Annotated in this window: 45 protein-coding genes; 19 read left to right on the forward strand and 26 right to left on the reverse strand. The window is 75.6% G+C overall.

Annotated features, from left to right (window positions below; genetic code table 11):
- Positions 1-54 precede the first annotated feature (54 nt).
- Positions 55-603, forward strand: a complete 549-nt coding sequence (locus K1Y72_RS10580) for an NUDIX hydrolase (RefSeq protein ID WP_220165590.1) — start codon at positions 55-57, stop codon at positions 601-603.
- Between the two features lie 57 nt (positions 604-660).
- Positions 661-1656: an adenosine deaminase gene (locus tag K1Y72_RS10585; RefSeq protein WP_220165591.1), complete on the forward strand. Its 996-nt coding sequence runs from the start codon at positions 661-663 to the stop codon at positions 1654-1656.
- Positions 1657-1668: 12 nt separating this feature from the next.
- Here K1Y72_RS10585 and K1Y72_RS10590 read toward each other — a convergent pair whose 3' ends face one another.
- From K1Y72_RS10590 to K1Y72_RS10605, 4 genes are all read right to left on the reverse strand, one after another.
- Entirely contained in the window at positions 1669-2490 is an 822-nt protein-coding gene (locus K1Y72_RS10590; protein WP_220165594.1) for a class I SAM-dependent methyltransferase, read from the reverse strand.
- A gap of 13 nt (positions 2491-2503) precedes the next feature.
- Complete coding sequence (locus K1Y72_RS37105) at positions 2504-2938, reverse strand: acyl-CoA thioesterase (protein ID WP_220165596.1); 435 nt, start codon at positions 2936-2938, stop codon at positions 2504-2506.
- Positions 2935-8718 (reverse strand): type I polyketide synthase, encoded by a 5784-nt coding sequence (locus K1Y72_RS10600; RefSeq protein WP_220165597.1) that lies wholly within the window; start codon positions 8716-8718, stop codon positions 2935-2937. Before K1Y72_RS10600 ends, K1Y72_RS37105 begins: the two co-directional genes overlap by 4 nt.
- A gap of 450 nt (positions 8719-9168) precedes the next feature.
- Complete coding sequence (locus K1Y72_RS10605; protein ID WP_220165598.1) at positions 9169-10197, reverse strand: ROK family transcriptional regulator; 1029 nt, start codon at positions 10195-10197, stop codon at positions 9169-9171.
- 75 nt (positions 10198-10272) lie between these two features.
- On the opposite strand from K1Y72_RS10605, the gene K1Y72_RS10610 reads away from it, so the two are divergent.
- Both K1Y72_RS10610 and K1Y72_RS10615 read left to right on the forward strand, forming a co-directional pair.
- Complete coding sequence (locus tag K1Y72_RS10610) at positions 10273-11457, forward strand: MFS transporter (protein ID WP_220165599.1); 1185 nt, start codon at positions 10273-10275, stop codon at positions 11455-11457.
- Positions 11458-11527: 70 nt separating this feature from the next.
- The gene (locus K1Y72_RS10615; protein ID WP_258572206.1) at positions 11528-11944 is read left to right on the forward strand and encodes a tellurite resistance TerB family protein; all 417 of its coding nucleotides are present in this window, start codon (positions 11528-11530) and stop codon (positions 11942-11944) included.
- A 33-nt stretch (positions 11945-11977) separates the two neighbouring features.
- Here the strand turns inward: K1Y72_RS10615 and K1Y72_RS10620 are convergent, their stop codons facing one another.
- Complete coding sequence (locus K1Y72_RS10620; protein WP_220165601.1) at positions 11978-12562, reverse strand: TetR/AcrR family transcriptional regulator; 585 nt, start codon at positions 12560-12562, stop codon at positions 11978-11980.
- Positions 12563-12674: 112 nt separating this feature from the next.
- On the opposite strand from K1Y72_RS10620, the gene K1Y72_RS10625 reads away from it, so the two are divergent.
- A complete protein-coding gene (locus tag K1Y72_RS10625) occupies positions 12675-13742 on the forward strand; it encodes an FtsX-like permease family protein (protein WP_220165602.1) in 1068 nt (355 codons plus the stop codon).
- Positions 13739-14392 carry an ABC transporter ATP-binding protein gene (locus K1Y72_RS10630; protein WP_220165603.1) on the forward strand — a complete coding sequence of 218 codons (654 nt, stop codon included), beginning with the start codon at positions 13739-13741 and terminating at the stop codon, positions 14390-14392. Before K1Y72_RS10625 ends, K1Y72_RS10630 begins: the two co-directional genes overlap by 4 nt.
- Positions 14393-14401: 9 nt before the next feature.
- On the opposite strand, the gene K1Y72_RS10635 is transcribed toward K1Y72_RS10630, so the two are convergent.
- A complete protein-coding gene (locus tag K1Y72_RS10635) occupies positions 14402-15289 on the reverse strand; it encodes a hydroxymethylglutaryl-CoA lyase (RefSeq protein WP_308286996.1) in 888 nt (295 codons plus the stop codon).
- Positions 15290-15358: 69 nt separating this feature from the next.
- Between K1Y72_RS10635 and K1Y72_RS10640 the strand changes: the two genes are divergently transcribed.
- Both K1Y72_RS10640 and K1Y72_RS10645 read left to right on the forward strand, forming a co-directional pair.
- Positions 15359-16039 carry a GntR family transcriptional regulator gene (locus K1Y72_RS10640; RefSeq protein WP_220165606.1) on the forward strand — a complete coding sequence of 227 codons (681 nt, stop codon included), beginning with the start codon at positions 15359-15361 and terminating at the stop codon, positions 16037-16039.
- Positions 16036-17247: a CaiB/BaiF CoA transferase family protein gene (locus tag K1Y72_RS10645; protein WP_220165607.1), complete on the forward strand. Its 1212-nt coding sequence runs from the start codon at positions 16036-16038 to the stop codon at positions 17245-17247. Before K1Y72_RS10640 ends, K1Y72_RS10645 begins: the two co-directional genes overlap by 4 nt.
- Positions 17248-17269: 22 nt before the next feature.
- On the opposite strand, the gene K1Y72_RS10650 is transcribed toward K1Y72_RS10645, so the two are convergent.
- The gene (locus K1Y72_RS10650) at positions 17270-17773 is read right to left on the reverse strand and encodes an anthrone oxygenase family protein (RefSeq protein ID WP_220165608.1); all 504 of its coding nucleotides are present in this window, start codon (positions 17771-17773) and stop codon (positions 17270-17272) included.
- 81 nt (positions 17774-17854) lie between these two features.
- Here K1Y72_RS10650 and K1Y72_RS10655 point away from each other — a divergent pair, with 81 nt between their 5' ends.
- From K1Y72_RS10655 to K1Y72_RS10670, 4 genes are all read left to right on the forward strand, one after another.
- Positions 17855-18814 carry an AraC family transcriptional regulator gene (locus tag K1Y72_RS10655; protein WP_220165609.1) on the forward strand — a complete coding sequence of 320 codons (960 nt, stop codon included), beginning with the start codon at positions 17855-17857 and terminating at the stop codon, positions 18812-18814.
- A 101-nt stretch (positions 18815-18915) separates the two neighbouring features.
- Complete coding sequence (locus K1Y72_RS10660; protein WP_220165610.1) at positions 18916-19179, forward strand: EF-hand domain-containing protein; 264 nt, start codon at positions 18916-18918, stop codon at positions 19177-19179.
- A 133-nt stretch (positions 19180-19312) separates the two neighbouring features.
- Positions 19313-19576: a DUF4235 domain-containing protein gene (locus K1Y72_RS10665; protein WP_220165611.1), complete on the forward strand. Its 264-nt coding sequence runs from the start codon at positions 19313-19315 to the stop codon at positions 19574-19576.
- A gap of 1 nt (position 19577) precedes the next feature.
- On the forward strand, positions 19578-20654 hold the full coding sequence (locus tag K1Y72_RS10670) for a YihY/virulence factor BrkB family protein (protein ID WP_220165612.1): 1077 nt from the start codon (positions 19578-19580) through the stop codon (positions 20652-20654).
- Between the two features lie 76 nt (positions 20655-20730).
- Here the strand turns inward: K1Y72_RS10670 and pgi are convergent, their stop codons facing one another.
- A complete protein-coding gene (gene pgi / locus K1Y72_RS10675) occupies positions 20731-22380 on the reverse strand; it encodes a glucose-6-phosphate isomerase (RefSeq protein WP_220165614.1) in 1650 nt (549 codons plus the stop codon).
- 153 nt (positions 22381-22533) lie between these two features.
- On the reverse strand, positions 22534-23841 hold the full coding sequence (locus tag K1Y72_RS10680) for a DUF2252 domain-containing protein (RefSeq protein WP_220165616.1): 1308 nt from the start codon (positions 23839-23841) through the stop codon (positions 22534-22536).
- Between the two features lie 131 nt (positions 23842-23972).
- Between K1Y72_RS10680 and K1Y72_RS10685 the strand changes: the two genes are divergently transcribed.
- The gene (locus tag K1Y72_RS10685; protein WP_220165618.1) at positions 23973-24983 is read left to right on the forward strand and encodes a lactonase family protein; all 1011 of its coding nucleotides are present in this window, start codon (positions 23973-23975) and stop codon (positions 24981-24983) included.
- 90 nt (positions 24984-25073) lie between these two features.
- Entirely contained in the window at positions 25074-26450 is a 1377-nt protein-coding gene (locus K1Y72_RS10690) for an NADP-dependent succinic semialdehyde dehydrogenase (RefSeq protein WP_220165620.1), read from the forward strand.
- 19 nt (positions 26451-26469) lie between these two features.
- On the opposite strand, the gene K1Y72_RS10695 is transcribed toward K1Y72_RS10690, so the two are convergent.
- The 3 genes from K1Y72_RS10695 to K1Y72_RS10705 all read right to left on the reverse strand — a co-directional run bounded on the left by K1Y72_RS10695 (position 26470) and on the right by K1Y72_RS10705 (position 29501).
- Positions 26470-28002 (reverse strand): serine/threonine-protein kinase, encoded by a 1533-nt coding sequence (locus tag K1Y72_RS10695; RefSeq protein WP_220165622.1) that lies wholly within the window; start codon positions 28000-28002, stop codon positions 26470-26472.
- 137 nt (positions 28003-28139) lie between these two features.
- Entirely contained in the window at positions 28140-28337 is a 198-nt protein-coding gene (locus K1Y72_RS10700; RefSeq protein WP_220165624.1) for a hypothetical protein, read from the reverse strand.
- 171 nt (positions 28338-28508) lie between these two features.
- A complete protein-coding gene (locus K1Y72_RS10705) occupies positions 28509-29501 on the reverse strand; it encodes an aldo/keto reductase (protein ID WP_220165626.1) in 993 nt (330 codons plus the stop codon).
- 134 nt (positions 29502-29635) lie between these two features.
- On the opposite strand from K1Y72_RS10705, the gene K1Y72_RS10710 reads away from it, so the two are divergent.
- Together K1Y72_RS10710 and mgrA are read left to right on the forward strand one after the other, a co-directional pair.
- Positions 29636-31171: a N,N-dimethylformamidase beta subunit family domain-containing protein gene (locus tag K1Y72_RS10710; protein WP_220165628.1), complete on the forward strand. Its 1536-nt coding sequence runs from the start codon at positions 29636-29638 to the stop codon at positions 31169-31171.
- A gap of 41 nt (positions 31172-31212) precedes the next feature.
- A complete protein-coding gene (gene mgrA / locus K1Y72_RS10715) occupies positions 31213-32238 on the forward strand; it encodes an L-glyceraldehyde 3-phosphate reductase (RefSeq protein WP_220165630.1) in 1026 nt (341 codons plus the stop codon).
- Positions 32239-32248: 10 nt separating this feature from the next.
- On the opposite strand, the gene K1Y72_RS10720 is transcribed toward mgrA, so the two are convergent.
- On the reverse strand, positions 32249-33169 hold the full coding sequence (locus K1Y72_RS10720) for a helix-turn-helix transcriptional regulator (protein ID WP_220165708.1): 921 nt from the start codon (positions 33167-33169) through the stop codon (positions 32249-32251).
- Positions 33170-33280: 111 nt separating this feature from the next.
- Here K1Y72_RS10720 and K1Y72_RS10725 point away from each other — a divergent pair, with 111 nt between their 5' ends.
- Positions 33281-34696: an MFS transporter gene (locus tag K1Y72_RS10725; RefSeq protein WP_220165631.1), complete on the forward strand. Its 1416-nt coding sequence runs from the start codon at positions 33281-33283 to the stop codon at positions 34694-34696.
- A gap of 14 nt (positions 34697-34710) precedes the next feature.
- On the opposite strand, the gene K1Y72_RS10730 is transcribed toward K1Y72_RS10725, so the two are convergent.
- Entirely contained in the window at positions 34711-35541 is an 831-nt protein-coding gene (locus tag K1Y72_RS10730) for a S1 family peptidase (protein WP_220165633.1), read from the reverse strand.
- 93 nt (positions 35542-35634) lie between these two features.
- On the opposite strand from K1Y72_RS10730, the gene K1Y72_RS10735 reads away from it, so the two are divergent.
- Positions 35635-36609 (forward strand): Gfo/Idh/MocA family protein, encoded by a 975-nt coding sequence (locus K1Y72_RS10735; RefSeq protein ID WP_220165635.1) that lies wholly within the window; start codon positions 35635-35637, stop codon positions 36607-36609.
- Positions 36610-36640: 31 nt separating this feature from the next.
- Here the strand turns inward: K1Y72_RS10735 and glpK are convergent, their stop codons facing one another.
- The 9 genes from glpK to K1Y72_RS10780 all read right to left on the reverse strand — a co-directional run bounded on the left by glpK (position 36641) and on the right by K1Y72_RS10780 (position 48520).
- Complete coding sequence (gene glpK, locus K1Y72_RS10740) at positions 36641-38158, reverse strand: glycerol kinase GlpK (RefSeq protein WP_220165647.1); 1518 nt, start codon at positions 38156-38158, stop codon at positions 36641-36643.
- 37 nt (positions 38159-38195) lie between these two features.
- A complete protein-coding gene (locus tag K1Y72_RS10745) occupies positions 38196-39020 on the reverse strand; it encodes an MIP/aquaporin family protein (protein WP_220165648.1) in 825 nt (274 codons plus the stop codon).
- A 136-nt stretch (positions 39021-39156) separates the two neighbouring features.
- Complete coding sequence (gene narI / locus K1Y72_RS10750) at positions 39157-39885, reverse strand: respiratory nitrate reductase subunit gamma (RefSeq protein WP_220165649.1); 729 nt, start codon at positions 39883-39885, stop codon at positions 39157-39159.
- On the reverse strand, positions 39882-40457 hold the full coding sequence (narJ, locus tag K1Y72_RS10755) for a nitrate reductase molybdenum cofactor assembly chaperone (protein ID WP_220165650.1): 576 nt from the start codon (positions 40455-40457) through the stop codon (positions 39882-39884). Before narJ ends, narI begins: the two co-directional genes overlap by 4 nt.
- Complete coding sequence (narH, locus tag K1Y72_RS10760) at positions 40454-42115, reverse strand: nitrate reductase subunit beta (protein ID WP_220165651.1); 1662 nt, start codon at positions 42113-42115, stop codon at positions 40454-40456. Before narH ends, narJ begins: the two co-directional genes overlap by 4 nt.
- On the reverse strand, positions 42116-45712 hold the full coding sequence (locus K1Y72_RS10765; RefSeq protein WP_220165652.1) for a nitrate reductase subunit alpha: 3597 nt from the start codon (positions 45710-45712) through the stop codon (positions 42116-42118).
- A gap of 107 nt (positions 45713-45819) precedes the next feature.
- Positions 45820-46341, reverse strand: coding sequence for a MarR family winged helix-turn-helix transcriptional regulator (locus tag K1Y72_RS10770; RefSeq protein ID WP_220165654.1), 522 nt, complete (start codon positions 46339-46341; stop codon positions 45820-45822).
- Complete coding sequence (locus K1Y72_RS10775; RefSeq protein WP_220165656.1) at positions 46338-47999, reverse strand: FUSC family protein; 1662 nt, start codon at positions 47997-47999, stop codon at positions 46338-46340. Before K1Y72_RS10775 ends, K1Y72_RS10770 begins: the two co-directional genes overlap by 4 nt.
- Before the next feature lie 59 nt (positions 48000-48058).
- Positions 48059-48520 (reverse strand): nuclear transport factor 2 family protein, encoded by a 462-nt coding sequence (locus tag K1Y72_RS10780; protein ID WP_220165658.1) that lies wholly within the window; start codon positions 48518-48520, stop codon positions 48059-48061.
- A gap of 205 nt (positions 48521-48725) precedes the next feature.
- On the opposite strand from K1Y72_RS10780, the gene K1Y72_RS10785 reads away from it, so the two are divergent.
- Entirely contained in the window at positions 48726-49571 is an 846-nt protein-coding gene (locus K1Y72_RS10785) for a siderophore-interacting protein (protein WP_220165660.1), read from the forward strand.
- A gap of 36 nt (positions 49572-49607) precedes the next feature.
- Here K1Y72_RS10785 and K1Y72_RS10790 read toward each other — a convergent pair whose 3' ends face one another.
- The 3 genes from K1Y72_RS10790 to K1Y72_RS10800 all read right to left on the reverse strand — a co-directional run bounded on the left by K1Y72_RS10790 (position 49608) and on the right by K1Y72_RS10800 (position 55294).
- Positions 49608-50951, reverse strand: a complete 1344-nt coding sequence (locus K1Y72_RS10790; RefSeq protein WP_308286997.1) for an ABC1 kinase family protein — start codon at positions 50949-50951, stop codon at positions 49608-49610.
- Between the two features lie 69 nt (positions 50952-51020).
- Positions 51021-54284 (reverse strand): bifunctional lysylphosphatidylglycerol synthetase/lysine--tRNA ligase LysX, encoded by a 3264-nt coding sequence (gene lysX, locus K1Y72_RS10795; RefSeq protein WP_308286998.1) that lies wholly within the window; start codon positions 54282-54284, stop codon positions 51021-51023.
- A gap of 113 nt (positions 54285-54397) precedes the next feature.
- On the reverse strand, positions 54398-55294 hold the full coding sequence (locus K1Y72_RS10800) for a phosphatase PAP2 family protein (RefSeq protein WP_220165666.1): 897 nt from the start codon (positions 55292-55294) through the stop codon (positions 54398-54400).
- Between the last annotated feature and the right edge of the window lie 94 nt (positions 55295-55388).

Below are 55388 nucleotides of genomic sequence, written 5' to 3' on the forward strand. Positions count from 1 at the left end.
AATGATCCTGACCCTACCGCCCGGGATCGGGAAGCCCCCGATAGCGTCCGGGGTATGCGATGGACGGTGCACGGCGAGCGCTCCCTGTACGACTGCCCCTGGCTGGACCTGCGGCTCGCCGACGTGGAGCTGCCCGACGGCCGGCGGTTCGAGCACCACCTGGTGCGGGTGCGGCCCGCCGCCGGGATCGCGGCCCTGGACGGGCGCGGCAACGTGCTGCTCATCTGGCGGCACCGCTTCATCACCGACCGGTGGGGGTGGGAGGTGCCCGGCGGGCGGATCGAGGACGGCGAGGACCCGGCCGGCGCGGCCGCCCGCGAGATGGTCGAGGAGACCGGGTACCGGCCGGGGCCGCTCCGCCACCTGCTGGCGGTGCCCGCCTCGCCCGGGATGCACGACGGGATCCACCACGTGTTCGCCGCCGACGGCGCCGAGCGGGTGGGCGAGCCGACCGACGTGGAGGCCGAGCGCATCGCGTGGGTGCCGCTCGCGGGCGTCCCGGACCTGGCGGCGCGCGGCGAGATCGGCTCGGGCTCCACCCTCGCCGGGCTGCTCTACCTGCTGGCCGCCGGGGGCGGCGCGGGGCCCGCCCCGCAGGACTGACCGGTACGTCCCGGCTCCTACCCTGGAGGGGTCCGATGTCCGGTCTGGAGGCGACGCGTGATCAACCCGGTTCCCAAGGCGGAGCTGCACCTGCACATCGAGGGGACGCTGGAGCCCGAGCTCGCGCTCTCCCTCGCCGCCCGCAACGGGCTGGCGCTGCCCTACGCGTCGGCGGACGAGCTGCGCGCCGCCTACGAGTTCGCCGACCTGCGCTCCTTCCTGAACCTGTACTACCGGCTCATGGAGGTGCTGCGCACCGAGGACGACTTCGCCGACCTGGCCGACGCCTACCTGGAGCGGGCCGCCGCGCAGGGCGTCCGGCACGCCGAGATCTTCTTCGACCCGCAGGCGCACACCGGCCGCGGCGTCCCGCTGGAGGCCGTCCTCGGCGGGCTCGGCCGGGCCCTCACCGGCGCGGCGGGCCGGCACGGCGTCACCACCCGGCTGATCCTGTGCTTCCTGCGGGACGAGCCGGTCTCCTCGGCGCTCGCGACCTTCGAGGCGGCCCGCCCCTGGTTCGGCACCCTGATCACCGGCGTCGGGCTGGACTCGGCCGAGGTCGGCCACCCGCCCGCGGCGTTCCGCGCGGTGTACGACCTCGCCAGGGACGCGGGCCTGCACCTGGTGGCCCACGCGGGCGAGGAGGGACCGCCGGAGTACGTGACCGAGGCCCTGGACGTGCTCGGCGTGCAGCGGATCGACCACGGCATCCGCAGCATGGAGGATCCGGCGCTGGTGGCGCGGCTCGTCCGCGAGCAGGTGCCGCTGACGGTGTGCCCGCTGTCCAACGTGCGGCTGCGCTGCGTGGAGCGCCTCGCCGACCACCCGCTGCCGGCGATGCTGGAGGCGGGCCTGCTGGTGACGGTGAACTCCGACGACCCGTCCTACTTCGGCGGGTACGCCGGCGACAACTTCGACGCGGTGCGCCGCGAGCTCGGCCTCGGCGAGGCCGAGCTGCGGCGCCTCGCCGCCAACTCCTTCCGGGCGTCGTTCCTGCCGCAGGAGGACAAGGACGCCTACCTCAAGGAGGTCGCGGCGCACGACTTCGGCTGAGCGGCGGCCCGCTCAGACGGTCGCGGTGAACAGGTAGTTCACCGGCAGGCCGAGGGTGCCGCGCGGCAGCGGCGGCCAGGGCCAGCGGCCGAACGAGGCGCCCTCCTCCCCGGGCGTGCGGACATCGGGGCCGCGCCAGCCCGCGGTGGTGAGGACCTCCTCGGGCTCGTCGCTGCCCCACAGCCACGGGCAGCCGTCCTCGCGCAGGCGGCCGAGGCCGTCCCGGGTGAACTCGCTCACCATGGACTGGTGGCTGAGCAGGTCGCCGGCGAGGACCGAGCCGGGCGCCGACGCGGTGGCCAGGTCCGCCAGCAGCGTCCGGGCGGCGTCCTCGGGCAGGTAGAACAGCAGCCCCTCGACGATCCACAGCGTCGGGGCGGCGGCGTCCCAGCCGGCGGCGGCGAGCGGCGCCCGCCAGTCGCCGGCGAGGTCGGCGCCGACGGCGCGGCGGTCGCAGCGGGGGCGGGCGCCGAGCTCGGCGAGGCGCGCGTCCTTGGCCGCCAGGAGGGCGGGCCGGTCGATCTCGTACAGGACGGTCCCGGCGGGCCAGTCCAGCCGGGCCGCGCGGGCGTCCAGCCCGGCCGCGACCAGCACCACCTGCGCCAGGTGCGGGTGCGCGGCGATCGCCTCGTCGAGGTAGCGGGTGCGGACGGCGAGGAACTCGCTCGTGCCGGGGTTGGCGTAGCGCTCGTAGCGGGCGGCGCCCTCGGGGCCGGCGAGGGCGGCCGCGAGGTCGTCGCGGAACAGCGCGTCGGGGCGGGCGGTCTCGGCGGCGCGGGCGGCGGCGGTCCAGCCCGCCGTCGCCGCGACGCCGCCGGCGCGGGTGTCGGTCACGGGGTCGTCCTCTCTAGCGGCGGCCCGCCGTGACGGCGTCCATGAGGGCGCGCATCGCGGCGGGGATCGGGGCGGGGGCCTGGTGGCCCGCCGCGTCGGGGCGGACGCAGGCGACGCGCTGCTCGCCGGTGGCGACGAGCTCCTCGCCCTCGGGCAGCACCCGCCAGTACTCGAAGGTCATCACCAGCTGGGTCCGGCCGACCTCGCCGAGGCCCATCCGCACCACGACCTCGTCGAACAGGGTGAGCTCGCGCAGGTACTCGCACCGGCAGCTCACCGTCAGCAGCCGCACGCCGTCGGCGAACCCGGCGGCGACGTCGGAGGCGTACTCGCGCATGCACATCTCGCGGGCGCGGCCCTGCCAGCGCACGTAGTTGACGTAGTTGACGTTGCCGAGCAGGTCGGTGTCCTCGATGCCGACGACGTGCCGGTACTCGTAGCCCTTCACGCGGCGGCCCCGCCCGTGCGTGCGGTGAGGACGCCGAGGACGACGGGCCCGGCGACGCCGCGAAGGCCCGCCGCCAGGGTCGCCACGCGGTGGTCGCCCGCGGCGAGGACGATCCAGCCGTCCTCGTGCAGGGCGTCCAGGGCGAACGGCGTCCCGGCGGGCAGGCCGGCCTTGACGGCCGACTCGGCCGCCGTCCAGACGCGGGTCGCGGCGGTGTCGAGGTCCTCGCCCGCCTCGGCCGCCAAGGCGTCGGCGAGGGCGAGGCCGTCGGCGCCGAGCAGGCCGTGCCAGGCGTCGCGGTCGCGGGCGGCGACCCGCTCCAGGTCGCAGCCGGGGGTGCCGGTGGCGAGGGTGACGCCGGCGCAGTGCGCGATGGACAGCGGGCGACCGTCGCCGGTCTCGGGCTTGCCGTCGGGGCGGTGGGCGAGCCGCACGTCCGGGCCGAGCAGGCGGCGGGCGGCGAGGTCGGCGGCGTCGCGGCGGGACGCGCCGGCGGGGTCGGTGTCGACGACGGCGGAGCCGGCGAGGCCGAAGGCGGCGAGGGCGTGCTCGACGTAGGGGCCGAGCAGGCCGGGCACCCAGGCGGCTGGCAGCGCGAACTTCTCGACCAGGCGGGTGCGGAAGCCCTCCCAGGTCTCGATGAGCTCGCCGTCCTCGTCGGTGACCTCCAGGTCCCAGCACTCCTCGGCGACGCGGTAGCGGGCGTGCACGAACGCGGCGGCGGCGCCGGCCGCGGCGCCGGGCACGAGGCGGTCGACGCCGGCGGGGATGGCGAGGACGGTCGGCGCGCAGAGCGCGAGCGGCTGCATGTAGGAGTCGCGGGCGGCGGGGTCGCCGAGCAGCAGCGTGCCGGGCAGGTAGCGGCCGAACCAGGGGACGCCGGTGGCGGGCAGCAGGCGCGCGGTGACGTGGGTGGCGTCGGCGCGGCGGATGTCGCCCATGAGCCGGAACCGGGGGCCGTGGAAGAGCATCGGCCCGTACAGCTCGGTGGCCGGGTCCAGGTCGAGGGGCGGCAGGGCGGCGTTGCCGGGGACGGCGACGCCGCGCGCCTTCGGCGCTGCGGGCGGGGCCTCGCAGACGGCGCGGAAGTGGTCGATCTGGAAGCCGGTGGTGCTGCACCGCACGACGGCGGAGGCGACGCCGGGGGCGGTGCGCAGCACGGCGACGCGGACGGTGACGGGGGTGTCGGCGGCGACCGCGATGGCGCGCAGGAACTCCACGCCGGACAGGACCGGCGGGGCGTCCAGGCCGAGCAGGGCGCTGCCGGCCTGCGCCATGATCTCCATGCCGACGGTGCCGGGCAGGACGGCCTCGGTGCCGCCGCCGAACACGTGCTCGGCGAGGTAGGGGTCGTCGTCCCAGCTCACCTCGGCGTCGGCGACGAGCTCGACGCCGGGGTAGCTGACACGGGGCCGGTCCAGGAAGCGCAGCAGGGGGAGCTCGCCGGCGCCGAAGGAGACCGTCGGCATCTCGCCGAAGCGGCCGGTGACGACCGACACGACGGGCGCGGCGGGGTCGGCGGCCAGGTCGCGCAGCATCGCGACGCCCTGGTCGGGGGTGATGGTGGTGACGCCGGCGCGGGCGAGGTTCTCCACCGAGCCGAGCCGCTCGCCCATGCCGACGCCCGACCAGAGCGACCACTCGACGGCGCGGACGCGGCAGTGCGGCAGCTCGGCGGCGAGCCGCTCGGCGAGGTCGCTCTGCCATTCGTTGGCGACGGCGTAGTGGGCCTCGCCGCGCAGGCCCGCCCGGCCGGTCATCGACCCGAAGGTGACGAGCAGCCGCAGCCGCGCGGTGTCGACGGCGGCGAGGACGGCCTCCAGGCCGGCGACCTTGGGGCCGATGGTGCGGGCGTAGTCGTCGTCGGTGAGCTCGGTGAGCAGCTTGGGGACGTTGCCGCCGGCGCCGTGCAGGACGGCGGTGACGGGACCGAGCTCCGCCTCGGCGGCGGCGACCGCGGCGGCGACCGCGCCGGCGTCGGTGACGTCGGCGCGCAGGTAGCGGGCGGTGACGCCGGCGGCGTCCATGCGCTCCAGGTTGGCGGCGAGCTCGGCGTCCTCCTCGGGCGCCGACCGGCCGAGCAGGGCGAGCCGGGCGCCGCTCTCGCGGGCCAGCTCCAGGGCGCACTCGGCGGTGATGCCCTTGCCGCCGCCGGTGACGAGCAGGACGTCGCCGCCGCCGAGGGGCAGGTCGGTGCCGGCGAGGTCGACGGGGGCGAGGACGGGCTCGCGGCGGGCGCCGTCGTGGACGGTCTCGCGGAACCGGACGGTCGCGGCGGCCTCGACGGAGACGGCGGCGGGCGTGGCGGGGCCGTCCAGGGCGGCGGTGACGACGGTGGTGGCGACCCAGGGCGCCTCCAGGTGCAGGGTCTTGGCGAACCCGGCGCCGCCGGGCCCGTCCTGCACGATCACGCAGCGGGTGACGTCGTCGCCGGCGAGGACGGCCGCGGCGCCCTCGCGCAGCAGCGCGAGGCGGTCGGCGCCGGCGGGCAGCAGGACGAGGACGCCGGTGCCGAGCCGGGCGTCGCGGAGGGCCTCGCGGATCGCCGGGCCGGCCGGGTGGTCGCCGACGACGCGCCAGGCGCCCTCGGCGCGGGGCGCGGTGCGGGCGGGCGCGGGCGCCTCCCGGCGGTCCAGCGCGAACGCCCGCACCCAGGGGCCGGCGCCGGGCGGGACGATGCGGGCGGCGGCGGTCGCGGCGTCCTCGGCGCCGGCGGTGCCGGTGGCGGCCAGCTCGGTGAGGGTCTCGGCGACCTGCCCGAGGGTGGCGGTGGCGTAGCCGGTCGGGGCGGCGGGCTCGGCGAGGCCGAGGGTGCGCATCGCGTCGCCGACGAGCTCGGACACCACGATCGACGACAGGTGCAGGTCGTCGAGGAACTTGCTGTCGGCCTGGACGGCGTCCAGGGGGAACTCGGCGCGGCGGGCGACCAGGGTGCGCAGGAGCAGCAGCGGGTCGTCGATGCCGGCGTCGTTCTCGGCGGGCGCGGCCGGGCCGGTGCCGGCGCGGGCGGCGCGGGCGTCGGCGTCGGCGAGGAGCGCGGCGTCCACGTCGGGGACCATCTCGCAGAAGTTCTCGATGAACGCGGGCTCGGCGTCGGGGTCGAAGGGCCGGACGAACCGGTCGGCGAACAGGTCGCCGGCGCGGAGCGCGGCGCCGACGGCGAAGGCGGCGCCGACCGCGTTCAGCGGCCCGGCCAGGGAGTCGTCGTCGGTGCGGGCGGCGACCGCGGGGACGTCGGTGATCTCGCGGGCGAGCTGGGTGAGGACCTGGCCGGGGCCGACCTCGATCAGCAGGTCGGCGCCCTCGGCGGCGTCCGCGAGCGCGCCGGCGAACAGCACCGGCGCGGTGATCTGCTCGCGCAGCAGGGCGCGCAGGTCGTCGCCGGGGCCGACGGGCGCGCCGGTGACGGTCGAGTGGACGCGGCCGCGGGCCGGGGCGAGGTCCTCGCCCGCCAGGTGCGCGCCGAACGCCTCGGCGGCGGGGGCGACCTGCGGGGAGTGGAAGGCGTGCGAGACCGGCAGGCGGACGGCCTGGACGCCGGCGCGCGCGGCGCGGCCGAGGACGCGCAGGAGGCCGTCGGCGGGTCCCGACACCACGGTCTGGCGCGGCCCGTTGTGCCCGGCGATCACCACGCCGGGGTCGGCGGGGTCCAGCAGCGCCGCGACGGCGGCGGCGTCCGCGGCGAGGCCCGCCATGGCGCCGTCGCCCTCGGCGAGGGCGCTCATGGTGGCGCCGCGGGCGGCGGCGAGGCGGAGCAGCGCGGCCTCGTCGAGGGCGCCCGCCCAGTGCAGCGCGGTGAGCTCGCCGAGGCTGTGGCCGACGGCCGCCCGCGCACGCACGCCGAGCGCGGTGAGCAGCCGGAGGCCGGCGGCCGAGGCGGTGGCGATGCGCGGCTGGGCGACGGCGGTCTCGACCTGGTCGCCGTCCTCGGGCAGCGCGGCGAGCTCGTACAGCTCCTCGACGGTCTCGAAGCGGCGGCGCAGCGCGCCGCCGTCGGAGCGGGTGCCCGAGCCCTGGCCGGGGAACAGGTACACGATGCGCGGCGGCCCGGCGGGGCCGCCGAGGAACACCCCGGCGGCGGCGTCCAGGTGGCGTTCGGCTCCGTCGCCGGCCAGCTCGGCGACGCGGCGGAGGGAGGCGGCGAGGGCGGCCGGGGCGGCCGCGACGACGGCGGCGCGCCACGGGCGGCGGGCGAGGGCGCCGGCCAGGTGGGCGGCGAGGTCGGGCAGCTCGGAGCGGGCGGCGGTCTCGGCGACGGCGGCGAGGGCGGTGGCGCGCTCGGCGAGCGCGGCGGGGCCGTCGGCGTCCAGCAGGAACAGCTCGGTGTCCTGCGGCGAGTTCATGATCGAGCGGGTGCGGTGGTCGAGGCGGGCGCGGCGGCCGGCGCGGGGGGCCGCCACGACCAGGTGGGTGTTGATGCCGCCGAAGCCCATGGCGCTGATCCCGGCGCGCAGCGGCGCGTCCTCGGGCCAGGCGGCGCCCTTGCGGAGGACGCGGAGGGCGGGCTCGCCCTCGCCGAGCAGCGGGTGCGGGCGCTCGCAGCCGGTCGTCGGCGGCAGCACGCCGGCGTTCACCGCCATGACGCCCTTGATGAGCCCGGCGACGCCCGCGGCGGCCTTGGTGTGCCCGATGTTGGCCTTGATGGACCCGACGGCGGCGGGGGTGCCGGTGGCGCCGGCGGCGCGGCGCGCCTCGATCAGGGTCTCCAGCTCGGCGGCGTCGCCGACGGCGGTGCCGGTGCCGTGGCCCTCGAAGTAGCCGACCTCCTCGACTCCGTAGCCGGCGCGGCGGTAGGCGCGGTCCAGGGCGAGGCGCTGGCCGTCGGTCTCGGGGCGGGTGATGCCGCCCGCGCCGTCGGAGGACACCCCCCACCCGTCGATGAGGCCGTGCACGCGGTGGCCGCGCGCGACCGCGTCGTCCTCGCGCATGAGGACGACCATGCCGCAGCCCTCGCCCGGCCAGAACCCGGCCGAGCGCTGGTCGTAGACGCGCATCTCGTCGATGGCGAGGGCGCCGGCGCGGGAGAAGCCGATCAGCTCGGTGGCGTCCACGCTGATGTCCACGCCGCCCGCGACGGCCAGGTCCATGTCGCCGGCCAGCAGCGCGTTGCAGGCGGTGATGACCGACAGCAGCGAGGAGGCGCAGGCGCCGTCCACGACGTAGCCGCCGCCGTTGAAGTCGAAGTGGTTGCAGATGCGCCCGGCGATGGTGTTGGACAGGCCGCCCGCCAGCGAGTCGCCGTCGGGGACGGGGAAGGGGGCCTTGTAGGCGCGCTCCAGCCCGGCGAGCAGCTCGGCGAGGCGGCCCGTCTCGATCTCGCCGTCCAGCGCGGCGGCGACGACGCGCCGCACGTAGGGCCAGCGCAGCCGCATCTGGGCGGCGCGGATGCCCTCGCCGGTCAGCGAGTTGCCGACGACGACGCCGGTGGTCTCGCCGGGGGCGCCGCGCCCCTCGGGCAGGCCGGCGTCGGCGAGGGCCTCGGCGGCCACGTCGAGGGCGAGCCAGTGGGTGAGGTCGGCGTTGCGGAAGGTCGACCCGGCGACCTTGTAGCGGACCCGGTCGAACTCCCAGTCGCGGAGCAGCGCGGCCTCGGTGATGTAGATGTGGTCCGGGGACGAGCGGTCGGCGTTGTAGTAGTCCTCCAGCCGCACGCGCGTGGACGGGATGCGCCGGAACGAGCGGCGCCCGGCCAGGACGTTGTCCCACAGCTGCGCGGGATCGGCGGCGTCGGGGAATCGGCACGCCATTCCGACGATCGCGATGCGCGAACTCGAACTCACTTCTGACCTCCCTCGAAAGGGCGCGGCGAACGCGCCGTCCGGCCCCGTGGACGACCGTTTCAGGGCATGCCGGAGAGGCGCCGTGAACAGGGGTCGGCAAAGGGGGCGACGGATCGTTCCCGGCCCTTTGCGGAACGGCCGTCACCGGCGGGGGCGCCGTGGCCGCTCCAAGATCGTTTCAAGTTACTGGACTGTAGGTTTCGCGCCCGCACGGCGTCAAGCAGCATCTTCACAGCGCGCGCGGCAACATATTGGGCGTTTGGTGACCGGCAGGAACCCGCGCGCAGCGAGTGGCCGGTAGCGGGGCCTAACCGTCCCGGCATCCCCGATCATGCCCGAAAGACCGGTTTCACGGGCACATTGCGTGGCCTTTTCCGAACCGCTCGCAGCCGTTGTCGGCCGAGCGTCCACTCGCGTATGCGAACGGTAGCCGCGCCATTCTCATAATTGTCAGCCGAAGATCTCGTCCCGGGCGCGGTCCAGGGCGGTGAGGACGGCGCCGCGCAGGACCGCGCCGGCGTGCACCCGGCTCGGGACGACCTCGGTGGGCGCGGGCGTGAGCTCGGCGAGGCGGGCCTGGACGGCGGCGGCGAGCGCGGCGCCGTCCGTGCCGCCGTCGCAGCCGCCGAGGGCGCCCCCGAGGACGATGAGGCCCGGGTCGATGACGGCGACGATCGGGAAGGCCGCGGTCGCGACGCGCTCGGCGAACGCGGCGCTGTCCCGGGGCGGGGCGCCGGGGCCGGCGAGGACGTCGCAGACGCCCCGCCCGCCGGCCGTGAGGAAGCCGATCTCGCCGGCGCCGCCGGAGGCGCCGCGGCGCACCCGGCCGTCCAGCACGATCGCGGCGCCGACGCCGTCGTCCACCCAGATCAGCGCGAAGTCGTCGCGGCCGCGCGCGGCGCCGAGCCGGTGCTCGGCGACGGCGGCGAGGTTCACCTCGTTGGCCAGCGCGACCGGCACGCCGAGCCGCTCCCCCACCTCGCCGGGCAGGCCGGGGCGCCAGCCCGGCACGTCGTTCTCGTCGGCGCGCCCGGTCTCGGGGTGCACCAGGCCGGGCGCGCCGAGCATCACCGCGTGCAGGGCGCGGCCGCCCGCCGCCTCGGTGACGGCGCCGGCGAGCGCCCCGGCGAGGTCGGCGGCGGGCAGCGCGCGCTCGGCGGTGCCGACGGTGGCGCCGGCGATGTCGGCGACGACGGCGGTCAGCCGGTCGCGGCGCACGTCCACGCCGGCGACGTGCGCGCGGGTGGCGGCGATCCCGTACAGGCGGGCGTTCGGGCCGCGCCGCTCGGCGCCCGCCTCGCCGGCGACCTCGATGAGGCCCGCGGCGAGCAGCCGCTCGAGGAGGTCGGCGGTCGTCGGCCGCGACAGCCCGGTGAGCGCGCGCAGCTGCGAGGCGGTGAGCGGGCCGCGCTCCACCAGCAGGTCCAGCGCGAGCCGGTCGTTGATGGCGCGGGCGAGCGTCGGCGTGGCGGTCTTCACCCGCCCGATTTTAGACAGGGTCCCTGCCGGATATCCCCTTTCCATCAGGGAGCCTGCCTGTTAATTTCGAGGACCATGACCCACCGCACCTCCCTCGTCCTGGTGTTCGCCGTCCACGGCGCGGTGTCGGGCAGCCTGGCCACCCGCGTCCCCTGGATCCAGGAGCACCTCGGGATCGGCCCCGGCCTGCTCGGCCTCGCCCTGCTGTCCCCCTCGGTCGGCGCCTTCGCCGCCATGCCGACCGCCGGGCGGATCGCCCACCGCGTCGGCGGCGCGCGCACGACGCGGCTGCTGCTCGCCTTCTGGTGCGCGGCGCTCGCGCTGCCCGCCCTCGCGCCCGCGCCCGGCTGGCTGTTCGCGGCGTTCCTGCTGTTCGGCGCCGCCGCCGGCATGTCGGACGTGGTGATGAACGGGCAGGTCGTGGTGCTGGAGCGGCACCTCGGCCGGCCCCTGATGTCGGGCCTGCACGGCATGTGGTGCGTCGGCAGCCTGGCGGGCGGCGCCATCGGCGTGGTCGCCGCGCACGCCGGGGTCGACGCGCGGCTGCACCTCGGCGGGATGGCGGCGCTGCTGTTCGCCGTCGGCGCCTGCGCCGGGCGCGGCCTCCTGCGTAGCGAGAGCGACACGGCCGCCGCCCCGCCGCGCCGGTTCGCGCTGCCGACGCGGGCCATCGCCCTCATCGGGCTGGTCGGCTTCTGCGGGACGTTCGCCGAGGGCGCGAGCGCGGACTGGACGGCGGTCTATCTCACCCGGGTCACCGGCGCGGGTCCCGGCCTCGCGGCGGCGGGGTTCGTGCTGTTCATGGTGTGCATGGCGGGCGCCCGGCTGCTCGGCGACGGCCTGATCCAGCGGTTCGGGCCGGTCGGGGTGGTGCGCTGCGGCGGCGCGGTCGCCGTGGCGGGCGGCGTCCTCGTGGTCGCCGGGCGCGCCCCGGCGGTGTGCATGGCGGGCTTCGCGCTCGTCGGCACCGGCATCGCGGTGATCGTGCCGCTGGTGTTCGCGGCGGCCGGGAGCCGCGGCGCCCACCCCGAGGAGGGCGTCGCGGGCGTCGCGACCATCACCTACCTGTCGGGGCTGCTCGCCCCGGCCGTCACCGGCTGGATCGCGGGCGCGGCCTCCTACCCGGCGGCGTTCGCCGTGGTCACCGCGCTCGCCGCGGCGATGGCGCTGCTCGCCAGCGTCCTCCGCCCGCCCGCGGCGGCGGGAACTTCCGGCGGCGGCCCCGTCGTTCACCGGGACGTGGATCTACTACAGAAGTAGTGGACCGCGGCGACGAGGGGGACGGCTTCCGATGGCCCTGTGGGACAGGTTCCGCGCATCGACCCAGACGATGCAGACGCAGCTGCTCGCCAAGAAGAACGAGCTGAAGAGCGGCGCGTTCCGGGACGCCAGCATGGCGGTGTGCGCGCTGGTCGCCGCCGCCGACGGCTCGGTGGACCCGTCCGAGCGGCGGCGCACCGCGGCGCTGATCACCTCCAACGAGGTGCTGCGGAATTTCGACGCCGCCGATCTGCAGCGCCGCTTCGACGCGGGCCTGGACAAGCTGGCCGCCGACTTCGACTTCGGCAAGGTCGGCCTGCTCCAGGACATCGGCAAGGTCGCCAAGAAGCCGACCGAGGCGCGCGCGGTGGTGCAGATCGGCATCATCATCGGCGGCGCCGACGGGAACTTCGACGCCTCGGAGAAGGCCGTGGTGCGCGAGGTGTGCCTGGCCGCCGGCCTCTCCCCCGCCGAGTTCGACCTCTAGCGCGGCCCGCCGCGCGGTCTCCGGCGCCGCCGGTCAGGCGCGGGGGCCGAAGCCCGACAGGGCGGCGCGGACGGCGAGGCCGGTCACCGCGTCCGGGTCGTCGCCCGCCTCCACCGCCGTGACGGCGGCGTTGACGACGCCCTGGAGCAGGCGCGCCGCGCGCCGCGGGTCGGGCTCGCCGAGCGCGGCGAGGGCCTCCTCCACGGGGGCGAGCAGGGCGCGGTGGGCGTCGGCGGCGCCGCCCTTCAGCGCCGCCGCGTCCGCGTCGCCCGCGAGCGCCTGCGCGACGCGGTGCCCGCCCGCCCGGACGACGTCGAGCTGCGCGCGCACGTAGGCGGCGACCTTCTCCTCCGGCGCGTCCGCCGCGGCCATCGCCGCGCCGATCGCCTCCAGCCAGCGCGGGACGGCGTCGGCGACGACGGCGGCGAGCAGCTCGCGGCGGTCGGCGAAGTACTTGTAGACGCTGTTGCGCGCGAGCCCGGTGCGCCGCGCCACCGTCGCGAACGTCACCGCGGCCCCGTCGCCGGTCTCCTCCAGCAGCTCGCGCGCCGCGTCCACCAGGGCGCGGCGCTGGAGCGCGCGGTGGTCGGCGACCGTCGCCGCCTGGATCTTCGGCACCCGCCCAGTCTAGGGCGCGGCCCCGCCCGCCCCCACTTGGCGACGCCTCGTCCCCAAGGGATAGAGTTTGGCGACACGCCGTCCCCAACCTCGTCCCCGGGGGTCCTCCCTGATGTTCCTCGTCCTGCGCGAGCTGCGCGCCGCGCGCGCCCGCTTCCTGCTGATGGGGGCCGTGGTCGCGCTGATCGCGGCCCTGGTCGGCATCGTCTCGGGCTTCACCAACGGCCTCGGCGACGACACCGTCTCCGCGCTCCGCCGGCTGCCCGCCACCCACATCGCCTTCGCCGCCGGCACCGGCACCGACGCCTTCGCGCGCAGCGCGCTGGATCCGGCCGCCGTGCGCGGCTGGCAGGCGGTCCCCGGCGTGGAGGCGACCCCGGTCGGCGTCGCCATCGCCCGCGGCACGACCGGCCGCGGCGTCCCGGTCGACCTCGCCGCCTTCGGCGTCGAGCCCGGTTCCTTCGCCGCCCCCGCCGGGCTCACCGCCGGCGGCGTGGTCGTCTCCCGGAAGATCGCCGACGCGGGCGTGCGGCCCGGCGACACCCTCGCGGTGGACCGGACCGGCGTCCGGCTGCCCGTCGTCGGGGTGACCGGGCGGTCGGCCTACGGGCACGTGCCCGCCGCCTACATGTCCCTCGCGACGTGGCGGCGCGTCCACCCGGCCGCGCGGCCCGGCGAGGTGAGCGCCGTGGCGCTGCGCGCCCGCGCCGGGGCCGACCTCGCCGCCGCCGACCGCCGGCTCGGCACGCGGACCGAGACGCGCGACGCCGCGTTCGCCGCCGCCCCCGGCTACACCGGCGAGCGCCTCACCATGAACTCGATCCTGGTCTTCCTGTACCTGATCGCCCCGCTGGTCGTGGGCGCGTTCTTCGCCGTCTGGACGGTGCAGCGCACGCCCGAGCTGGCGCTGCTGCGCGCCCTCGGCGCGGCCCGCCGGACGCTGCTCGGGCACACCCTCGCACAGGCCGCGCTCGTCGTCGTCGCCGCGTCCCTGGCGGGCGGCGCGCTGGCCGCCGGGGCCGGGCTCGCGCTCGGCGCGGCCGTCCCGTTCAGCCTGCCCGCGGCGTCCCTGCTCGGCACGGTCGCGGCGGTGTCGGCGGCCGGGCTCGCGGGCGCCGCCCTGACGCTGCGCCGCGTCGCCTCCCCCGACCCGCTCACCATGCTGGGAGCCGCCCGATGAGCCTCCGCCTCGAAGGGGTCACCGTCGCCTACGGGCGCGGCGCGGCCCGCACGACCGTCCTCGACGGCCTGGACCTGGAGTTCGCGCCGGGCGTCCTCACCGCGCTGACCGGCCCGTCGGGGTCGGGCAAGTCGACCCTGCTCGCCGTCGCGGGCGCGCTGCTGCGGCCGGACGCCGGGCGCGTCCTGCTGGACGGCGAGGACGTCGCGCCGCTCGGCGACGCGCGGCGCGCGCGGGTGCGGCGCGAGCGGATCGGGTACCTGTTCCAGTCGGGCAACCTGCTGCCGGGCCTCACCGCGCTCGACCAGGTCCTGACGATGGCGCACGTGGCCCGGCGCCGCCCCGCCCGCTACCGGGACCGGGCGGCCGCGGCGCTGGACGCCGTCGGGCTCGCGCACCGGCGCGGGCACCGGCCCGAGCAGCTGTCGGGCGGCGAGCGCCAGCGCGTCGCGCTCGCCCGCGCGCTGGTGCTGGAACCGTCGCTGCTGCTCGTCGACGAGCCGACCGCGGCGGTGGACCGCGCGCAGGCCGGGGAGCTCGCCGCGCTGCTCGCGGACTGCGCCGGGCGGCGGGGCTGCACCGCCGTCGTCGCCACCCACGACCCGGCCGTCACCGAAGCGGCCGGGCGCGTGGTCGCCCTGGCGGCCTGACCGGGCCGCTCAGCCGAACCCGCCGGCGCGGCCGAGCAGGGCGGGCGCGGGCTTGCCGAGGCGCTCGCCGAGCCAGGCGCCCGTCGCGGCGACCGCGTCCATGTCGGCGCCGGTCGTGACGCCCGAGCGGTGCAGCGCGTACAGCAGGTCCTCGGTGGCGATGTTGCCGGTGGCGGCGGGCGCGAAGGGGCAGCCGCCGAACCCGCCGGTGCTCGCGTCCAGCGCCGTGACGCCCTCGTCGACCGCGGCGAGGGCGTTGGCGTACCCGGTGTTGCGGGTGTTGTGGAAGTGGAAGCGCAGCGGCGTGCCGGGGGCCGCCGCGCGCGCCCGCCGCGTCAGGTCGCGGACCTGCGCGGGGACGCCGACGCCGATGGTGTCGGCGAGCGCGATCTCGTCGGCGCCGGCGGCGTGCGCGCGGCGGGCGATCTCGGCGACGCGCTCAGGGGGCGTCTCGCCCTCGAAGGGGCAGCCGAACGACGCCGCGATGGTGACCGAGCAGCGGACGCCGGCGTCCCTCGCCTCCGCGGCGACGGCGTCGAAGGCGTCCATGGCCCGCGCCGTCGTCACCCCCTGGTTGCGCATGCAGAAGGTGTCGCTGGCGACCACGACGGCGTTGACCTCGTCCACCCCGGCCGCGAGGGCGCGTTCCAGGCCGCGCCGGTTCAGCACGAGGCCGATGTAGGAGACGCCGGCGCGGCGCGGCACGCCGGCCATGACCTCCTCGGCGCCCGCCATCTGCGGCACCCGCTTCGGATGCACGAAGCTGACCGCCTCGATACGGGTGAGCCCGGCGTCCACGCTCCGGGCGATCAGCTCGATCCGCTCGTCCACCGGCAGGGCGCGGTCCTCGTTCTGCAGGCCGTCGCGGGGGCCGACCTCGATCACGGTTGTCCGCACGGTTGTATGCAATGCATCGCCGCCTTCTCGCCCGGTCTTGCGTCGATCGCAGCCTAAAGCCTAGATTGCATGCAATCCAGGGCATCGGGGGTGGACGTGGCACGGGCGGCGGACGTCGCGTACGCGGCGCTGCGGGAGATGATCCTCACCGGCGGCGCGGCGGCGGGCAGCCGCCTCGGCGAGGCCGAGCTCGCCGGGACGCTCGGGCTGTCGCGCACGCCCGTCCGCGAGGCGCTCGCCCGGCTCGGCGCCGACGGCCTGGTGGAGGTGCTCCCCCACAAGGGGGCGCGCGTCGTCCGCTGGTCCGCCGCGGACCTGGAGGAGATCTTCGAGCTGCGCGGGGTGCTGGAGCCCTACGCGGCCGGGCGGGCCGCCCGGCGCGGCCTGCCGGACGGGGCGCTCGCGGAACTGGAGGCGTTCTGCGACGGGATGGAGGAGGCCGCCGCGGCGGGCGGCTTCCAGCGCGTCGCCGAGCTGAACGACCGGTTCCACGCCGCGGTCATCGCCGCGTCCGGCAACCGGCGGCTGCCGCCGCTGCTGACGTCGGTGGTGCACGCGCCGCTCGTCCTCGGCACCTTCCACCGCTACGACGCCGCGTCGCTGGCGCGCAGCATGGCCCACCACCGCGAGATCACCGCGGCGCTGCGCGCCCGCGACCCCGCCTGGGCCGGGGCGGTGATGCGGTCGCACATCCGCGCCGCCGCCGGCCACCTGATCGACCACGTCCGCACGAGCGAGGACAGCGCATGACCGACGCCCCCGCACCCCCGGCCGCCGCCCTCGACGACCTGCGCGTCGTGGAGATGGGCCAGCTCCTCGCCGGCCCGTTCTGCGGCCAGCTCCTCGGCGACTTCGGCGCCGACGTCATCAAGGTCGAGCCGCCGGGCGCAGGCGACCCGATGCGCCAGTGGGGCCGCGAGAAGCCGCACGGCAAGTCGCTGTGGTGGCCGATCCTCGCCCGCAACAAGCGGTCGGTGACGCTGGACCTGCGCACCGCCGAGGGCCAGGGCCTCGCCCGCCGCCTCATCGCCGGCGCGGACGTGCTGGTGGAGAACTTCCGGCCCGGCACCCTGGAGCGCTGGGGCCTCGCGCCCGAGGCGCTGTGGGCCGACAACCCCGGCCTGGTCATCACCCGCGTCACCGGCTACGGGCAGGACGGCCCGTACGCGCCGCGCGCCGGGTTCGGGTCGGTCGGCGAGGCGATGGGCGGCATCCGCTACGTCACCGGCGACCCCGACAAGCCGCCGTCGCGCGCCGGGATCTCCCTCGGCGACGAGCTCGCCGGCACGTTCGCCGCCCTCGGCACGCTCGTCGCGCTGCACGCCCGCCGCCGCACCGGCCGCGGGCAGGTCGTGGACGCCGCGCTGTACGAGGCGGTCCTCGCGATGATGGAGTCCCTGGTCCCCGAGTGGGAGATCGCCGGCTACCAGCGCGAGCGCACCGGGTCGGTGCTGCCGAACGTCGCGCCGAGCAACGTGTACCCGACGAGGGACGGGCCCGTCCTCATCGCCGCCAACCGCGACACCATCTGGGCGCGCCTCGCCGCGCTCATGGGCCGCCCCGAGCTGGCGGACGACGAGCGGTACGCCACGCACGGCGCGCGCGGCGCGAACGCCGAGGAGCTGGACGACCTCATCGGCGCGTGGACCGCCGATCAGGAGTCGGGGCCGCTGCTGGAGCTGCTGCACGAGAACGGCATCCCCGCCGGGCTCACCTACCGGGCCAAGGACATGCTCGCCGACCCGCACTACCGGGCGCGCGAGGCCATCATCCGGCTCGCGCACCCCGAGTTCGGCGACTTCCCGATGCACAACGTCGTGCCGAAGCTGTCGGGCACGCCCGGCGCCGTCCGCTCCATGGGCCCCGCGCTCGGCGAGCACAACGCCGAGGTCTACGGGACGCTGCTCGGCCTCTCCGACCGGGACATCGCCGCCCTCGCCGCCGCCGGGACGATCTAGCGGGCACGCCGGGAGGCGTCCCCTAGCCGTCCTGACCCCAGCGGTACAGGCCGTAGGACATCAGCAGGACGCTCGCGGCGCTGAACACGGCGCGCGCGGTGTTCCACGCCGTCCACCGGCCCGAGTAGTCCGACCAGATCCGCGCCGCGGCCGCCGGGTCGGACGGGATCCGCACCGCGTCCAGGTCGTTGTTCATGGGGACGTTGACGGCGACCGTCGGGACGAACGCGCCGACGAAGTAGACGGCCGCGGCGGCGAAGAACAGCAGCGCCGCCGCCTTCCGGTCTGCCATGAGGAGCAGCACGCCGGCGACGATCGCGACGAGCGGCGCCAGCATGAAGGCCGCGAGGAACAGCGGGTTCTGGATGCGCTGGTTGATGCCCTGCATCGCCTCGATCGCCGACCGGGGGCCGGCGGCGTTCAGCCCCGGCATGACGCCGGCGCTGAAGCCGAAGAAGGTGCCCGCCATCCCCGTCGTCATGAGGATCGACAGGGCGGCGGCGGTGGTCGTGAGCAGCGTTCTCATGCCGTCGAGTCAACCGGCGCGCCGCCCGCGGCGACATCGCCGGGACGCTCGGCGCCATACGCGAGCGTCTACGCTGGCCGCATGGACGCGCTGACCGGCCTGCTCGACGGCCCCCGGGCGCGCGGCGCGTTCCTGCTCCGCGCGTCCCTGGCGCCCCCGTGGTCGGTGCGCATCCAGGACGAGGCGCCGCTCTGCCTCGTCGCCATGGCCCGCGGCGGCGCCTGGCTGATGCCCGACGGCGGCGCGCCGCTGCACGCCGCCGAGGGCGACGTCCTGGTGATCCGCGGCCCCGGCCACTACACCGTCGCCGACGACCCGGCGACGCCCCCGCAGATCGTCGTCCATCCCGGGCAGCGCTGCACCACGCCCGACGGCACGAGCCTGGCGGAGGCGCTGGACCTCGGCGTCCGCAGCTGGGGCACCGACCCCGACGGGCCGTCGGTGCTGCTCGTCGGCGCCTACCAGCTGCGCGGCGCCGTCACCGGGCGGCTGCTCGCCGCGCTGCCGCCGGTCGTCGCGGTGCGCGCCGCCGACCTCGGCTCGCCGCTGCTGCCGCTGCTCGGCACCGAGATCGTCCGCGACGAGCCGGGCCAGGACGTCGTCCTCGACCGGCTGCTGGACCTGCTGCTCATCGCGGTGCTGCGGCACTGGTTCGCGCGCCCGGAGGCGGCCGCCCCCGGCTGGTACCGGGCGCACGGCGACCCGGTCGTCGGCCCGGCGCTCCGGCTGCTGCACGCCGAGCCCGCCCGCCCCTGGACGGTCGCCGCCCTCGCCGCCGAGGTCGGCGCGTCCCGCGCGGCCCTCGCCCAGCGGTTCGGGCGGCTCGTCGGCGAGCCCCCCATGGCCTACCTCACCGGCCTCCGCCTCGCCGAGGCCGCCGACCTGCTGCGCGAGAGCGAGCGCACGTTGGAGGCGATCGCCCGCCGCGTCGGCTACGGGACGGCGTTCGCGCTGAGCGCCGCGTTCAAGCGCGAGCAGGGCGTGAGCCCCCAGGAGTACCGGGCGGCCCGGGCCGCGGGGCCTCGGGTCGAGCCCGGGTAAAGGGCTCCGTACACCTGCTGAAAACACTGGCGTTTCGCTCCGGAAATCCGCGTCCCGTATGACAGGATGCGAGGCTTATCACACCTTCGGATGGGAGCGAGATGACCACGAAGTCACCGGGGGACGACCTCCGCACCGTGTTCGCGCGCGCCGACCTCGGCGGCGACGAGCGGCTCGACCTGATGGAGTTCGGGCTGGTGCTGGAGGCCCTCGGCCTGTCGTGGAGCCGCGCCGAGGTGCAGGACCGCTTCGAGCGGGCGGACGCCGACCACGACGGCTACATCTCCGCCGCCGAGTTCCGGGTGCTGCTGGACACCCAGGGCTGGACGCTGCCCGGCCCCCGGCCCGCCGCCGCGGCGGGCTGACCCGCCGGGCACCGCGGCCGTCCCGATCACCCAGCGGGGCGGCCGCCTCTCGTTGTGCGACATCTCCCGTTTCACCTCCGGTGAGCGGGAACAGGAACCGGACGACCTCGAAACGTTCCGGGATGTGGGCACGATGAACCTCCTCTACAAGGCTCTGTCACTTCTGTTCAGCGTGGTCGGCGGCATCGTCGCCGGCACGCTCTTCAAGCAGGTGTGGAAGCGCGCGGCGGGCCAGGACGACGCCCCCGACGCCGCCGACCGCGACTACACCTGGACGCAGGTCCTCATCGCCGCGGCCGTCCAGGGCGCCATCTTCGGCCTCGTCAAGGCCGCGATGCAGCGCTCGGGCGCGCAGGCGGTCCGCAAGGCCACCGGCCGCTGGCCCGGGGACGACTGACATGGCGCGCGAGACGAGCGCCGACGCGCGCACCGAGGCGCCCGCGGAAGCCGCCGACGCCGGCCCCGACTCCCCGACGAGCCTCGCCGGGCGCGGCTGGTGGGGGGCGCTGAAGCGCACCTTCGCCGAGTTCAAGGACGACAACCTCACCGACTGGGCCGCCGCCCTCACCTACTACGGCGTCCTGTCCATCTTCCCGGCGATGCTCGTCGTCGTGTCGCTGGTCGGGCTCGGCGGCAAGTCCCTGTCGGACGACCTGGTCACCAACGTCGGGCAGCTCGCGCCCGGCTCGGTGAAGCAGGTCCTCACCAACGCCCTCACCGAGCTGCAGCGCGGCCGCACCGGCGCCGGGTTCGTGGCGGTCATCAGCCTGCTGGCCGCGATCTGGTCGGCGTCGGGCTACGTGGGGGCGTTCATGCGCGCCTCCAACGCCGTCTACGACGTGCCCGAGGGCCGGCCGATCTGGAAGACGCTGCCGATCCGCGTCGCGGTGACGCTGGTGACGCTGGTCCTGCTGGCCGCCTCGGCGGTCATGGTGGTGGTGTCGGGCCCGATCGCCCGCCAGGTCGGCGACCTGCTCGGCTTCGGCTCGGCCGCCGTCACCGCCTGGGGGCTGCTCAAGTGGCCGCTCATGCTGATCATCGCGAGCCTGCTGTTCGCGCTGCTGTACTGGGCGTCGCCGAACGCCAAGCACGGCTTCCGCTGGGTGACGCCGGGCGGCCTGCTCGCGATCGTCCTCTGGCTGGCGGTGTCGGCCGGGTTCGCGTTCTACGTCGCCAACTTCTCCTCCTACAACAAGACCTACGGCAGCCTCGCCGGGCTCATCGTGTTCCTCGTCTGGCTGTGGCTCAGCAACCTGGCGATCCTGCTCGGCGCCGAGCTGAACGCCGAGCTGGAGCGCGGGCGGGCCATCGCGGGCGGCCTGCCCGAGGACCGGGAGCCCTACGTCGAGCCGCGCGGCACCCGCGGCTTCCCCGACGACCTCCTCCCCGACGCCGGGGACGAGGAGGACGCCGGCAAGCCCACCCGCAACGAGGGTCCCGCCGACGGGCCGCCGCGCCCGCGCAGCGGCTCCTGACACGCGGCACCTCTTGAGACGCCACCGGCGTCCGCCCCAGCAGGGGCGGACGCCGGTGGCGTCTCAGGGCCGGGCGTCAGACGCGGCGGCCGCGCAGCTCGCGGTAGCGGCGCACGAGCGCGGCCGTCGACGGGTCGGGCAGCGCGTCCGCCGCCGGCGGCTCCTCGCCGGTGAGCGCGGACTCCAGGTCCTTGGCCATGATCTTGCCGAGCTCGACGCCCCACTGGTCGAAGGAGTCGATGCCCCAGACCGTCCCCTCGACGAACACGATGTGCTCGTAGAGGGCGACGAGCTGGCCGAGGACGCCGGGCGTCAGCTTCGGCGCCAGGATCGTGCTGGTCGGCCGGTTGCCCGGCATCACCTTGTGCGGGACGACCGCGGCGGGCGTTCCCTCGGCGGCGATCTCCTCGGCGGTCTTGCCGAACGCCAGCGCGGTGGTCTGCGCGAACAGGTTGGCGTTCAGCAGGTCGTGCATGCCCGCGCCGCCCGCCGCCGCGTCGGTGAACGGCTCGCCGAACCCGAGGAAGTCGGCCGGGACGAGCCGGGTGCCCTGGTGCAGGAGCTGGTAGAAGGCGTGCTGGCCGTTGGTGCCCGGCTCGCCCCAGAAGATCTCGCCGGTCTGCGCGACGACGGGGGCGCCGTCGGCGCGCACCGACTTGCCGTTGGACTCCATCGTGAGCTGCTGCAGGTAGGCGGGGAAGCGGGCGAGGCGCTGGCTGTAGGGCAGCACCGCGCGGGTCTGCGCGCCGAAGAAGTCGGTGTACCAGACGCCGAGCAGGCCCATCAGCACCGGCATGTTCTTCTCGAACGGCTGGGTGCGGAAGTGCTCGTCCATGGTGTGGAAGCCGGCGAGCATCTCCACGAAGCCGCGCGCCCCGACGGTGAGCATCAGGGAGAGGCCGATGGCGCCGTCGAAGGAGTAGCGGCCCCCGACCCAGTCCCAGAACCCGAACATGTTGTCGGTGTCGATGCCGAACTCGGCGACCCGCTCGGCGTTGGTGGACACCGCGACGAAGTGCCGGGCGACGGCCTTGTCGTCGCCGAGCCGCTCCACCAGCCACTGCCGGGCGACCTTGGCGTTGGTGAGGGTCTCCAGCGTCCCGAAGGTCTTGGACGCGACGATGAACAGCGTCTCCTCGGGGTCGGCCTCGGCGAGCACCGTGGTGATGTCGGCCGGGTCGATGTTGGAGACGAAGCGGGCGCCGATGCCCGCGTCGGCGTAGTCGCGGAGCGCCTCGTAGGCCATCGCCGGGCCGAGGTCGGAGCCGCCGATGCCGATGTTGACGACGGTGCGGATCGCCTTGCCGGTGAACCCGGTCCACTCGCCGCCGCGGACCCGCTCGCTGAAGTCGGCCATCTTGTCCAGCACCGCGTGGACGTCGCCGGCGACGTCCTGGCCGTCGACGGTGAGGGACGCGCCGGGCGGCAGCCGCAGCGCGGTGTGCAGGACGGCGCGGTCCTCGCTGACGTTGATGTGCTCGCCGGAGAACATCGCGTCGATGCGCCCGCGCAGCCCCGCGGCCTCGGCGAGCGCCACCAGCAGGCGGACCGTCTCGTCGGTCGCGCGGTGCTTGGAGTAGTCCAGGTACAGCTCCCCCGCCGTCGCCGTCATCCGCTCCGCGCGCCCCGGGTCGTCCGCGAACAGCTCGCGCAGGTGCCGGTCGGCCAGCCCCGCGTGGTGCTCGGCGAGCGCCGACCACTCCGCCGTCTCGGTGATGTCGGTCATCGTCCCTCTCTTCTTCTCCGCCGTGCCGGGCGTACGCGTCCGGCGCCCCCGGAGGAACCCCCGGCGCCCCCGTCGTGATCATAGGTCGGCGGGCCGCCGGCCCGGGCGCCAACGCGCGCGGGGGCGGCCCGGCTCCCCCGGTCCGTCCGGCCTCTACCCGCGATTGTCCGCCAGGAACTCCCGGTGGTCGGCGGCGTTCCGCTCGGCGTAGGCGAGACCGAACGCGGCCACCGCCCGGCAGAACACCTCGCCGCGCCCGATGTACCCCGCGATGCGGAGGCGGTCGCCGGTGCGGGCGTGGGCGAGCGCGAGACCGCGCCCGCACGCGCGCGCGTACAGCCGGAGCGCGCGCGGCGGCATCGCGGTGACGTCGGCCGAGCCCTTCATGTCGCGGTACTGCCGCCAGTAGTAGAAGCGCCCGTCGCCGCCGGGGCTCCAGCCGAGGAACGGGTCGCTGGAGGACTGCATGAGCCGCTGCCCGGCGACCACCCGGTGCCCCTGGTCGAGGTACTCGCTGCGCCGCAGGTGGGGCTCCAGCACCGACCGGCCCGCCTCCTTGACCTGCAGGACGAGCGGGTCGTCGCGGTCGCGGCCCTGCAGCACCGCGACATAGCAGCGGGTGCCGACGCTGCCGACGCCGACGGCCTTGCGGGCGGCGTCGACCAGCGTGTACCCGTCCAGCAGGACCGCGACGTCCTCGCGCAGGGTGCGCCGGTAGGCGCGCAGGTTGGCGCGGGCGGCCTTCAGCCCGACCGCGCCGGTGTGCTCCAGCAGCGGCGGGTCGTCGGCGATGCGGAGCCGCCCGTCCCGCACGGTGGTGAGCTTGCGGAGCGCCTGCATGCTGTCGCGGCCGCGCGCCTTGCGCAGGTTCCTCCCGGTGCGGCGCCGGTCGCTGCGCCAGGGGATGCGGGCCAGCAGGTCCTCGGCGCGGGTGCAGGTGAAGAACAGCGCGAGGTCGCCGAGCGCGGCGAACTCGCGCATCCCGTCGCGGTAGCCGGTGGCGGCGGCGAGCGCCGTCGCGTGCCGCTCGGACTCGCCGCACCCGTTGTCGGCGGCGGCGACGGCGCAGCTGGCGGCGAGCCGTTTCAGGTCCCACTCCCAGGGGCCGGGGAGCGTCTCGTCGAAGTCGTCGACGTCGAACAGCAGGGTCCGCTCGGGCGAGGCGTAGACGCCGAAGTTCAGCAGGTGCGCGTCGCCGCACGCCTGGACGCGCAGGCCGGTGTCGGGGGTGCCCGCGAGGTCGGCGGCCATGACGGCGGCGGCGCCGCGCAGGAACGCCAGCGGCGACTCGGCCATCCGGGCGCGGCGGACCGGGACGAGGTCGGGCAGCCGGTCGCGGTCCTGGGCGGCGAGGATGCGGGCGGCCGGGCGGCGGCGGGGCTCCCAGGCGGCGTGCGCGCCGCGCGGAACCCGCTTGCGCAGCGCGCGGCCCTCGGCGTAGCGCGCTCCGGGTGCGCTCACGGGCGGCTCCTCTCTCGCGTCGAAGAGGTCGTTCACCGGCGGCGGGCGCCGTAAGACCAAATTCTCGGCAAGCTCTACCCTTTGCGGATGTTCCGGTGCCCGGGAGCGGGCACCAACGCCGAGGGGGATCGATGAGCGGACAGCGGCCGGACGGGCGTCTCTGGCTGGGCACCTACACCGGCGACCAGGGCGACGGGCGCGGCGTCTACCGGACGCGCGGCGTCCCGGGCGGCACGATCGAGCCGCCCGCCCTCGCGGCGGAGGCGCCGAAGCCGTCCTACCTGGCGCTGCACCCGGGCGGGCGGGTGCTCTACACCGTCGAGGAGCTGGCCGACGGCCGGATCACCGCCTACCGCGTCGAGGACGGCGGCGGCCTCACCGGGCTCGGCACCCGCGCCGTGCCCGCCGAGCCGTGCCACCTGTCGGTGTCGCCGGACGGCGCCCACCTGCTGGTCGCCTGCTACGGGCCCGGCGTCCTCGGCCTCCAGCGCCTGGACGCGGACGGCGGCTTCGACGGCGAGCCCGCCCTCTGGCAGGGCGCCGGGACCGGGCCCGTCGCGGGCCGGCAGGAGGGCCCGCACGCCCACCAGACGCTCTGGACGCCCGGCGGGATCGTCCTCAGCACCGACCTCGGCGCCGACCGGATCCACGCGTTCCGCGTCCGCGGCGGCGCGCTCGTCCCGGTCGGTGAGAACCCGCTGCCCGCCGGGTACGGGCCGCGCCACCTGGCGCTGCACCCGAGCGGCCACGTGTTCGCGATGATGGAGCTCGCGCCCCGGCTGCTCGTGCTGCGGCCGCGCGACTCCCACGCCGAGCTCGACATCGTCGGCGAGTACGTCCGCGCGGAGGGCTCCGGCGCGGCCGTCGCGCTGGGCGCCGGCGGCGCACACCTGTACGCCTCCACGCGCGGCGCCGATGTCGTCGGCACCTACCGCGTCACCTCGGGCGGGGCCGCGCTGGAGCACCTCGGGGACGTGCCGTCGGGCGGCGCGGGGCCGCGCGACCTGGAGGTCGACGGCGACCGGCTGTACGTGGCCAACGAGCAGGGCGGGACGGTCGCCGCCTTCGACCTGGACCCGCTGCCGGTGCCGGCGGGCCCGCCCGCCCCGGCGCCCACCCCCGTCTGCGTGCTGGCGGGCTGACCTTCCCGGCCCGTGTTTCCCGACCGGGCGGGCGGGGAGGGCGAGGAGACGGCCACAAGGACGAACAGGACGAAGAGGGGAACGGCGGACATGGCCATCGCAACGACGAATCCGGCGACCGGCAAGGTCGAGCGGAGCTTCGACGCCTTCACCGACGAGCAGATCGAGGACCGCCTCGCGCGGGCGTCCGCGGCGTTCGCCTCCTACCGCCGCACGCCGCTGGAGCGGCGGGCGGCGTGGATGAACGCGGCCGCCGGCCTGCTGGACGCCGAGGCCGGCGACGTCGCGCTGATGATGACGACCGAGATGGGCAAGACGGTGAAGGCGGCCCGCGCCGAGGCGCAGAAGTGCGCGCACGCGATGCGCTTCTACGCCGAGAACGCCGCGGGCTTCCTCGCCGACCGGCCCGCCGACGCGGCGGCGGTGAAGGCCGGGACGGCCCTCACCCGCTACCAGCCGCTCGGCGCCGTCCTCGCGGTGATGCCGTGGAACTTCCCGCTCTGGCAGGTGGTGCGCTTCCTCGCGCCCGGCCTCATGGCGGGCAACGTCGGCCTGCTGAAGCACGCCTCCAACGTCCCGCAGACCGCCCTCTACCTGGAGGACCTGCTCCGCCGCGCCGGGTTCCCCGAGGGCGTCTTCCAGACGCTGCTGATCGGGTCGGACAAGGTCGAGAAGGTGCTGCGCGACCCGCGCGTCGCCGCCGCGACCCTCACCGGCAGCGAGCCCGCCGGGCGCTCGGTCGGCGCCATCGCCGGCGACGAGGTGAAGCCGTCGGTGCTGGAGCTCGGCGGCAGCGACGCGTTCGTCGTCATGCCCTCGGCCGACCTCGCCGCCGCCGCGAAGACGGCGGCGGCCTCGCGCTGCCTGAACAACGGGCAGAGCTGCATCTCCGCCAAGCGCTTCATCGTCGAGGAGAGCGTCGCCGACGAGTTCGAGGAGCTGTTCGTCGCCGCGATGCGGGCGCAGAAGGTCGGCGACCCGACCGACGACGCCACCGACGTCGGCCCCCTCGTCAGCGAGCAGGGCCGCGCCGACCTCGAAGAGCTCGTCGCCGACGCCGTCCGGCACGGCGCGAAGGTGCTGTGCGGCGGCGAGCGGCCCGACCGCGAGGGCTGGTACTACCCGCCGACCGTGGTCACCGGCATCACCCGCGAGATGCGCATGTTCGGCGAGGAGACCTTCGGGCCCGTCGCGGGGCTCTACCGCGTCCGCGGCATCGACGAGGCGATCGGGCTCGCCAACGCGACCGACTTCGGCCTCGGCTCCAACGCCTGGACGAACGACCCCGCCGAGCGGGACCGGTTCGTCGACGAGCTGGAGGCGGGCCAGGTGTTCGTCAACGGCATGGTGACCTCCTACCCGGAGCTGCCCTTCGGCGGCGTCAAGCGCTCCGGCTACGGCCGGGAGCTGTCCGAGCAGGGCATCCACGCCTTCTGTAACGCCAAGACCGTCTGGATCGCGCCCTGACGCCGCGTCCGGCGCACCGCTAGGGCGCGGCTCCGGGGCCGGGCACGACGTCGAACTGCGCGCTCCTCGTCGTCCCGCCCTTCTCGGGCCGGACGGACACCTTGTGGCGGCCGAGCGGCATCCCGGCGGGATAGGACGCCCCGTCCTGGTTGACGGCGTAGTTGAAGGTGCCGGTGCGGTCCACCGAGGGGCCGCGCCGGTACGGCAGCCGGTCCACCTTGATCATCACGACCGCGCCGGGGGTCCAGCCGGTGCCGTGCACCACGAAGATCGTCCGCCGGTCGCCGCGCGGCTGGTTCACCGTGATCTTGGGCCGGCCGGTCGGGCGCGCCGACTCGCCCGACACCGGCGCGGGCGGCGGCCCCTCGGGGGGCCGCCCGCCGACGACGGTCCGCACGGTCTCGGTGACGCGGACCTCGCGCGGCGCGCCGCCGCGGGCGCCCGTCCACAGCAGGTGCCCGAGCACCACGACGAACCCGACGGCCACGACGGCGAGCGCGGAGGCGAGGCGGTTGCGCGGCTCGCGCAGGAACGCCCCGACCGCCGAGGACTCGCTCGGCCGGCGCTTGCGGCGGGGCGGCGTCACCTTGTGGGGCGCGGTCTCGCGGGGGCGGAACGGCTCGGTCTCGGCGCCCTCCAAGCGCGGTCCCTCGCGGTACTCCTGGACGAGCTCCAGCGCGGCGGGCGGCAGGTAGGACAGGCCCGGGTCGGCGCCGGAGTTGGCCGTGAGCGACGGCGACAGCGCGTCCAGGACGCGCGCGGGGGACGGGCGGCGCCGCGGGTCGCGGTCCAGGCAGGACCGCACGAGCGCGTCGAGCTCCAGCGGCAGGTCGGCCAGGTCGGGCGACCGGGTGGCGAGCTGCGCCATCAGCTCCAGCACGCCCTCGCCCGGGTAGGGGCCGTGGCCCGTCGCGGCGTACAGCAGCGTCGCGCCGAGCGCGTACACGTCGCTGGCGGCGGTGACCTCCCGGCTGCCCTCCGCCTGCTCGGGCGCCATGTAGGCGGGGGTGCCGATGGCGACGCGGCTGACGGTGACGCGGGCGCGCTCGCTGGCGTGCGAGAGGCCGAAGTCGATGACGCGCGGGCCGTCCAGCGACACCAGCACGTTGGAGGGCTTCAGGTCGCGGTGGACGAGCCCGGCGGCGTGGATGGACTCCAGCGCCTCGGCGCAGCAGGCGGCGATCCAGCGCACCGCCTGCACCGGCAGCGGCCCGGCGACCTGCACGAGCCGCTCCAGCGACGGCGCCGGGACGTAGGCGGTGGCGAGCCACGGCACCTCGGCCTCGGTGTCGGCGGCGACGACCGAGGCGGTGTAGACGCCGCTGACCCGCCGCGCCGCCGTCGCCTCGTGCCCGAACCGGACCCGGAAGTCGCCGTCGCGGGCGAGCTCGGCGCGGATCGTCTTCACCGCGACGAGCCGCCCGGCGGCCGACCGGCCGAGGTAGACCCGGCCCATCGACCCGGCGCCGAGCCGCCCGAGCAGCGCGTACGGGCCGACGCTCCCGGGGTCGTGCGCGCCCAGGGCCTCCAGCAGGCTCTCCCGCTGCCGCATCACGCCTCCCCTGGCACCATCTCCCGCATCTTGCACATTCAGTGTTACAAGATGTCATGTCCCGGGGGGGATAGTCCGGCAACGGCCAGGATCGAACCGACCGGCCTTCCCGGACGTGCACGACTCCGGCGCCGCCCCTACTTGCTCGGCTGCGGCGTCTTGCAGTCGATCTTGGGGTTGAGCCCGACGTAGTTGAGCGGCCCGGCCACGATGGTGACGGCGATGGTGCCCGCCCGGCTGCAGTCGGGGGTGTCCTCGGTGTAGTAGTGGCGCTGCCCCGCGGCGATCGCGCCGATGATCAGCCACAGCACGACGACGAGTGATCCGATGCGCATGCTCCCGACCTTCAATCCGTTCCCGGTGGGCCGCACGGCGAGGCCCACGAGCGATCAGTGACGGGCGTATCCCCGAATGAGATCCCCAAAAACAACACGAGTTGGACACGCCGACGGGCCGGGGGCGCGCTCGCGCCCCCGGCCCGTCCCGTTCCGGTCACCCCGCCGGCGTCACCAGGCGAACGCCTCCGGGGAGGGCCCGGTGCCCGGGAAGATCTCCTCCAGCGCGGCCAGGAACTCCGCCGACAGCTCCAGGTCGAGGGCGCGGAGCGCCGACTCCAGCTGCGCGGCGGTGCGCGGCCCGACGATCGGGCCGGTCACGCCGGGCCGGGTGAGCAGCCAGGCGAGGCCGACGTCGCCGGGGTCGGCGCCGTGCTTCTCGCAGAGGTCCTCGTAGCGCTGGATCCGGTCGCGCTCGGCCGGGTCCTTCAGCGTCTCGGCGGCGCGGCCGGACGCCGACCGCGACGCGCCGCCCTCGCGCTGCTTGCGCAGCACGCCGCCGAGCAGGCCGCCCTGCAGCGGCGACCACGGGATGACGCCGAGACCGTAGGCCTCGGCCGCCGGGATCACCTCCATCTCGGCGCGGCGCTCGGCGAGGTTGTACAGGCACTGCTCGCTGACCAGGCCGAGCGAGCCGCGCCGGGCGGCGGCCTCGTTGGCCCGCGCGATGCCCCAGCCCGGGAAGTTCGACGACCCGACGTAGAGCACCTTGCCCTGCTGCACGAGCACGTCCATGGCTTGCCAGATCTCGTCCCAGGGCGTGGCCCGGTCGATGTGGTGGAACTGGTACAGGTCGATGTGGTCGGTGCCGAGGCGCTTCAGCGACGCCTCGGCGGCGCGGCGGATGTTCAGCGCCGACAGCTTGTCCTCGTTCGGCCAGGGCGTCTCGCCGCCCATGCTGCCGTAGACCTTGGTGGCGAGGACCACCTTGTCGCGGCGGCCGCCGCCCTGGGCGAACCAGCTCCCGAGGATCTCCTCGGTGCGGCCCTTGTTCTCCCCCCAGCCGTACACGTTGGCGGTGTCGAAGAGGTTGACGCCCGCGTCGAGCGCGGCGTCCATGATCGCGTGACTGTCCGGCTCGTCGGTGACGGGGCCGAAGTTCATGGTGCCGAGCACCAGCCTGCCGACCTTCAGTCCGGTGCGTCCGAGCTGCGTGTACTCCATGCCCCCACCCAAACAGCTGGAGCGCGCTCCAGGTCAAGCGGGGCGGGCCGGAGGCGCGCCGGACCCGGTCGAAGGGGGACCGTTGGGCGCACCCTTGCCCCGCGCTGACCCCGGATGCGACAGAATGCCCGGCCATGCGGACCCTCCGGGGGCGGTCCCCCCTCGCGCTGCTGCTCGCCCTCGCGCTCCTGCTCGCCGCCGCGGCGACCGCCTGCTCGGGCGGCGCGCCGCCCCGCCGCGCGGCGGGCGAGACGACGGCCCGCGCGAAGGCGGCCGCGGCCGGCGAGCGCGCCGAGAACGCCCGTCCCGGCACCGCTGACTGGCGCGTCGTCCGCAAGGGCGGCGAGCACGAGATCGAGGGCTACGCCGACCGGGTGAGCGTCCTGCCCGGCGAGGCGTTCCGGCTGTACGTGTCCACCACCAAGGGACCGTTCACCGCGCAGGCGTTCCGGATGGGCTGGTACGGCGGCGACGGCGCGCGGCTGCTCTGGACGTCGCCGGCCACGCCCGGCGAGCGCCAGGCCGAGGCGCGCGTCGACCGGCGCACCCGCACCGTCACCGCGCCCTGGCACCCCTCGCTCACCGTCCCGACGGCCGGCTGGCCCGAAGGCAGCTACCTGGTGCGGCTCACCGCCTCCAGCGGCGCGCAGCGGTTCGTTCCGGTCACCGTCCGGTCGGCGAGCACCGCCGGCCGGATCGTGGTGCTGAACGCGACGACGACGTGGCAGGCGTACAACATGTGGGGCGGCTACGACCTGTACAAGGGGCCGTCCGGCGGCGACGGCGACCGCGCGTACGCCGTCTCCTTCGACCGGCCCTACGACCAGAACGGCGCGGGCAAGTTCCTGGCCTACGAGCAGCCCGCGATCGCGCTCGCCGAGCGGCTCGGGCTGCCGCTCGCCTACGCCGCCGACAACGACCTGCACGCCTTCCCGCACCTGCTGGACGGCGCCCGCGCCCTGCTGACCCTCGGCCACGACGAGTACTGGTCGGCGGCGATGCGCGCGCACACCACGGCCGCCCGCGACCGGGGCGTCAACATCGCCTTCCTCGGCGCCAACGCCGTGAACCGGCACGTCAGGTTCGCGCCGACCGCGCTCGGCGCCGACCGCCTCGTCATCTGCTACAAGGACGCCGACGCCGACCCGCTGGCGCGCACCGACCCCGCCGAGACCACGCAGGACTGGCGGCTGCCGCCGAAACCGCGCCCCGAGAGCGCCCTCATCGGCGTCCAGTACAACTGCTTCCCCGCCGAAGGCGCCTACGTCGTGCGGCGCCCCGACTTCTGGATGTTCCAGGGCACCGGCGCCCGCAAGGGAACGCGCTATCCGGGCGTCATCGGGCCCGAGTCCGACGCCCTGAACTTCGGCGGGCCGACGCCGCGGCCGATCGAGGTCGTCGCCCACTCCCCCATCATGTGCGGCGACACCACGATGATGGCCGACTCCACCTATTACACGGCCAAGAGCGGCGCGGGCGTGTTCGCCACCGGGACGATGCGCTGGGTGTGCGCGATGCGCGGCAGGGCGTGCGGGCACGGCGTGGACGAGGCGGGCCGGCGGTTCGTCACCAAGGCCACCGAGAACCTGCTGACCGCGCTCGCCGCCGGCCCGCTCGCCGCGTCCCACCCGGCCCGCGACAACCTCGACGAGTTCGCCGCCGGCCTCTGACCGCCCGGCGGGCGCCGCACCGGGCCTGCGAGAATCGGATCATGAGCTATGACGCATCCACCGGCCGCTACGAGCGGATGGAGTACCGGCGCTGCGGGCGGCGGGGACTGAAACTGCCCGCGGTGTCGCTCGGGCTGTGGCACAACTTCGGCGACGACCGGCCGCTGGAGACGCAGCGGGCGATCCTGCGGCGGGCCTTCGACCTCGGGATCACGCACTTCGACCTCGCCAACAACTACGGGCCGCCCTACGGCAGCGCCGAGCGCAATTTCGGGCGGATCTTCGCCGAGGACTTCCGGGCCTACCGCGACGAGATCGTCCTGTCGACGAAGGCCGGGTACGACATGTGGCCGGGCCCCTACGGCGAGTGGGGGTCGCGCAAGTACCTGCTGGCCAGCCTCGACCAGTCGCTGGCGCGAATGGGCGTCGACTACGTCGACGTCTTCTACAGCCACCGCCACGATCCCGAGACCGAGCTCGAGGAGACGATGGGGGCGCTCGCGCACGCGGTGACGTCCGGGAAGGCGCTGTACGCGGGCATCTCGTCCTATTCCCCCGCGCGGACGGCCGAGGCCGCGGCGCTCCTGAGGGAGATGGGCGTGCCGCTGCTCATCCACCAGCCGTCCTACTCGATGCTGAATCGCTGGATCGAGGACGGGCTGCTCGACACCCTGGAGGAGGAGGGCGCGGGCTGCATCGCGTTCTCGCCGCTCGCGCAGGGCATGCTCACCGACAAGTACCTGGGCGGCGTGCCCGAGGGGTCGCGGGCGAGCCAGGGCAAGTCGCTGTCGCCCGACCTGCTCACCGACGAGGCGCTGCGGCACGTGCGGGCGCTGGACCAGATCGCGCGGGGACGCGGGCAGTCCCTCGCGCAGCTCGCGCTGAGCTGGGCGCTGCGCGACCCGCGCGTCACCTCGGTGCTGATCGGCGCGAGCAGCGTCGCGCAGCTGGAGGACAACGTCGCCGCGCTCGACGCGCCGCCGCTCACCGGGGACGAGCTCGCCGCCATCGACCGCGATGCGGTGGAGTCCGGGATCAACCTCTGGGCGCCCTCCAGCGCGAACTGACCGCGGCGGGTCAGGCCGGGACGCCGCGGCGGCCGTGCGCGTGGGCGCGGACCAGCTCGGCCGCCTCGGGGTGGTCGGCCAGCCAGGCGACGCGCTCGCGCGACTCCGCGTCGGCGGGGGTGTAGACGATCATCCGCACGCCCGGCGAGGCGGTGAGCTCGAAGCCGGTCGTGCGGATGCGGAACTCGCCGACCGCCGCGTGGCGCAGCACCTTGTCGCACGGGCCGGGCAGGGCCACGTCCTGGCGGTCCCACAGCAGCGCGAACCGGGGGCTCTCCGCGCGGAGCCGGCGCACGAAGTCGCGCCAGGCGGGCTCGTCCTTGTGGCGGCTGTACCGGTGCCGGAACACCGCGACGTGCTCGGGGCCCTCGCGGTCCAGATCGGCGAGCGGGTTGCAGCAGTCGGGCAGCGTGAAGATCTGCCACAGGGTGTTGCGCTCCCCGGGCGGCGCGTCCCGCAGCGTCGGGAACAGCGCGTCGTAGGCGGTGTTGCTCACCAGCACGTCGCCGCGGTCGTTCACGACCGAGACGGGCTGCGGGAGCATCCCGTCGATGATCTGCCGCACCTCCGGCGGCAGCGTGTCGGCCTGCGGCGGGACGGCCGCGTCGGGCAGGTCGGCGAGCCGGTACAGGTGGCCGCGCTCGGCGGCGTCCAGGCGCAGCGTGCGCGCCACCGCGTCCAGCACCTGCGGGCTGGCGTTGATCGGGCGGCCCTGCTCCAGCCAGGTGTACCAGGTCACCCCGACGCCGGCGAGCTGGGCGACCTCCTCGCGGCGCAGGCCGGGGGTGCGGCGGCGCGGGCCGGGCGGCATGCCGACGTCCTCGGGGGTGATGCGCTCGCGGCGGCTGCGCAGGAACGCCGCCAGGTCGGCGCGGCGGTGCGGGCGCCGGGCGGGGGCCGGGGCGGCCCGGTGCCCGGGCCCCGTCTGCATGATCGTCACATGTCCAGTGTGGCGCGGGACCGGTACCCGTTCCAGGTGCTGTCAGTACCCGTATCGGCAGGCTCTCGGGAGCGGCGGCGCCGCGGCCGCAGGCTACCGGTCATGACACAGACGACCGAGGCACCGCCGGCGGGGGCCAGGCGGGCCCCCGCGCCCCGCCCGGGCGCCGCGCTGCTCGCGGTGATCCTGCTCGGGCAGTTCATGGCCATCCTGGACACCAACATCGTCAACGTGGCGCTGCCGACCCTGCGCGCCGACCTGCGCGCCTCCGGCGCCGCGCTCCAGCTGATCGTGGCGGGCTACGTCGCCGCCTACGCGGTGCTGCTGGTGACGGGGGCGCGCCTCGGCGACCTGCTCGGCCACCGCCGGATGTTCCTGGCCGGGCTCGCCGCGTTCACCGCCGCGTCGCTGGCGTGCGGCCTCGCGCCGGGCACCGGCTCCCTGATCGCGTTCCGGCTGGCGCAGGGCGCCGCCGCCGCGCTGCTGACCCCGCAGGTCATGAGCATGATCCAGCTCGGTTTCGCGGACGGGGCGCGGGCCCGCGCGCTCGGCTACCACGCCGCGGTGATCGCGGGCGGCGTCGTCGTCGGCCAGGTCGCCGGCGGCCTGCTGGTGAGCGCCGACCTGTTCGGGACGGGGTGGCGCTCGGTGTTCCTGGTGAACGTCCCGATCGGCCTGGCGCTGCTGGCGGTGGCGCCGCGCGTCCTGCCGGACGGCGAGCGGCGCCGCGACGGCGGCGTGGACCTGCCCGGCCTGCTGCTCCTCACCCCGGCCGTGCTGCTGTTCGTGCTGCCGCTGATCCTCGGCCGCGAGCTCGGCTGGCCCGCCTGGACGTGGGCGTCGCTGGCGGCGTCCGCCGTCCTCGCACCCGTGTTCGCCGTCGTGGAGCGGCGGGTCGCCGCGCGTGGCGGGCGCCCCCTGCTGAACCTGGCGCTGCTGCGCGTCCCCGGCCTCGCCCAGGCCGCGCTGGGGACCGCGCTCGGACCGTTCGTGTGGGGGGCGTACCTGTTCACCACCACCCTGCACCTGCAGGGCGACCTGCGGTACGGGGCGCTGGAGTCGGGCCTGGCGTTCGTCCCGGCGGTCGCGGCGTTCGCCCTGATCGGGCTGAACTGGCGGCGGCTGCCCGCGCGCTGGCACGGGCGGCTCGTCCCGCTCGGCTTCGCGACCGCAGGGGCGGCGCTGCTCGCCCTCGGCCCGCTGGCGGGCGGCGGCGCGCTCTACGAGGCGCTCACCGCGGTGATCGGCCTCGGGCTCGGCGCGATGCCGATCGCGATGACCGCGGCGCTGCACCGGGTGCCGGTCCGCGACGCGTCCGACGGCAGCGGCCTGCTGCTCACGCTCATGCAGCTCGGGTCGGTCGTCGGGGTCGCGGCGGTCGGCACCCTGTTCCTGGAGCTCGCCGGGGACGGCGGCTCGACCCGGCACGCCGAGTACGGCACCGGCTGGGCGCTCGGCGGGCTGGCGATCGCGGCGGCGGCGATGACGCTGCCGAGGGCGCGCCGCGCCCGGGACTGACCGGCGGGGACCGGTCAGCGGGCGGGCGCCGGGAGCGCGCAGCCCCGGCCCGGCACGACCGCGCCGTCCCCGCCCAGGCAGCGGGCGAGCGGCGCGGTCTGCTCGCCGTAGTTGACGCCGCGGCGCACCGTCACCGCGCCCCGCTCGTCGACCTCGCAGGGGTTGTTGAGGGTGCAGCGCTCGCCGTCGTCGTTGCCGGTGTTGTTGACGCCGACGACCTCGCCGGTCGCCTCGTCCACGATCGGCGCCCCGGAGGTGCCGTGCACGGTCGCGCACGCCGGCCCGTAGCGGATCGCGTTAGACCACGTCCACTCGCCCTCGCGCAGCCGGTGCACGATGCCGTCGATCCGGCAGCGGTACGCCTTCCGCCAGTACCCCGACGCGATCCGGATGGCGGTGCCCGCGGACGGCGGCCGGACCGCCAGCGGCAGCGCGGCGATCCCGTAGCGGTGCCGGACGGCGCCGTAGCTGACGCCGAGGCGGTAGAGGGCGACGTCGGTGCCGGTCATCGTCGCGTACACCAGGCGGGTGGCGCGCAGGGTCGCGACGGTGCGGGTGCCGGCGGCGTCCAGCAGCCGGAACGCGCGGGCGGACGGGCGGTCCGCGACGACCGCGCCGGCGGGCGGCATCCCGCCCTCCAGGCAGTGACCGTTGGTGAGGACGAGCGCGGCGTCGCCGTCGGCGGCGTGCGGGCCGCGCACGAGGGCGCCCGAGCAGTTGTCGAGCGCCACCGTCCCGGCGAAGACGGGCGGCGGCGCCGCCTGCGAGGGGGCCGTTACCAGGGCGAATCCGGCACCGGCGGCCGCCAGGGCGGCGAGCGCGGCGGCCGCGGTGCGGCGGGGCATGGGCACCCTCTCGGCGGTGACGGGCGGACCCGCCGATGCTAGAGGACCGCCCCTCCGCGCGGAAGCACATCGGCGCGGATTACGATCGGTGACATGATCGACGGAACGGTCCGCTGGGGCGTGCTCGGTACCGGCGGCATCGCGGAGGTGTTCACCGAGGACCTGCTGACGCTCCCCGGGCACGAGGTGCGCGCCGTCGGGTCGCGCGCGCAGGGCACCGCCGACGCGTTCGCCGCCCGCCACGGGATCCCGGCGGCGCACGGCTCCTACGAGGCGCTCGCCGCCGACCCCGGCGTGGACGTCGTGTACATCGCGACGCCGCACCCGATGCACGCCGGCCCGGCCCGGCTCTGCCTGGAGGCCGGGCGCGCCGTGCTCGTGGAGAAGCCCTTCACGACCACCGTCGCCGACGCCGAGGAGCTCGCGGGGCTGGCGGCCGAGCGCGGCGTGTTCGCGATGGAGGCGATGTGGTCGCGGTTCAACCCGCTGGTCCGGCGCCTGTACGGGCTGGTCCGCGACGGCGCGATCGGCGACGTCACGGCCGTCTACGCCGACTTCGCGATCGCGCCCGCCTACGACCCGGCGAGCCGCCTGTGGTCGCGCGAGCTCGGCGGGGGCGCGCTGCTCGACCTCGGCGTCTACCCGCTGTCGTTCACCTGGCCGCTGCTCGGCGCGCCCGACACCGTCCAGGCGTCGATCACCCCGGCGCCGACCGGCGTGGACGCCAACACCGGCATCCTGCTCGGCTACGCCACCGGCGCGGTCGCGCTGCTGCACTGCGGCCTCACCGGGGAGTCGCCGCACGCCGCGACGGTCGTCGGGACGAGCGGCCGCATCGAGATCGCGGCGCCGTTCTACCGGCCGGAGAGCTTCCTGCTGGTCCGCCAGGGCGTCGAGCCGGAGACCTTCACCGCCGAGATCGGCGGGCACGGCTACACCTACCAGGCCGAGGAGGTCGCGCGCTGCCTGCGCGAGGGCCGCACCGAGTCGCCGCTGATGCCGCTCGGCGAGACCGTCGCGATCCAGGCCGCCATGCAGCGGATCCGCGACGCCGCCGCCCGCGCCTGACCGGCGGGCGGCGGGCGGCGGCGCGGGCCGGTCAGTCGACGTCGACCCAGCCGTAGGTGCGCTCGACGGCCTTGCGCCAGCCGGCGTAGCCCTCCTCCCGCCGTGCCTCGTCCCAGGTGGGCCGCCAGCGCTCGTCCTCGTTCCAGTTGCGGCGCAACTCGTCGGTGGTGTTCCAGAACCCGGTGGCGAGCCCGGCGGCGTAGGCGGCGCCGAGCGCGGTCGTCTCGGCGACGACGGGCCGCGACACCGGGACGCCGAGGATGTCGGCCTGCAACTGCATGCAGAGCCGGTTCGCGGTGACGCCGCCGTCCACCTTGAGGACGTCCAGGGAGACGCCGGAGTCCTCGCGCATCGCCTCGACGACGTCGCGCGACTGGTAGCAGATCGCCTCCAGCGTGGCGCGGGCCAGGTGGGCGTTGGTGTTGTAGCGCGACAGGCCGACGATCGCGCCGCGCGCGTCGCTGCGCCAGTAGGGGGCGAACAGGCCGGAGAACGCCGGGACGAAGTAGACGCCGCCGTTGTCCTCGACCTGCGCGGCGAGCGCCTCGCTCTGGGCGGCGCCGGAGATGATCCCGAGCTGGTCGCGCAGCCACTGCACGGCCGAGCCGGTCACCGCGATGGAGCCCTCCAGCGCGTACACCGTGTCGGCGTCGCCGAACTTGTAGCAGACGGTGGTGAGCATCCCGGCCTTGGACCGGACGAGCTCGGTGCCGGTGTTCAGCAGCAGGAAGTTGCCGGTGCCGTAGGTGTTCTTGGCCTCGCCGGGCGCGAAGCACACCTGGCCGACGGTGGCGGCCTGCTGGTCGCCGAGGATGCCGCTGAGCGGCACCTCCCCGCCGAGCGGCCCGTCCGCCCGCGTCACCCCGTAGGGCTCGGGCGCCGACGACGGCCGGATCTCGGGCAGCATCCGGCGGGGGATGCCGAAGAACGACAGGAGCTGGTCGTCCCAGTCGAGGGTCTCCAGGTCCATCAGCATGGTCCGGCTGGCGTTGGTGGGGTCGGTGACGTGCACCCCGCCGTCCTTGCCGCCGGTGAGGTTCCACAGGATCCAGGCGTCGATGTTCCCGAAGAGCGCCTCGCCGTTCTCGGCGGCCTCGCGGACCCCGTCGACGTTCTCCAGGATCCACTGGATCTTGCCGCCGGAGAAGTAGGTGGCGGGCGGCAGCCCGGCCCGGTGCCGGATCGTCTCGCCCCGCCCGTCGCGCTCCAGCGCCGAGGCGATGCGGTCGGTGCGGGTGTCCTGCCAGACGATGGCGTTGTGGTACGGGCGGCCGGTCCGCCGGTTCCACACCACGGTCGTCTCGCGCTGGTTGGTGATCCCGAACGCCGCGAGGTCGGCGGCGTCCAGGCCCGCCTTGGTGAGCGCGCTCTCCACGACGGCGCGGGTGCGCTCCCAGATCTCCAGCGGGTTGTGCTCGACCCAGCCGGCCCGCGGCAGGATCTGCTCGTGCTCGAGCTGGTGCCGGGCGACCTCGTTGCCGCCGTGGTCGAAGATCATGAATCGGGTGCTGGTGGTGCCCTGGTCCAGCGCTCCGACGAAGTCGGGCATCGGATCGTCCTTTCGGTCGAGGGGTGGGGCCGCCCGGTCAGGGTGCCACGTCGTACTCGGGCTCGGGCTCGGCCGCCGCGCCGGCGGCCGCCCCGGGCAGGTGCCGGCCGATGAGGGCGACGTACAGGCCCGCGCCGGCGACCGCGCCGGCGAGCGGCCCGAGGACCGGCACCCAGAAGTACAGGTCGCCGTGCTGGTCGCGCCAGGCGCCCCCGTAGCCGGTGAGGTACTGGGCGAGCCGCGGCCCGAAGTCGCGGGCGGGGTTGATGGCGTACCCGGCGTCGGTGCCCCAGGCCATGCCGATCGCCACCACCAGCAGCCCGATGACGAGGGGCGCGAGGTTGGCGAGCGGCGGGCCGTTCCGCGCGTCGGTGAGGGCGAGCACGAGGAACAGCAGGATCGCGGTGCCGATGACCTGGTCGCGGAACGCGCCCCAGGTGCCGACGGGCAGCGTCCCGTTGCCGGGGAGGGTGGAGAACACCCCTTGCGTCTTGATGGTGTGCCCCGGGTCGGCCTTGGCGAGCACCTCGCTGTAGTTCCACCGCACGATGAGCGCGGCGACGAAGGCGCCGGCGGTCTGCGCGAGGACGTAGGGGCCGACCTTGCGCCAGGGGAAGCCCTGGAAGACCGCAAGGGCGAAGGTCACCGCCGGGTTGATGTGGCCGCCGCTCAGCGTCGCCGAGACGTAGACCCCGAGGACCACCCCGATCCCCCACGCCCAGGCGATGCTGTCGTGGTCGCCGAGGCCCCCGGCGACGACCTGCGCGACCACGCCGACGCCGAACAGGATGAGCACGAGCGTCCCGGCGAACTCGGCGGCCAGCTCGCGCGCCAGGGGCGGGAATCCCGGCCGTTCCGCCATGTCTCCTCCTCGAAGGCGGGTGACGTGAGACACATATGACGTGAACGTAAGGATCGGGCATAAAACGGTCAACCCTGCCTTCTATCCACCAGACGGCACACAGAGGGACGGGGTTGACAACCGCGCCGACCGCGCGTCAGCGGCGCGTCACCGGCTCCCAGCCGCGCGCCGGGTCGCGGGTGGCGGGCCCGCGCCCGCCCCGGCTGCGGTACACGATGTAGGGCCGGAACGGGTAGCGCCACGGCGCCGCGAACGCGTGGATCAGGCGGGTGAAGGGGAACAGCGCCGTCAGCACCAGCCCGAGCAGCACGTGGAACTTGTAGAGCAGCGGGATGCGGGCCATCAGGTCCGGGTCCGGCCGCAGCAGGAAGACGTCGCGGAACCAGGGCCCCACCGTCTCCCGGTAGTCGTAGGGGCCGCGGATCCCGTTCTCGATGACGGTGACGCCGAGGCCGAGCAGCAGCGACCCGCCGAGCAGCACGTACATCAGCTTGTCGTTGCGGGTCGTCGCCGAGAACACCGGCCCGCTGGTGCGCCGCCGGTAGACGAGCAGGGCGAGCCCCGCGACGGCGGCGGCGCCCGCGATGCTCCCGGCGACCAGGGACACCGCGTGGTAGGCGCTCTCGGGGACGTGCACCGCCTCGGTCCAGTCCTCGGGGACCACCAGGCCGGCGATGTGGCCGAGGATGACGAAGATGAGCCCGAAGTGGAACAGCGGGCTCGCGATCCGCAGCAGCCGCTTCTCGTACAGCTCCGACGAGCGCGTCGTCCAGCCGAACCGGTCGTAGCGGTACCGCCAGACGGTCCCGCCGACGAGGCAGGCGATGGCCACATACGGCAGGGCCACCCACAGCAGCAGGTTCATCGGGGCGCTCCCAGGGTGAAGGGTTCGAGGCCGACGTTCTCCGTGGGCGGGCCCGACCGGGCGAGCCGCTGCGCCTCGGCGCGGTCGCGCGGAGACGGCCCCGGCAGCGTCGCGCAGACGGCCCGCACCGGCAGCGCGTAGGGCGATCCGCGGTCCTCCAGCGCCATCCGCAGCAGCTCCAGGCCGGGCCTGTTCTCGGTGAGCAGCGCGCCGCCGCCGTGCAGCGCGGCGAACTCCAGCACGATCGGCAGGAAGTCGGGCAGCTCGCGGCTGTCGAGCTCGGCGCCCGCCGCCCGGTAGCGGGCCTTCAGCGCGGCGAGCGACTCGCCGCGCCGCCGGGTGTCGCCGTCGGTGTAGTAGGTCAGGTAGAGGCAGCAGCGGCGCCGCAGGTCGAACACCTCGACGTAGTGCGCGGCCAGCTCCGGCAGCGCGACGGCGTCCAGATGGTCCAGGAAGCGCGCCAGGTGCGGCTCCCCCGCGACGGCCTCGCGCAGCATCGCGCGGCGCTCGTAGAGCGCGGCGTCGGGATAGCTGAGCAGCAGGGACGCCGCCTGCCAGACGAGCGCGCTCACTCGTCCCCCTTCCCGCGGCGCGGGAACAGCCCGCCGGGGCGCCCCTTGCCGTCCCAGTTCAGCAGGTTCACGCGGCCCTTGCGGTCGCCCGGGGACACCAGCGCCCCCGTCGTCTGCCGGTCCTTCAGCGCGTGGAAGCTCTCCACCGAGGCGGGCGCGGGCCGCCCCGACGCCTCGCCGAACGGTCCCGACGTGCGGTCGCGGCCGTGCTCGTCGTAGTCGTAGTCGACCGGGCAGGCCGACTCCTCCAGCGCGGCGGCCTCGGCGGCGGCCTGCGTCGGGATGACGTAGCGCTCGTCGTACTTGGCGAGGGCGAGCAGCCGGTACATGTCCTGCATGTCGCGGCCCGACATGCCGACCGCCGCCGCCTTGGCCTCGTCCGCCGGATCGCCCAGGTTGGTGTCGCGCATGTAGGAGCGCATCGCGGCGAGCTTGCGGAGCACCGCCGCGACCGGTTCGGGGTCGCCGGCGGTGAACAGCCCCGCCAGGTACCGCACCGGGATGCGCAGCGCCTCGATGGCGCCGAACAGGTTGCCGGCGTCCTCGCCGTCGTGGCCGGTGTCGCGCAGCGCGTCCACGACCGGCGACAGCGGCGGGATGTACCAGACCATCGGCATCGTGCGGAACTCCGGGTGCAGCGGCAGCGCCACCCGGTACCGGTTGATGAGCGCGTGCACCGGGGAGCGGCGGGCCGCCTCCAGCCAGGTCTCGGGGACGCCGTCGCGGCGGGCCGCGGCGATCACCTCGGGGTCCTCGGGGTCCAGGAACACCCCGAGCTGCGCCTCGTAGAGGGCCTTGTCGTCCTCGGTCTCGGCGGCCGCGGTCACCTTGTCGGCGTCGTAGAGCAGCACCCCGATGTAGCGGAGCCGCCCGACGCAGGTCTCCGAGCACACCGTCGGCAGCCCCACCTCCACCCGCGGGTAGCAGAAGGTGCACTTCTCAGCCTTGCCGGTCCGGTGGTTGAAATAGATCTTCTTGTAGGGGCAGCCGGTCACGCACATCCGCCAGCCCCGGCAGCCGTCCTGGTCGACCAGCACGATGCCGTCCTCGGCCCGCTTGTAGATCGCGCCGGACGGGCAGGCGGCCATGCAGGCGGGGTTCAGGCAGTGCTCGCAGATGCGCGGCAGGTAGAACATGAACGCGCGCTCGTAGTCCAGCCGGATCGCGTCGGAGATCTTCTGCACCACCGGGTCGCGGCCCGCGATGTCGGGCCCGCCGCCGAGGTCGTCGTCCCAGTTGGCGCTCCACTCGACCTTCGTCGGCTCGCCGCTGATCAGCGAGTAGGGCCGCGCCACCGGGACGTCGTCCTGCAGCGGCGCGGTCGTCAGCGTCTCGTAGTCGTAGGTCCAGGGCTCGTAGTAGTCGGCGATCGTCGGCAGCAGCGGGTTGGAGAAGATCCCGAGCATCCGCCGCGCCCGCCCGCCCGAGCGCGGCTTCAGCCGCCCCTTGCGGTCCAGCGTCCACCCGCCCTGCCAGGTGTCCTGGTCCTCGTAGCGGCGCGGGTACCCCTGCCCCGGCCGCGTCTCGACGTTGTTGAACCACACGTACTCGGTGCCCGCCCGGTTCGTCCACGCCTGCTTGCACGTCACCGAGCACGTGTGGCACCCGATGCACTTGTCGAGGTTCATCACCATCGACAGCTGCGCCATCACCCGCATCTAGTACTCCACCTTCTGGGAGCGGCGGCGGATGACGGTGATCTCGTCGCGCTGGTTGCCGGTCGGGCCGAGATAGTTGAAGGAGTAGGACAGCTGCGCGTACCCGCCGATCAGGTGGGTCGGCTTCACCAGCAGCCGGGTCAGCGAGTTGTGGATGCCGCCGCGCCTGCCGGTGCGCTCGGTCTTGGGCATGTCGATGACGCGCTCCTGGGCGTGGTGGTAGTAGACGGTCCCCTGCGGCATCCGGTGCGAGACGATCGCGCGGGCGACGACGACGCCGTTGCGGTTGTCCATCTCCACCCAGTCGTTGTCGGCGACGCCGATGCGGGCGGCGTCGAGCACGCTCATCCAGACCGTCGGGCCGCCGCGCGACAGCGTCAGCATGAACAGGTTGTCCTGGTACTCGGAGTGGATCGACCACTTGGAGTGCGGGGTGAGGTAGCGGACGGTCAGCTCGGCCTCCCCTTTGGTGCCGGGGCGCGGCTCGCCGAACAGCCGGTGCATGTCGAGCGGCGGCCGGAACACCGGGAGCTGCTCGCCGAGCTCGGCCATCCAGGCGTGGTCGAGGAAGAAGTGCATGCGGCCGGTCAGGGTGTGCCAGGGCTTGCGGCGCTCGACGTTGATGGTGAACGGCGAGTAGCGGCGGTCCGGCGCCTCGATGCCCGACCACTCCGGCGACGGCCCGACCGCCGTCGGGCGGGCCTGGGCGTCGGGGAAGGTGATGCGCCGCTCGGCGCCCGACTCGATCAGCTCGTCGTAGGGGACGCCGGTCCGCTCGGCGAGCTGCGCGAACCCCTGCGCGGCGAGCCGGCCGTTGCTGGTGCCCGACAGCGCGAGGATCGCCTCGCACCACTTGGCCGCGGTGTCCAGGCGCGGGTTGCCGTCGCCGTCGGTGCCGCCGCGCTCGGCGAGCCAGCGCAGCTCGCGGTCGGCGGTGAACGTCACGCCCTTCACCGGCAGCCCGGCGGTGCCCGGCTTCGGGCCGAGCGCCTCCATGCGGGCGCCGACCGCGGCGTAGTCGCGCTCCACGATCGTGAACGTCGGCGCCGTGCCGCCCGCGACGCCGTACGGGGCGCCGCGCTCGCCCGGCGTGTCGTGCTGGAGCGGGACGGCGACGACGTCGCGGCGGACGCCGAGGCGCGTCGCGGCGAGGTCGCTGAACCGCCGCGCGATCGCCTGGAAGGCGTCCAGGTCGCTGCGCGCCTCCCAGGGCGGGTCCACGGCGGGGTTGAAGGCGTGCACGAACGGGTGCATGTCGGTGGACGACAGGTCGTGCTTCTCGTACCAGGTCGCCGCCGGCAGCACGATGTCGGACATCAGCGTCGTCGACGTCATCCGGAAGTCCAGCGACAGCAGCAGGTCGAGCTTGCCGCGCGGCGCCTCGTCCCGCCACGCGACCTCGGCGGGGCGCGTCCCCTCGGGCGTCTCGGCCGCCTGGAGGTTGGAGTCGGTGCCGAGCAGGTGCCGCAGGAAGTACTCGTTGCCCTTGGCCGAGGAGCCGAGCAGGTTGGCGCGCCACACGGTGAGGACGCGCGGCCAGTTCGACGGCGCGTCCGGGTCGGCGGCCGCGTGGTGCAGCGAACCCTCGCGCAGGGCCTGCGCGATGTGGGCGGCCGGGTCGTCCCGCCCGATCTCGTCGGCGAGGTCGAGCGGGTTGCGGTCGAAGGCGGGCGCGAACGGCATCCAGCCGAGCCGCGCCGACTCGGCGACGAGGTCGGCGGTGTGCCGGCCGGCGAACGCGCCGGTGCCGGTCGGCGCCGCGAGCGCGTCGGCGCGGTAGCCGTCGTAGCGCCACTGGTCGGTGTGCAGGTACCAGTACGGGGTGGCGGGGATCTGGCGGGCCGGGCGCGTCCAGTCCAGGCCGAACGCCAGCTGCGCCCAGCCGGTGAACGGGCGGACCTTCTCCTGGCCGACGTAGTGCGCCCAGCCGCCGCCGTTGACGCCCTGGCAGCCGGTCAGCATGAGCAGCGACAGGAACGTCCGGTAGATCGTGTCGGAGTGGAACCAGTGGTTCGTCCCGGCGCCCATGATGATCATGCAGCGGCCGCCGCTCTTCTCCGCGGTCGCGGCGAACTCGCGGGCGATGCGGACGGCGGTCGCGGCCGGCACGGAGGTGATCTCCTCCTGCCAGGCGGGGGTGCCGGGCGCGGACGCGTCGTCGTAGGAGGCCGGCCATTCGCCGGGCAGGCCCGGCCGGGCGACGCCGTACTGCGCGAGCATCAGGTCGTACACGGTGGTGACGAGGCGCCCGCCGACCCGGCGGACGGGGACGCCGCGCCGCAGCGGGGCGGCGGCGCCGTCGGGCTCGTCGAAGCGCGACAGCAGCACGGCCGCCGTGTCGCCGCCGTCCTCGTGCGCCGACAGCAGCGGTTCCAGGTCGCCGAGGTCGAGGTTCCAGCGGCCCTTGCCCTGCTCGCTCCAGCGGAAGCCGAGCGAGCCGTTCGGGACGGCGGGGGCGCCGGTCGCGCCGTCCAGCAGGACGGTCTTCCAGGCCGCGTCCGCGCCGTCCTCGCCGAGGTCGGCGGCGGTGAGGAAGCGGCCGGGGACGTGGCCGCCGTCGCGCTCGTCCAGGGTGACCAGGAACGGCAGGTCGGTGTGGCGGGCGACGTAGTCCTCGAACGCCGGGACGCGCCGGTCGGCGAAGCACTCCTTGAGGATCACGTGGCCCATCGCCATGCCGAGGGCGCCGTCGGTGCCCGGGTGCGGCGCGACCCACTCGTCGGCGAACTTGGTCGCGTCGGAGTAGTCGGGCGACATCACCACGACCTTCTGGCCCCGGTAGCGGGCCTCGGCCATCCAGTGCGCGTCGGGGGTGCGGGTCACCGGGACGTTGGAGCCCCACAGCATCAGGTAGGCCGCGTCCCACCAGTCGGCGGACTCGGGGACGTCGGTCTGGTCGCCGAACACCTGCGGGGAGGCGACGGGCAGGTCGGCGTACCAGTCGTAGAACGACAGCATCGCGCCGCCGAGCAGCGACACGAACCGCGACCCGGCGGCGTGCGACACCATCGACATCGCCGGGATCGGGGAGAACCCGGCGATGCGGTCCGGCCCGTACGCGGCGATCGTGTGCACGTGCGCGGCGGCGATCATCTCGGTCGCCTCGTCCCAGGTGGTGCGGACGAGGCCGCCCTTGCCGCGCGCCGACTGGTAGCGGCGCCGCCGCCCGGGGTCGGCGGTGATCTCGGCCCAGGCGGCGACGGGGTCGCCGAGCCGCTCGCGCGCCTCCCGGTACATCTCGGCGAGGACGCCGCGCACGTAGGGGAAGCGGACCCGGGTCGGCGAGTAGGTGTACCAGGAGAACGCGGCGCCGCGCGGGCAGCCGCGCGGCTCGTACTCGGGCCGGTCGGGGCCGACGCTCGGGTAGTCGGTCTCCTGGGTCTCCCAGGTGATGATGCCGTCCTTGACGTAGACCTTCCACGAGCACGAGCCGGTGCAGTTCACCCCGTGCGTGGAGCGCACCACCCGGTCGTGGCTCCAGCGGTCCCGGTAGAACGCGTCGCCCTCGCGGCCGCCGCGCAGGTACAGCGCCCGGCCGTCCGGCGAGGTCTCGGCCCGCGCGAAGAACCGTCCCGTGCGCAGCAGCGCGTCGCTCATCACACCCCCAGATCGTCCCGGGGTGATCATGCCCATGACCCATGGTGATCAAGCAACCACCGTGCGCGCGTGTCCGCCCGCGGCCCCGCGGCCGCTCCCTCCCGGTCTCAGCCGAGGAGGCCGCCGAGGCGCCCCTCCAGCGCGGCGAGCAGCTCGGCGAGCCCGTCGGCGAGGTCCGCGCGCCGCTCGGCGGGCAGGCCCGCCAGCAGCGCCGCCTCGTAGGAGAGCTGCGCGGGCATCAGCCGGTCGACCAGGTCGCGCCCGGCGGCGGTCAGCGACAGGTGCTGGACGCGGCGGTCGCGGGTGTCGGTGCGCCGCTCCACCAGCCCGCGGTCGGCGAGCGCGCGGACCCGCTTGGTGACGGCGGCGCCGGAGGCGAACGTCTCGCGGGCGAGGCGGCCGGGGGTGACGCCGCCGCCGAGGCGGCGCAGCGTGTTCAGCGTGTCGAACTCGGCGCGGACGAGGCCCTCGCGGGCCAGCGGCGCGTCGCCGGCCTGCTGGAGCAGCGCGGCGCACCGGTTGATCCGGCCGATCACGCCCATCGGGCCGGTGTCGAGGTCCGGCGCCAGCTCGCGCCAGCCGCGGATCACCGCCGCCACCGCGTCCTCGACGGGGCTCTGGTCGGTCATGGCCGTCCTTCCTCCGGCACTGTCGTCGGGTCATGGCGGGCGGGGGCGGGCCGCAGCCCGGCCAGGACGCGGTGGCCGTCGCGTTCGGCGCGCTCGATGCGCTCCTCGGGCAGGGCGCCCTGCCACCACTCCCCCGAGGCGACCTCGACGGTGTCGCGGAGGTCGACCAGCGCCGTGGCGACGCGGTCGCGGGCGGCGGCGATCTCGCGGCGCGTACCGGACGCGGCCGGGCCGGCGGCGCGGGTGGCGGCGGTGAGGCGCTCCAGGGCGGCGCCGACGCGGCCGCCCGCCCGCCGGTTCGGGACGAGCGCGCAGCAGAGCAGCCCGGCCGCGGCGCCGAGCAGGCTGTCCAGCGCCCGCTCGGAGATCAGCGGGCCGGGGTCCTGGTAGCCGGCGAACTCGACCATGGTGAGCGCCATCGGCGTCACGAACACGCTGCCGAGCCAGTAGTTGCGGCTCATCCCGTACTCGGCGCCGATCTGGAAGGCGAGCACGACGAGCAGCAGCGCGACGGCGCCGGTGCGGGTGACCGGCAGCAGCGCGGCGAACAGCACGAGCCCGGCCAGGTTGCCGACGACGCGCTGCACGGCCCGCCCCCAGCTCAGCGTGATGTTGGCCTGGAACACCGACGCGGCGGTGACGACGGCCCAGTAGGGGCGGCCGACGCCGAGCAGCATCGACGCCCAGCCCGCGACGGCGCTGCCGAGAGCGACGCGCGCCGCGACCGGCGGCAGCGGCGAGCCGGGTCCGAGCGCGGCGAGCAGGCCCCGCACGCCCCGCGGCCCGTGCGGGGCGCGGCGGTCTGCGGCGATCCCGGCGAGCTCGCGCGCCTCCTCCGGGGACGGTCCGGGGACGTCCGGGCGGGCGCCGGCGCGCAGTTCCCCCGCCCACCGGACGAGGCGACGGGCGTCGCCGGGCGCGCCCGCCATCGCCGCCTCGGCGCGCACGACGAGGCGCTCCAGCAGGGCCCGTCCGGGCGCGGAGCCCGGCACCTGGAACAGCGTGTGCCAGGCCGCGTTGATCGCGCCCGCGGCGGCGTGCCGGTGGGCGGGCGCGGGGTCGGCGCGGTGCCGGGCGACCGCCTCCAGGGCCCGCGCGACGGCGATCCGCTCGGGCCCGTCGGGGCGGCGCAGCGCGGGCGCCATGCCGACCAGCCAGGCCACCGCCGCGCCGGCGAGGACCAGCGCGAGGTGCGCGGGGACGTCGGCGGCGCGCTGCGGCAGGAAGGCGCAGCTCGCCGCGATGAAGGTGAAGATGACGTTGGCGGGCGGCCCGATGCGGGTCGCGTCGCAGACCGCCTTGTGCACGGCCGCGATCAGCGCCGCGACCGCGACCCGCGCCCAGGTCGCGTCGGTGGCGGCGGCGGTGCAGAGCGCCGCCGCCACGCTCGCGCCCATGCCGGCGGCGACCCAGCCGAGGGTGCGGGCGCGCGCGGCGTAGGGCTGGCCGTGCGCGTACAGCGCGCAGAGCGACCCCGCTGAGATGTAGAGCATGAGGTCCAGGCGCCCCACCGCCAGCATCACCGCGCCGGGCAGCGCGAGGGCCGCCGCGGCACTGAAGGCGGGCTTGTACCAGGTGTCGCCGCGCCCGCGCAGGCGCAGCAGGCCCCGCACGGGCAGCGGGCGGAGGGACCGGGACGGGGACGGGAGGGCGCTCACCCGAGAAGTTTAACGGGTATTTCACTCGTAAAACAAATGCCGGGCCCGCCCCCGCCCGGTCAGCGGTCCTTCAGCCACGGGTAGCGGTCGCGGTCGCCGCCCGCGTAGTCGGGGTCCAGGTAGATGAACACCCGCTGGATCTTGAAGTCGCGGATCTCGAACACGTCGCACCAGCGCCCGGCGCCCCACTCGGGCACTCCCGCGCGCCACGGCCCGTCCACGTGCTCGCCGTGGCTGCCGCCCTCGCACACCACCGTGTCGCCGGCGAACACCCAGTTCAGCGACGCGTAGTGGTGCTCGATCGCGCGGATGGTGGCGCCGACCTCGCCGAACAGGCGGCCGATCTCCTCCTTGCCGGTGGCGAGCCCCCACTTGGGGAAGTAGACCTGGGCGTCGTCGTCGAACAGGTCCAGCAGGGGCGCCCCCGAGGAGGTGGTGCCGCCCCGGTCGAAGCCCTTGAGGTACTCCAGCGCCACCGACTTGCGCTGCTCGTCGGTCATCGTGCCCGTCGTGATAGCCATGCGTGCCCGCCCGTCGCGAGTGATCGTCCGCCGCCGCTCGCACGGTAGCGCCCCGCCGGGCGCGCGGCGAGGGGTGCGGCCGGACCCGGGCACGGCCGTTCCGGACTCCCGCTCCGTGCGCGTTTTCCGCACGATTCTGGGAACACCGGAGCGCACGCGATTAGTTAGGCTTACCTAAGACGATATTCCGCGCATCGGAGGACGCATGGCGACCGAACCCGCCCGCAAGGGGCGCCCGATCACCACCGCGACGGTGCTCCGCACCGAGCGGATCACCCCGCACATGATCCGGGTGGTGCTCGGCGGCGAGGCCCTCGCGGGCTTCGGCGCGGGCGCCCACACCGACCACTACATCAAGCTGATCTTCCCGCGGCCGGGCGTCGCCTACCCCGAGCCGTTCGACATGGGCGCGATCCGCGCCGAGTTCCCCCGCGAGCAGTGGCCGGTGACGCGCACCTACACCGTCCGCGCCTTCGACCGCGAGGCCCGCGAGCTCACCGTCGACTTCGTCCACCACGGCGACAAGGGCCTCGCCGGACCCTGGGCGGCGGCCGCGCGGCCCGGCGAGGAGATCAGCTTCATGGGGCCCGGCGGCGGCTACGCCCCCTCCCCCGACGCCGGCTGGCACCTGCTGGCCGGGGACGAGAGCGCGCTGCCCGCCATCGCCGCCTCGCTGGAGCGGCTCCCCGAGGGCGCCCTCGCCAAGGTGTTCCTCGAGGTCGCCGGCCCCGCCGAGGAGCAGGTCCTCGCCTCCCCCGGCAAGCCCGAGATCGTCTGGCTGCACCGCGGCGACCGGCCGGTCGGCGCGGCCCTGGCCGAGGCCGTGCGCGCCCTGGAGTTCCCGGACGGCGACGTGCAGGCGTTCGTGCACGGCGAGGCCGGCATGGTCAAGGACCTGCGCCGGTACCTGCGCGTCGAGCGCGGCCTGCCCATGGACCGGCTGTCGATCTCCGGCTACTGGCGGATCGGCCGCGACGAGGACGGCTGGCAGTCCTCCAAGCGCGAGTGGAACCGGCAGATCGAGACCGAGGAGGCGCGGGCGCTCTCCTGAGGCCCGCTCCGGACGCCGGGCCGGGCGCCCCGGACGTCAGGCCGTCCCGGCCGCGTCCGGGGCGTCGCCCGCGAAACCGGGCAGCCAGCGCAGCGCCTCGGCCCGGAACGGCCCCTCGGCCTCCAGCTGGCAGAGCACGCCGCCGCAGCCCGACAGCGCGCGGCTGACCGCCAGGTACTGCGGCGGCAGCCGCAGCTGCCGCAGCAGGCCGCCCGGCCGCATGTCCGACGCCATGCCGAGGCCGCGCTGGGTCTCGGTGCGCATCCAGGCCCGGCTGTAGCGGAAGGTCTCGACGGAGAACGGCTCGGCGTGCGCGACGACGATCTCGGCGAGCCGGTCCGCGTCCACCTCGGCGTCCGGGGCGAGGAACCCCTCGGCCTTGGCGTTCTCGACCATCTCGGCGGGGCTGCCGAGGGTGCCGATGCGCAGCATCCGGCCGAGCGCCCACCAGAGGTCGTCCGGCACGTGCGCGGCGCCGCCGTAGTCCAGGACGCCGAGCCGGCCGTCGTCCAGCAGCCGGAAGTTGCCCGGGTGCGGATCGATGTGGATCATGCCGCAGCGCACCGGGCCCGACAGCAGGAACCGGAAGAGCAGCAGCCCGGCCCGGTCGCGCCGCTCCTGCGGCCCGTCGGCGATGACGCGGGCGAGCGGGGTGCCGTCCAGCCACTCGGTGACCAGCACGTTGCCGGCCTGCGCGACGACGGCGGGCACGACGATGTCGGGGTCGTCCCGGTAGGCGGCGTGGAAGGTCTTCTGGGCGCGGGACTCGTCGGTGTAGTCCAGCTCCTTCTCCAGCCGCCGCTTCAGGTCGGCGATCACCGGCTTCATCTCGACGCCGGGCATCAGGGGCGCGAACAGCCGCGACATGCGGGACAGCTGGGTGAAGTCGCTCATCAGCGCCCGCCCGGCGCCGGGGTACTGAACCTTGACCGCGACGGTCCGGCCGTCGTGCCAGACGGCCTTGTGGACCTGCCCGATGGACGCCGCGGCGGCGGGCCGGTCGCCGAACTCGGCGAACAGGTTGCGCCAGCCGGGCCCGAGGCCCTCGGCGAGGACCCGGTGCGCGGTCACGGCGGGCAGCGGCGGCGCGGCCTCCTGGAGCTTGGTGAGGCTGGCGCGGAACGGCCCGGCGAGCTCCTCCGGCATCCCCGCCTCGAAGATCGACATGAGCTGGCCGACCTTCATCGCGCCGCCCTTCAGCTCGCCGAGCACGGCGAACAGCTGGTCGGCGGTGCGGCGCTGCACCTCCAGCGCGACCGCCTCGGCGGGCCGGCCGATGGTGCGCTTGCCGAGGCCGAGCGCGGTGCGCCCGGCGAAGCCGAGCGGCAGCGTGGCCAGCTTGGCGGTGCGGGTGACCGCACGGCGGGGGATCTCGCTCACGTGGTGACCGTCCCTGTCTCGTCGCCGCGGCCGCGGCGGCGCGTTCTCGATCCCCTCCATCCTGCCCTGTCAGCGGCCGGGCCGCACCAGCGGGAAGGCGACCGTCTCGCGGATCGTGGCGCCGGTGAGCGCGATGACGAGCCGGTCGACGCCCATCCCGAGGCCCCCCGCCGGGGGCATCCCGTACTCCAGGGCGTGCAGGAAGTCCTCGTCCAGCTCCATCGCCTCGGCGTCGCCGCCCGCCGCGAGCAGCGACTGCTCGGTGAGGCGGCGGCGCTGCAGGACCGGGTCGATCAGCTCGGAGTAGGCGGTGCCGAGCTCCATGCCGAACATGATGAGGTCCCACTTCTCGGCGAGCCGCGGGTCGTCGCGGTGCGGGCGGGTGAGCGGCGAGGTCTCGGCCGGGAAGTCGCGGACGAACGTCGGGCGGACGAGCCGCCCCTCCACCAGGTGCTCGTAGAGCTCCTGCACGATGCGCCCCTGCCCCCACTCGGCCGCGACGTCGATGCCGAGGGCGGCGGCGTGGGCGGCGCACGCGGCGCGCGGGGTGTCCGGCGTGATCTCGGTCCGCAGCGCCGCGCCGACCGAGCCGTACACGGTGATCTCGTCCCAGGGGCCGGCGAGGTCGTGCTCGGCGCCGTCGCGGACGACGACGGTGGTGCCGAGCGCCGCGCGCGCCGCCGCGAGGACGAGCGCCCGCATCAGCTCGGCCATCGTGTCGTAGTCGCCGTAGGGCTCGTACGCCTCCAGCATCGTGAACTCGGGGTTGTGGGTGGCGTCGGCGCCCTCGTTGCGGAAGTCGCGGCCCATCTCGTACACCTTGCCGACGCCGCCGACGAGGAGCCGCTTGAGGTACAGCTCGGGCGCGATCCGCAGGTACAGGCGCATGTTGTAGGCGTTGACGCGGGTGGTGAAGGGCCGGGCCGCCGCGCCGCCGTGCACCGGCTGCAGGATCGGCGTCTCGGCCTCCAGGTAGCCGCGCGCCCGCAGGATGTCGCGGAGGGCGCCGAGCGCGTCGCCGCGCCGCCGCAGCATCGCGCGGGCGTCGTCGTTGACGATGAGGTCCACGTGGCGGCGGCGGACGCGGGCCTCGGGGTCGGCGAGGCCGGCCCGCTTGTCGGGCAGCGGCCGCAGGCACTTGGCGGTGAGCGTCCAGGAGTCGGCGAGGACCGACAGCTCGCCCCGCCGGGAGGCGACGACCTCGCCCTCGACGCCGACCTGGTCGCCCAGGTCGATCATGGTCTTCCAGTCCTCCAGCGCCGCCGCGCCGAGCGCCTCGGCCGTCAGCATCACCTGGAGGTCGCCGGTCTCGTCGCGCAGGGTGGCGAAGACCAGGCGGCCGTGCGCCCGGTCGAGCATGACGCGGCCGGCGATCGCGGCGCGCCGGCCGGTGCGGGCGCCGGGCTCCAGGCCGCCGAACGCGGCGCGCAGGCCGGCGGCCAGGTCGGTGCGGGCGAAGCCGAGCGGGTAGGGGTCCACGCCCGCCGCGCGGATGCGCTCCAGCTTGGCGTGCCGGACGCGCTCCTGCTCCGACAGGCGGCGCTGCGGGGTGCGGGCGGCGTCCGCGGCCTCCTCGATCTCCTTGATCCGCTGGACGAGGCCCGCCGACGGCACCGCGCCGGCCGCCCGCTCCAGCCGCCGCCGGCCGAGGCTCGGCACGAACCCCTCGGCGCGGGCGTAGGCGAGCGCCAGGCGCAGCAGGCCCGCCCCGTGCTGGGAGCAGATGTAGCGCGGCACCCACTCGGGGTGGTACTTGGCGTTGGCCAGGTACAGCGACTCCAGCTGCCAGAACCGGGACGCGAACGACAGCACCCGGTAGGCGGCGCGGACGACCGGCCCGGCGCCGATCTGCTGGCCGCGCTCGAACACCCCGCGCAGCATCGCGAAGTTCAGCGAGACGCGGCGGACGCCCATGCCGGGCGCCTGCTCGGCCAGCTTGGCGATCATGAACTCGTTGAGGCCGTTCTCGGCGGCGCGGTCGCGGCGCATGAGGTCCAGCGACAGGCCGCTGCGGCCCCAGGGGACGAAGCTGAGCAGGCCGCGCAGCTCGCCGTCGCCGTCGAACGCCTCGACCATGACGCAGCGCCCGTCGGTCGGGTCGCCGAGGCGGCCGAGCGCCATGGAGAACCCGCGCTCGGTCTCGCCCCCGCGCCACTGGTCGGCGCGGCGGACGAGGGGCGCCATCTCCACGGGCGGGATCTGGGCGTGCCGCCGCACCCGGGCGGTGTACCCGGCGCGCTCGACGCGGCGGACGGCCTGGCGGACCTGGCGCATCTCGCGGCCGTCGAGGTTGAACTCGGCGACGTCCAGGATCGCCTCGTCGCCGAGCTCCAGCACGTTCATGCCGCAGCGGCTGTACTCGCGGGCGGCGCTCTCGCCGACGCTGACGGCGCCGGCCGCCCAGGAGTGCGCCCGGCAGAGGTCCAGGAACGCCGCGATCGCCTGCGGCCACGCCTCGGGGTCGCCGAGCGGGTCGCCGGAGGCGAGGCAGACCGGGCCCTGCGCGCGGTAGGCGATGGCGGCCTTGCCGTTCGGGGCGACGACGACGTCCTTGTCGCGGCGGAGCGCGAAGTAGCCGAGGGAGTCGTCCTCGCCCCACTCGGCGAGCAGCCGGCGGGCGGCGAGCTCCTCCTCCGCGCTCAGCACGGCGTCGCCGCGCGCGGGCCGGAACAGCGCCCACACCGTGAGGAGCAGCAGGCCGGTGCCGAGCACGCCGAGGAGGAGGTCGACCCAGCCGGGCACCGCGACGCCCATGACCGAGCCGGTGACGCCGGCGCCGAGGACGGTCTGCAGCAGCACGTACAGCGGCTCCGTCCAGAAGGGGCCGCCGGCGTCGGTGTCGGTGAGGTGCACCAGGGTGGTGCCGAGCAGGCCGCTCACCACCACCTGGACGGCGAACACCCGCAGCGCGAGGCGCCGGTTCGCCCGGTCGGGCAGCGCGGCGAACCGCCCGCGCGCCGCGATCAGCAGCACGAACGCCGCGAGGTAGAGGGCGGCGGCGACCCAGTCGCCGGCGCCGACCGAGGAGGTGCCGAGGTAGCCGCCCAGCAGGTCCAGCAGCGACAGCGCCACGAACAGGCCGAGCAGCAGCACGGTGATCCGCCAGGCGGCCTTCTTGCGGCGGCGCAGCCCCGACGACAGCAGGACGAGCAGCACGCCCCACGGCAGGCTCGGCAGCCACCCGAAGTAGGCGATCCAGCGGAGGACCCAGAGGTCCAGCAGCGCCTCGATCCGGTCCGCCCACAGCCAGGCGAGCACCGACACCAGCCCGGACAGCCGCAGGTACCACGACACGGCGGCCGGCACCGCCCCGACGATTCTTCTGGCGCGCACCTGTCCCCCGACCGACGCCATCGACTCCGCGGTCCCCCCGGACCGCGCCGATCAGCCTACCGGTGCGGGTTCCGGCGGGCGGCGGGCGGCGCGCGGCGCGGGCGGCGGGCGCGTCAGCCGGTGGCGGGCCGCGTCCCGGACCGCCCGGCCGCGGGACCGGCCGGTTCGGGGGCCGGCTCGGCCGCGGCCCCGGCGACCGCCACGGCGGTGCCCGCCCCGGCCGGCTCGGCGGCGGACGCGGGCGCCTCCGCCGGCTCGTCCGCGGGGGCCGCCGGCGCGGGCGGGCGCAGCGCGAACAGCACGATGGCGAGCAGCACGGCGACCACGATGCCGTCCAGCCAGTAGTGGTTGGCGGTGCTCACCACCACCGAGATCGTCAGCAGCGGGTGCGCCAGCCAGAGCCAGCGCCAGCGGGTGCGGGTGGTGACGATCAGCCCGATCGCCACGATGAGCGCCCAGCCGATGTGCAGCGAGGGCATCGCGGCGTACTGGTTGGCGACCGTGTCGGTCTGCGGCGCGCCGTAGACGGCCGGGCCGAAGCGGGCGCCGGTGTCGATCAGGCCGGTGCGGTCGAGCATGCGGGGCGGGGCGAGCGGCACCAGCAGGTGCAGCGCGAGCCCGGCGCTCGTCAGCGCGACGATGACCCAGCGGACCCAGCGGTAGTGGGTCGGGCGCCGCAGGTACATCCAGAGCAGGAACGCCACGGTCGCCGGGAAGTGCACGTAGGCGTAGTAGCAGTTGGCGGCGTGCACGAGGGTCTCGCTGTGCAGCAGGCCGTGCTGGACGCTCGTCTCGCTGGGCAGGCCGGCCCAGCGCTCGAAGTGCCAGACGTCGCGGGCGTTGGAGAACGCCTCGGTGACGCGGCCGTTGGCGGCGAGCCGGCCGAGCTTGTAGACCAGGAACAGCAGCGTGATCAGCAGCAGTTCGGGGATCGCCCTGGGCCGCTCGGCGGCGGGCTGGAACCGGCCGGCGCGCTTCGGCGGGCGCCGGGCCGGTTGGCGGAGGTTCATGAGCGGTCCTCGGGGGGTGGGGGCGGCTTGCGGCGGTGCCCGCCGCGCCCCCGGCGGGGGGGGGCGGCCCGGGCGGGGCGGGGGGGGGCCTCCC

Origin of the sequence: Actinomadura parmotrematis, assembly GCF_019458805.1 — a bacterium.
Taxonomy (GTDB): Bacteria; Actinomycetota; Actinomycetes; order Streptosporangiales; family Streptosporangiaceae; genus Spirillospora; species Spirillospora parmotrematis.

Excerpts from the sequence above, each read along its gene's own strand:
- K1Y72_RS10765 (WP_220165652.1), bottom strand. The coding sequence starts at position 45,712 with ATGAGCGACGCGCTGCTGCGCACGGGACGGTTCTTCGCGCGGGCCGAG.
- K1Y72_RS10665 (WP_220165611.1), top strand. The coding sequence starts at position 19,313 with ATGAACCTCCTCTACAAGGCTCTGTCACTTCTGTTCAGCGTGGTCGGC.
- glpK (WP_220165647.1), bottom strand. The coding sequence starts at position 38,158 with ATGCCCGACTTCGTCGGAGCGCTGGACCAGGGCACCACCAGCACCCGA.
- mgrA (WP_220165630.1), top strand. The coding sequence starts at position 31,213 with ATGAGCTATGACGCATCCACCGGCCGCTACGAGCGGATGGAGTACCGG.
- K1Y72_RS10780 (WP_220165658.1), bottom strand. The coding sequence starts at position 48,520 with ATGGCTATCACGACGGGCACGATGACCGACGAGCAGCGCAAGTCGGTG.
- pgi (WP_220165614.1), bottom strand. The coding sequence starts at position 22,380 with ATGACCGACATCACCGAGACGGCGGAGTGGTCGGCGCTCGCCGAGCAC.
- K1Y72_RS10745 (WP_220165648.1), bottom strand. The coding sequence starts at position 39,020 with ATGGCGGAACGGCCGGGATTCCCGCCCCTGGCGCGCGAGCTGGCCGCC.
- K1Y72_RS10690 (WP_220165620.1), top strand. The coding sequence starts at position 25,074 with ATGGCCATCGCAACGACGAATCCGGCGACCGGCAAGGTCGAGCGGAGC.
- K1Y72_RS10730 (WP_220165633.1), bottom strand. The coding sequence starts at position 35,541 with ATGCCCCGCCGCACCGCGGCCGCCGCGCTCGCCGCCCTGGCGGCCGCC.
- narH (WP_220165651.1), bottom strand. The coding sequence starts at position 42,115 with ATGCGGGTGATGGCGCAGCTGTCGATGGTGATGAACCTCGACAAGTGC.
- K1Y72_RS10650 (WP_220165608.1), bottom strand. The coding sequence starts at position 17,773 with ATGAGAACGCTGCTCACGACCACCGCCGCCGCCCTGTCGATCCTCATG.
- K1Y72_RS10735 (WP_220165635.1), top strand. The coding sequence starts at position 35,635 with ATGATCGACGGAACGGTCCGCTGGGGCGTGCTCGGTACCGGCGGCATC.
- K1Y72_RS10670 (WP_220165612.1), top strand. The coding sequence starts at position 19,578 with ATGGCGCGCGAGACGAGCGCCGACGCGCGCACCGAGGCGCCCGCGGAA.
- K1Y72_RS10645 (WP_220165607.1), top strand. The coding sequence starts at position 16,036 with ATGACCGACGCCCCCGCACCCCCGGCCGCCGCCCTCGACGACCTGCGC.
- K1Y72_RS10615 (WP_258572206.1), top strand. The coding sequence starts at position 11,528 with ATGCAGACGCAGCTGCTCGCCAAGAAGAACGAGCTGAAGAGCGGCGCG.
- K1Y72_RS10725 (WP_220165631.1), top strand. The coding sequence starts at position 33,281 with ATGACACAGACGACCGAGGCACCGCCGGCGGGGGCCAGGCGGGCCCCC.
- K1Y72_RS10625 (WP_220165602.1), top strand. The coding sequence starts at position 12,675 with ATGTTCCTCGTCCTGCGCGAGCTGCGCGCCGCGCGCGCCCGCTTCCTG.
- K1Y72_RS10610 (WP_220165599.1), top strand. The coding sequence starts at position 10,273 with ATGACCCACCGCACCTCCCTCGTCCTGGTGTTCGCCGTCCACGGCGCG.
- K1Y72_RS10770 (WP_220165654.1), bottom strand. The coding sequence starts at position 46,341 with ATGACCGACCAGAGCCCCGTCGAGGACGCGGTGGCGGCGGTGATCCGC.
- K1Y72_RS10580 (WP_220165590.1), top strand. The coding sequence starts at position 55 with ATGCGATGGACGGTGCACGGCGAGCGCTCCCTGTACGACTGCCCCTGG.
- K1Y72_RS10695 (WP_220165622.1), bottom strand. The coding sequence starts at position 28,002 with ATGCGGCAGCGGGAGAGCCTGCTGGAGGCCCTGGGCGCGCACGACCCC.
- K1Y72_RS10685 (WP_220165618.1), top strand. The coding sequence starts at position 23,973 with ATGAGCGGACAGCGGCCGGACGGGCGTCTCTGGCTGGGCACCTACACC.
- K1Y72_RS10660 (WP_220165610.1), top strand. The coding sequence starts at position 18,916 with ATGACCACGAAGTCACCGGGGGACGACCTCCGCACCGTGTTCGCGCGC.
- K1Y72_RS10630 (WP_220165603.1), top strand. The coding sequence starts at position 13,739 with ATGAGCCTCCGCCTCGAAGGGGTCACCGTCGCCTACGGGCGCGGCGCG.
- K1Y72_RS10700 (WP_220165624.1), bottom strand. The coding sequence starts at position 28,337 with ATGCGCATCGGATCACTCGTCGTCGTGCTGTGGCTGATCATCGGCGCG.
- K1Y72_RS10710 (WP_220165628.1), top strand. The coding sequence starts at position 29,636 with ATGCGGACCCTCCGGGGGCGGTCCCCCCTCGCGCTGCTGCTCGCCCTC.
- K1Y72_RS10705 (WP_220165626.1), bottom strand. The coding sequence starts at position 29,501 with ATGGAGTACACGCAGCTCGGACGCACCGGACTGAAGGTCGGCAGGCTG.
- K1Y72_RS10785 (WP_220165660.1), top strand. The coding sequence starts at position 48,726 with ATGGCGACCGAACCCGCCCGCAAGGGGCGCCCGATCACCACCGCGACG.
- K1Y72_RS10800 (WP_220165666.1), bottom strand. The coding sequence starts at position 55,294 with ATGAACCTCCGCCAACCGGCCCGGCGCCCGCCGAAGCGCGCCGGCCGG.
- narI (WP_220165649.1), bottom strand. The coding sequence starts at position 39,885 with ATGAACCTGCTGCTGTGGGTGGCCCTGCCGTATGTGGCCATCGCCTGC.
- K1Y72_RS10640 (WP_220165606.1), top strand. The coding sequence starts at position 15,359 with ATGCAATCCAGGGCATCGGGGGTGGACGTGGCACGGGCGGCGGACGTC.
- K1Y72_RS10720 (WP_220165708.1), bottom strand. The coding sequence starts at position 33,169 with ATGCAGACGGGGCCCGGGCACCGGGCCGCCCCGGCCCCCGCCCGGCGC.
- K1Y72_RS10655 (WP_220165609.1), top strand. The coding sequence starts at position 17,855 with ATGGACGCGCTGACCGGCCTGCTCGACGGCCCCCGGGCGCGCGGCGCG.